Origin of the sequence: Streptomyces sp. NPDC127108 (assembly GCF_042677545.1) — a bacterium.
GTDB lineage: Bacteria > Actinomycetota > Actinomycetes > Streptomycetales > Streptomycetaceae > Streptomyces.
Genome location: NZ_JBHXTE010000012.1, coordinates 112,839 through 170,509, shown reverse-complemented (window position 1 = coordinate 170,509; position 57,671 = coordinate 112,839). Strand labels below are relative to the sequence as shown.

The 57,671-nt window shown below is 70.9% G+C and carries 44 protein-coding genes, 1 tRNA gene and 3 pseudogenes (2 of these 48 cut by a window edge); 34 read left to right on the top strand and 14 right to left on the bottom strand.

All coding sequences use genetic code 11. The features are described from left to right. On the bottom strand, positions 1–446 hold the 5' portion of the coding sequence (locus ACFVHO_RS12910) for an HAD family hydrolase (protein WP_385712935.1). Its footprint begins 379 nt before the window's first position; only the first 446 of its 825 coding nucleotides appear in the window; it begins with the start codon at positions 444–446; its stop codon lies off the left edge, out of view. A 526-nt stretch (positions 447–972) separates the two neighbouring features. Between ACFVHO_RS12910 and ssd the strand changes: the two genes are divergently transcribed. The 7 genes and pseudogenes from ssd to ACFVHO_RS12875 form a co-directional block, all read left to right on the top strand. After that, positions 973–2,085 carry a septum site-determining protein Ssd gene (ssd, locus tag ACFVHO_RS12905; RefSeq protein ID WP_385712933.1) on the top strand — a complete coding sequence of 371 codons (1,113 nt, stop codon included), beginning with the start codon at positions 973–975 and terminating at the stop codon, positions 2,083–2,085. Further along, the gene (locus ACFVHO_RS12900) at positions 2,082–3,251 is read left to right on the top strand and encodes a TadA family conjugal transfer-associated ATPase (RefSeq protein ID WP_385712931.1); all 1,170 of its coding nucleotides are present in this window, start codon (positions 2,082–2,084) and stop codon (positions 3,249–3,251) included. The genes ssd and ACFVHO_RS12900 overlap by 4 nt, the downstream gene beginning before the upstream one ends. Then, positions 3,248–4,171, top strand: a complete 924-nt coding sequence (locus ACFVHO_RS12895) for a type II secretion system F family protein (protein ID WP_385712929.1) — start codon at positions 3,248–3,250, stop codon at positions 4,169–4,171. Before ACFVHO_RS12900 ends, ACFVHO_RS12895 begins: the two co-directional genes overlap by 4 nt. Continuing rightward, positions 4,168–5,067, top strand: a complete 900-nt coding sequence (locus ACFVHO_RS12890) for a type II secretion system F family protein (RefSeq protein WP_385712927.1) — start codon at positions 4,168–4,170, stop codon at positions 5,065–5,067. Before ACFVHO_RS12895 ends, ACFVHO_RS12890 begins: the two co-directional genes overlap by 4 nt. A gap of 396 nt (positions 5,068–5,463) precedes the next feature. After that, a complete protein-coding gene (locus ACFVHO_RS12885; protein ID WP_385712925.1) occupies positions 5,464–5,601 on the top strand; it encodes a DUF4244 domain-containing protein in 138 nt (45 codons plus the stop codon). Then, entirely contained in the window at positions 5,588–6,040 is a 453-nt protein-coding gene (locus tag ACFVHO_RS12880) for a TadE family type IV pilus minor pilin (protein ID WP_385712923.1), read from the top strand. The genes ACFVHO_RS12885 and ACFVHO_RS12880 overlap by 14 nt, the downstream gene beginning before the upstream one ends. 65 nt (positions 6,041–6,105) lie before the next feature. Beyond that, positions 6,106–6,318: pseudogene (locus ACFVHO_RS12875) on the top strand (Rv3654c family TadE-like protein); the annotation flags it as partial. Between the two features lie 363 nt (positions 6,319–6,681). Here the strand turns inward: ACFVHO_RS12875 and ACFVHO_RS12870 are convergent. Beyond that, the gene (locus ACFVHO_RS12870; protein ID WP_385712921.1) at positions 6,682–9,135 is read right to left on the bottom strand and encodes a DEAD/DEAH box helicase; all 2,454 of its coding nucleotides are present in this window, start codon (positions 9,133–9,135) and stop codon (positions 6,682–6,684) included. A gap of 81 nt (positions 9,136–9,216) precedes the next feature. Between ACFVHO_RS12870 and bldG the strand changes: the two genes are divergently transcribed. The 12 genes from bldG to ACFVHO_RS12810 all read left to right on the top strand — a co-directional run bounded on the left by bldG (position 9,217) and on the right by ACFVHO_RS12810 (position 29,294). After that, entirely contained in the window at positions 9,217–9,558 is a 342-nt protein-coding gene (bldG, locus tag ACFVHO_RS12865; protein ID WP_030677886.1) for an anti-sigma factor antagonist BldG, read from the top strand. 140 nt (positions 9,559–9,698) lie between these two features. Further along, positions 9,699–10,124, top strand: a complete 426-nt coding sequence (locus ACFVHO_RS12860; protein WP_385712919.1) for an ATP-binding protein — start codon at positions 9,699–9,701, stop codon at positions 10,122–10,124. Between the two features lie 615 nt (positions 10,125–10,739). Next, the gene (locus ACFVHO_RS12855; protein WP_385712917.1) at positions 10,740–13,142 is read left to right on the top strand and encodes a sodium-translocating pyrophosphatase; all 2,403 of its coding nucleotides are present in this window, start codon (positions 10,740–10,742) and stop codon (positions 13,140–13,142) included. Positions 13,143–13,404: 262 nt separating this feature from the next. Next, positions 13,405–13,995: a small secreted protein gene (locus ACFVHO_RS12850; protein WP_385712916.1), complete on the top strand. Its 591-nt coding sequence runs from the start codon at positions 13,405–13,407 to the stop codon at positions 13,993–13,995. Between the two features lie 102 nt (positions 13,996–14,097). Beyond that, positions 14,098–15,666: a methyltransferase gene (locus ACFVHO_RS12845; RefSeq protein ID WP_385712983.1), complete on the top strand. Its 1,569-nt coding sequence runs from the start codon at positions 14,098–14,100 to the stop codon at positions 15,664–15,666. 276 nt (positions 15,667–15,942) lie between these two features. After that, positions 15,943–16,140, top strand: a complete 198-nt coding sequence (locus tag ACFVHO_RS12840) for a hypothetical protein (protein ID WP_016644691.1) — start codon at positions 15,943–15,945, stop codon at positions 16,138–16,140. Between the two features lie 375 nt (positions 16,141–16,515). Continuing rightward, complete coding sequence (topA, locus tag ACFVHO_RS12835; protein ID WP_385712914.1) at positions 16,516–19,332, top strand: type I DNA topoisomerase; 2,817 nt, start codon at positions 16,516–16,518, stop codon at positions 19,330–19,332. A 91-nt stretch (positions 19,333–19,423) separates the two neighbouring features. Beyond that, entirely contained in the window at positions 19,424–22,846 is a 3,423-nt protein-coding gene (gene tmk / locus ACFVHO_RS12830) for a dTMP kinase (protein ID WP_385712912.1), read from the top strand. 392 nt (positions 22,847–23,238) lie between these two features. Beyond that, on the top strand, positions 23,239–24,444 hold the full coding sequence (locus tag ACFVHO_RS12825; RefSeq protein ID WP_385712911.1) for a DNA polymerase III subunit delta': 1,206 nt from the start codon (positions 23,239–23,241) through the stop codon (positions 24,442–24,444). A gap of 375 nt (positions 24,445–24,819) precedes the next feature. Then, positions 24,820–26,397, top strand: coding sequence for an alpha/beta hydrolase (locus ACFVHO_RS12820; RefSeq protein WP_385712909.1), 1,578 nt, complete (start codon positions 24,820–24,822; stop codon positions 26,395–26,397). A gap of 120 nt (positions 26,398–26,517) precedes the next feature. Next, positions 26,518–26,591, top strand: a tRNA-Thr gene (locus ACFVHO_RS12815). 1,038 nt (positions 26,592–27,629) lie between these two features. Further along, positions 27,630–29,294, top strand: a complete 1,665-nt coding sequence (locus ACFVHO_RS12810) for a hypothetical protein (RefSeq protein ID WP_385712907.1) — start codon at positions 27,630–27,632, stop codon at positions 29,292–29,294. Between the two features lie 220 nt (positions 29,295–29,514). Here ACFVHO_RS12810 and ACFVHO_RS12805 read toward each other — a convergent pair. Further along, positions 29,515–30,043 (bottom strand): annotated as a pseudogene (locus tag ACFVHO_RS12805) (tyrosine-type recombinase/integrase); the annotation flags it as partial. 408 nt (positions 30,044–30,451) lie between these two features. Here ACFVHO_RS12805 and ACFVHO_RS12800 point away from each other — a divergent pair. The 4 genes and pseudogenes from ACFVHO_RS12800 to ACFVHO_RS12785 all read left to right on the top strand — a co-directional run bounded on the left by ACFVHO_RS12800 (position 30,452) and on the right by ACFVHO_RS12785 (position 34,454). After that, the gene (locus ACFVHO_RS12800) at positions 30,452–30,745 is read left to right on the top strand and encodes a hypothetical protein (RefSeq protein WP_385712905.1); all 294 of its coding nucleotides are present in this window, start codon (positions 30,452–30,454) and stop codon (positions 30,743–30,745) included. A gap of 13 nt (positions 30,746–30,758) precedes the next feature. Next, positions 30,759–30,929: a hypothetical protein gene (locus ACFVHO_RS12795; RefSeq protein ID WP_385712904.1), complete on the top strand. Its 171-nt coding sequence runs from the start codon at positions 30,759–30,761 to the stop codon at positions 30,927–30,929. 37 nt (positions 30,930–30,966) lie between these two features. Beyond that, positions 30,967–31,418: pseudogene (locus tag ACFVHO_RS12790) on the top strand (NUDIX domain-containing protein). Between the two features lie 252 nt (positions 31,419–31,670). Next, complete coding sequence (locus tag ACFVHO_RS12785) at positions 31,671–34,454, top strand: N-6 DNA methylase (RefSeq protein ID WP_385712981.1); 2,784 nt, start codon at positions 31,671–31,673, stop codon at positions 34,452–34,454. Positions 34,455–34,789: 335 nt separating this feature from the next. On the opposite strand, the gene ACFVHO_RS12780 is transcribed toward ACFVHO_RS12785, so the two are convergent. Next, a complete protein-coding gene (locus tag ACFVHO_RS12780) occupies positions 34,790–36,868 on the bottom strand; it encodes an AIPR family protein (protein WP_385712902.1) in 2,079 nt (692 codons plus the stop codon). 573 nt (positions 36,869–37,441) lie between these two features. Here ACFVHO_RS12780 and ACFVHO_RS12775 point away from each other — a divergent pair. After that, positions 37,442–38,200, top strand: a complete 759-nt coding sequence (locus ACFVHO_RS12775; protein ID WP_385712900.1) for a DUF3592 domain-containing protein — start codon at positions 37,442–37,444, stop codon at positions 38,198–38,200. Here ACFVHO_RS12775 and ACFVHO_RS12770 read toward each other — a convergent pair. Genes ACFVHO_RS12770 through ACFVHO_RS12755 form a run of 4 tightly spaced genes read right to left on the bottom strand, consistent with a single transcriptional unit; the run spans position 38,193 to position 44,247 of the window. After that, positions 38,193–39,518 (bottom strand): hypothetical protein, encoded by a 1,326-nt coding sequence (locus ACFVHO_RS12770; RefSeq protein ID WP_385712899.1) that lies wholly within the window; start codon positions 39,516–39,518, stop codon positions 38,193–38,195. The genes ACFVHO_RS12775 and ACFVHO_RS12770 overlap by 8 nt on opposite strands. 17 nt (positions 39,519–39,535) lie before the next feature. After that, positions 39,536–41,308 carry a tetratricopeptide repeat protein gene (locus ACFVHO_RS12765; RefSeq protein WP_385712897.1) on the bottom strand — a complete coding sequence of 591 codons (1,773 nt, stop codon included), beginning with the start codon at positions 41,306–41,308 and terminating at the stop codon, positions 39,536–39,538. Positions 41,309–41,311: 3 nt separating this feature from the next. Beyond that, complete coding sequence (locus tag ACFVHO_RS12760; RefSeq protein ID WP_385712895.1) at positions 41,312–42,640, bottom strand: hypothetical protein; 1,329 nt, start codon at positions 42,638–42,640, stop codon at positions 41,312–41,314. After that, on the bottom strand, positions 42,640–44,247 hold the full coding sequence (locus tag ACFVHO_RS12755) for a hypothetical protein (protein WP_385712894.1): 1,608 nt from the start codon (positions 44,245–44,247) through the stop codon (positions 42,640–42,642). The genes ACFVHO_RS12760 and ACFVHO_RS12755 overlap by 1 nt, the downstream gene beginning before the upstream one ends. A gap of 173 nt (positions 44,248–44,420) precedes the next feature. Here ACFVHO_RS12755 and ACFVHO_RS12750 point away from each other — a divergent pair, with 173 nt between their 5' ends. From ACFVHO_RS12750 to ACFVHO_RS12730, 5 genes are all read left to right on the top strand, one after another. Then, positions 44,421–44,846 (top strand): hypothetical protein, encoded by a 426-nt coding sequence (locus ACFVHO_RS12750; RefSeq protein WP_385712892.1) that lies wholly within the window; start codon positions 44,421–44,423, stop codon positions 44,844–44,846. 41 nt (positions 44,847–44,887) lie between these two features. Next, entirely contained in the window at positions 44,888–45,640 is a 753-nt protein-coding gene (locus ACFVHO_RS12745; RefSeq protein ID WP_385712890.1) for a hypothetical protein, read from the top strand. A gap of 204 nt (positions 45,641–45,844) precedes the next feature. Then, the gene (locus ACFVHO_RS12740) at positions 45,845–46,621 is read left to right on the top strand and encodes a helix-turn-helix domain-containing protein (protein WP_385712888.1); all 777 of its coding nucleotides are present in this window, start codon (positions 45,845–45,847) and stop codon (positions 46,619–46,621) included. A gap of 106 nt (positions 46,622–46,727) precedes the next feature. Continuing rightward, the gene (locus ACFVHO_RS12735; protein WP_385712886.1) at positions 46,728–48,497 is read left to right on the top strand and encodes an AMP-binding protein; all 1,770 of its coding nucleotides are present in this window, start codon (positions 46,728–46,730) and stop codon (positions 48,495–48,497) included. A 230-nt stretch (positions 48,498–48,727) separates the two neighbouring features. After that, the gene (locus ACFVHO_RS12730; RefSeq protein WP_385712884.1) at positions 48,728–49,948 is read left to right on the top strand and encodes a glycosyltransferase; all 1,221 of its coding nucleotides are present in this window, start codon (positions 48,728–48,730) and stop codon (positions 49,946–49,948) included. On the opposite strand, the gene ACFVHO_RS12725 is transcribed toward ACFVHO_RS12730, so the two are convergent. Beyond that, positions 49,941–50,633: a TetR/AcrR family transcriptional regulator gene (locus ACFVHO_RS12725; protein WP_385712882.1), complete on the bottom strand. Its 693-nt coding sequence runs from the start codon at positions 50,631–50,633 to the stop codon at positions 49,941–49,943. The genes ACFVHO_RS12730 and ACFVHO_RS12725 overlap by 8 nt on opposite strands. Before the next feature lie 107 nt (positions 50,634–50,740). Here ACFVHO_RS12725 and ACFVHO_RS12720 point away from each other — a divergent pair, with 107 nt between their 5' ends. From ACFVHO_RS12720 to ACFVHO_RS12710, 3 genes are all read left to right on the top strand, one after another. Then, positions 50,741–51,535 (top strand): hypothetical protein, encoded by a 795-nt coding sequence (locus tag ACFVHO_RS12720; RefSeq protein ID WP_385712880.1) that lies wholly within the window; start codon positions 50,741–50,743, stop codon positions 51,533–51,535. Positions 51,536–51,584: 49 nt separating this feature from the next. Continuing rightward, positions 51,585–52,235 (top strand): class I SAM-dependent DNA methyltransferase, encoded by a 651-nt coding sequence (locus tag ACFVHO_RS12715; RefSeq protein WP_385712879.1) that lies wholly within the window; start codon positions 51,585–51,587, stop codon positions 52,233–52,235. Between the two features lie 145 nt (positions 52,236–52,380). Continuing rightward, on the top strand, positions 52,381–53,370 hold the full coding sequence (locus ACFVHO_RS12710; protein WP_385712877.1) for an alpha/beta fold hydrolase: 990 nt from the start codon (positions 52,381–52,383) through the stop codon (positions 53,368–53,370). Between the two features lie 12 nt (positions 53,371–53,382). On the opposite strand, the gene ACFVHO_RS12705 is transcribed toward ACFVHO_RS12710, so the two are convergent. The 4 genes from ACFVHO_RS12705 to ACFVHO_RS12690 form a co-directional block, all read right to left on the bottom strand. After that, positions 53,383–54,582 (bottom strand): RICIN domain-containing protein, encoded by a 1,200-nt coding sequence (locus ACFVHO_RS12705; RefSeq protein WP_385712875.1) that lies wholly within the window; start codon positions 54,580–54,582, stop codon positions 53,383–53,385. 208 nt (positions 54,583–54,790) lie between these two features. Then, the gene (locus tag ACFVHO_RS12700) at positions 54,791–54,958 is read right to left on the bottom strand and encodes a hypothetical protein (protein WP_385712873.1); all 168 of its coding nucleotides are present in this window, start codon (positions 54,956–54,958) and stop codon (positions 54,791–54,793) included. Positions 54,959–54,994: 36 nt separating this feature from the next. Beyond that, positions 54,995–55,585: a hypothetical protein gene (locus ACFVHO_RS12695; RefSeq protein WP_385712872.1), complete on the bottom strand. Its 591-nt coding sequence runs from the start codon at positions 55,583–55,585 to the stop codon at positions 54,995–54,997. Positions 55,586–55,614: 29 nt separating this feature from the next. Then, positions 55,615–55,848: a hypothetical protein gene (locus ACFVHO_RS12690; RefSeq protein ID WP_385712870.1), complete on the bottom strand. Its 234-nt coding sequence runs from the start codon at positions 55,846–55,848 to the stop codon at positions 55,615–55,617. A gap of 110 nt (positions 55,849–55,958) precedes the next feature. Here ACFVHO_RS12690 and ACFVHO_RS12685 point away from each other — a divergent pair, with 110 nt between their 5' ends. Continuing rightward, positions 55,959–56,783 carry a Scr1 family TA system antitoxin-like transcriptional regulator gene (locus ACFVHO_RS12685; RefSeq protein ID WP_385712868.1) on the top strand — a complete coding sequence of 275 codons (825 nt, stop codon included), beginning with the start codon at positions 55,959–55,961 and terminating at the stop codon, positions 56,781–56,783. Then, positions 56,767–56,955: a DUF397 domain-containing protein gene (locus ACFVHO_RS12680; protein WP_385712866.1), complete on the top strand. Its 189-nt coding sequence runs from the start codon at positions 56,767–56,769 to the stop codon at positions 56,953–56,955. Before ACFVHO_RS12685 ends, ACFVHO_RS12680 begins: the two co-directional genes overlap by 17 nt. 284 nt (positions 56,956–57,239) lie before the next feature. On the opposite strand, the gene ACFVHO_RS12675 is transcribed toward ACFVHO_RS12680, so the two are convergent. After that, positions 57,240–57,671, bottom strand: the end of a protein-coding gene (locus ACFVHO_RS12675) for a hypothetical protein (protein WP_385712865.1). 543 nt of this gene lie beyond the right edge of the window; 432 of the gene's 975 nt are visible here — the last part of the coding sequence; its start codon lies off the right edge, out of view; its stop codon occupies positions 57,240–57,242.

Here is a 57,671-nt window from a genome sequence, read left to right as displayed (position 1 = left end):
ACCATCCGCGTGGCCACCACCCGGTCCGCGCCCAGGAGTTCACCGATCGGCTCGACCACCTCGGCGCCCGAGGTGGAGACGATGACGACGTCCCGGCCCGCGGTGTGGTGCTCCTCGATGAGGGAGGCTGCCTCGTCGTAGATGATCGGGTCGATCAGGTCGTGCAGGGTCTCCGCGACGATCTCCTTGACCTGCTGCACGTTCCAGCCGCGGCACAGCGAGGACAGGTACGCGCGCATGCGTTCCATCTGATCGTGATCGGCCCCGCCGGCGAGGAACACGAACTGGGCATATGCGGTTCGCAGTACCGCCCTGCGGTTGATCAGCCCGCCTTGGTAGAACGACTTGCTGAAGGTGAGCGTGCTCGACTTCGCAATGACCGTCTTGTCCAGGTCAAAGAACGCGGCTGTGCGGGGCGACGAGTGGTTTTCCACGAGGTTGAGCATAGGCGCCCACCATTCGGCGTAAGCTGAGGCGCGTGGGTTTGCCTGAGAAGGCTCTCGGGTACACCATGGAAGTCACGGATCGTTCGCGACCGTGCTAACCCGGTCTGGCTCCTCCCCCCCCGAGTCGGACCGAGGGGACGACCCCCGCTCTCCCCCCCGGCGGGGGTCGTCGCATGTCCGGGTGGGTTTCTGGGCCCCTTTCCTGATCTTTTCCGATCGTCGTGGCGCCGTGCGCGCCGAATCGACGTCGATGCCGCGCACCCAAGATCTGTCACTGTGCGTAGCCATGGGGCTGCGCTGCGGAAGGCGCCCGGGCCGTCACCGGTATGGGTGAAGGAGTTATTCACAGCCAACCTCTTCTCCACAGTTATTGACCAAGATCCACATGATTTCCGGGATCGCCGCACGCTTGATTCCGTTCGTGAAGTTCTTGGCCGGATTCCATTGGCCGGTCTTCGCGGACGCGGATCCGGATGCGCACACACGCGCATTCGAAGGACTTGCAGCGAGAGGGGGCCGGAAGATCGTGGCTGGAGTCATTGCGTACGACACACCGCCGACGTCCGAAGGGCGCGCCGGTGGACCATTGATCGTCACGGAGGACGAGGACCTGCTGGACGACCTGCTGCGGCTGTGCGCCGCGGCGGGAGCGCGGCCCGAGGTGCACCACGGAGTGCCTGAGCGCGGCGGCGGATGGGAGTCCGCCCCGCTCGTCCTCGTCGGGGACGACGCGGCCGAGCGGGTGCGCGGCGCCGCACGCCGCCGCGGGGTCGTGCTCGTGGGGCGGGACCAGGACGACTCGGGTGTGTGGCGGCGGGCCGTGGAGATCGGCGCGGACGACGTGCTCGTCCTGCCCGACGGCGAGCGGTGGCTGGTGGACCGCATCGCCGACGTCGCCGAGGGCGTCGGACGACCCGCGCTCACCGTCGGCCTCATGGGCGGCCGCGGCGGCGCCGGGGCCTCCACACTCGCCTGCGCCCTGGCCGTCACCGCGGCGCGCGCCGGTCGGCGCACCATGCTCGTCGACGCCGACCCGCTGGGCGGCGGGCTCGACGTGATGCTCGGCGGGGAGACCGCCGAAGGGCTGCGCTGGCCCGCGTTCGCGCAGTCGCGGGGCCGGGTCGGCGGCGGCGCCCTGGAGGAGTCGCTGCCCGCCCTGCACGACCTGCGCGTCCTCAGCTGGGACCGCGGCGACACGGTGGCCATCGCCCCGGAGGCCGTGCGTGCCGTCCTGGCGGCGGCCCGCAGGCGCGGGGGCGTCGTGGTCGTCGACCTGCCGCGCCGCGTGGACGAAGCCGTGGCGGAGGCGCTGGCGCAGCTGGACCTCGGCCTGCTGGTGGTCCCGGCGGAGCTGCGCGCGGTGGCCGGGGCCCGGCGGGTCACGTCGGCCGTGCGCATGGTGCTGCGGGACCTGCGGCTCGTCACCACCCCCGGACCGTCCGGCGGCGACGGCCTTGACGCGGACGAGGTGGCCCGGCTGCTCGGCCTGCCCCTCGTCGGCGAGCTGCCCCGGGAGCACGGCCTCGGCGCCGTGCGCGGTGGCGGACAGCCGCCCGGCGGCGCGGCGCGCGGGCCACTGGCCCGGTTCTGCGCGGCCTTCTGGGAGCAACTCCCGTCCCGCACTGGAGGGGGCGTATGACCGCCGTCGTGGGCGCCCGGATGCTGGACGGGGTCCGGCAGTGGCTCGCGGCGAACGGCACCGAGCCCACCCCGGCCCGGGTCGCCGAGGCCCTGCGGGCACAGGGGCGGATCCTGGGCGACGCCGAAGTGCTCGGCGCGGCCGAGCAACTGCGCTCGGAGCTGGTGGGCGCGGGCCCCCTGGAACCGCTGCTCGCCGACCCCTCGGTGACCGACGTCCTGGTGTCCGCGCCGGACCGCGTCTGGGTGGACCGCGGCGGCGGCCTCGAACTCACGCAGGTCTCCTTCCGGGACCCGGCGGCGGTGCGGCGCCTCGCCCAGCGGCTCGCGGCCGTGGCCGGGCGGCGCCTGGACGACGCCCGGCCCTGGGTGGACGCCCGCCTGCCGGACGGCACCCGGCTGCACGCGGTGCTGCCCCCGGTGGCCGTCGGCTCCGCCTGTCTGTCGCTGCGCGTCGTGCGGCCCCGCGCCTTCACCCTCGCCGAACTGGTCGCGGCCGGCACGGTGCCGCCCGGCGGCGAGCGGGTGCTGCGCAGCCTCCTCGACGCCCGCCTCTCGTACCTCATCAGCGGCGGCACGGGCAGCGGCAAGACGACGCTCCTCAGCACCCTCCTCGGCCTCGTCGGCCCGGGGGAGCGGATCGTCCTCGCCGAGGACTCCGCCGAGCTGCGCCCCGACCACCCGCACGTGGTGCGCCTGGAGTCCCGGCCCGCGAACCAGGAAGGCGCGGGCCGCGTCGGCCTGGACGACCTGGTGCGCCAGGCCCTGCGGATGCGCCCCGACCGGCTGGTGGTGGGCGAGGTGCGGGGCGCCGAGGTGGTGCACCTCCTGGCCGCGCTGAACACCGGCCATGAGGGCGGCTGCGGCACGGTGCACGCCAACGCCGCCGCCGACGTCCCGGCCCGTCTGGAGGCGCTGGGCACGGCCGCGGGACTCGACCGGGCGGCCCTGCACAGCCAGCTGGCGGCGGCCCTGTCGGTGGTCCTCCATCTCGTACGGGACCGGGCGGGGCGGCGCCGGATCGCCGAGGTGCAGGTCCTGGAGCGCGCCCCGTCGGGCCTGGTGGCCACGGTGCCCGCGCTGCGCTGGGGCGAGCGGGGCTTCGTCCGGGAGCGCGGCTGGCCGCGGCTGAGCGCCCTGTTCGCGGAGCGGGAGGCGAGCACATGAGCGCGGCGACGGCGTGCGGCGCCGCTCTGTGCGCGGGCGGCTCGGTGTGCCTGCTCGGCGGGCGGGTGAGCGCCGCCCGGGGGCTGCGAAGAGCACGGTCCCTCCTCCCGGCCGCTGGCCCTGCGGCGGTGCCTCGGTGGCGGCGGGGGATCACGCGAGTCCGCGGGCGGCTCGGGCACGAGGTCTGGCTCCTGGTGGGCGGGGCGGCCGTCGGGCTCCTCGGGGAGTCCGTGCTGCCCCTGGTCGTGGGGGCGGTCGGCATGCCCCTCGCGGGGCGGGCGCGCCGGGCCCGGGAAGCCGCTCGTGCGCGGGACCGCGGGGCCGACGCGGTCATCGCCCTGTGCGGGACTCTCGCCGGTGAGGTGCGGGCGGGGCGGCAGCCCGGTCAGGCGCTGCGGACGGCCGCGGAGGCGGGCTCGCGGATCTCGAAGGTCGGCTTGAAGGTCGACTCGGAGATCGGCTCGGAGGCCGGTGGAGGTGCTGGTCGGGGACTCGGCGGGGCGCGGGCGGGAGTGCTCGCGGCGGCACGGTTCGGCGGGGACGTGCCCGGCGCGCTGCGCGAGGCCGCCCGGGAGCCGGGTGCCGAAGGGCTCCTCGGACTCGCCGCGTGCTGGCGGGTCGCCGTGGACCGGGGCGCGGGCCTCGCAACCGGACTGGAGCGCCTGGAAGGGGCGCTGCGCGCGGAGCGGGACCAACGGGCCGACCTGCGCGCCCAGTTGGCGGGCGCCCGATCGACGGCCCTGATGCTCGCCGGGCTCCCCGTCCTGGGCCTGCTCCTTGGCGCCGCGCTCGGCGCCGAGCCGTTGCGGGTGCTGCTGCACACCGGGGCGGGCCTCGGCTGCCTGGCCGTGGGCGGGCTGTTCGAGGGCGCGGGCGCGTGGTGGGCGCTGCGGATCATGCGGAAGGCGGAGGCGCGATGACGGACGAGCTGACCGTCGGCGCCGGGGTTCTCCACAGCCTGGGGGCGGTGGTGTGGGCGGCGGCTGCCCTGGCATGGCTGCTCCTGACGCTGGCGGCGGCACGACGGGAACGGGCCGCGGAGCGCCGGGCCTTGGCCGTCCTGGAGGCCGGGGGACGGCCGGGGCGGTCATGGGGACGAGGGGGCGGCAGACGAGGAGAAGGGGGTGAAGGAGGCGAAGGAGGCGAAGGGGGCGAAGGGCCTGGCGGCGGCCGCGCGTGGTTCCGGCGGTGGGGCGACGCGGAGTCCGGGCGACGGGAGCTGGCGCGGAGATGGGTGACGGTGGCCGGGGTGGTCGGCGCGGGATGGGCGCTGGTCGGCGGGGTCGCGGGCTGCGTGGTGGGCGTGGCCGCGGGGTGCTGCGTGTGGCGGCTGCGGCCGGGCGCCGACCGGCAGGACCAGGCCGAAGCAGCTCAAGCCGCTCAACAACTACCGCTGGCAGCCGATCTCTTGGCGGCCTGCGTGGCGGCCGGTGCCGGGCCCGTGGTGGCGGCGCAGGCCGTGGGCGAGTCCTTGGGAGGCCCCGTCGGGGAACGGCTCGCCTGGGGCGCGGCACAAGTACGGCTCGGCGGCGCACCGGCCGACGCGTGGCGGAGGGTCGGCGAGATACCGGGCGCCGCGGCGCTGGCCCGCCTCCTGGAACGCACCACTGAGTCCGGTGCGCCCGCCGCCGGCCCGGTTGCCCGGTTCGCCGAGGACTGCCGAACCGAACAGGGGCGCGCGGCGACGGCCCGGGCCCGGCGCGCCGCGGTCCAGATGACGGCTCCGGTGGGCCTGTGCTTCTTGCCCGCGTTCATCGCGATCGGGGTGGTGCCGGTGGTGATCGGCCTTGCGGGGGGCCTGATGGGCGGGCGGTGAGGCGGCCTGCGGCCCGGTGCGCGGACGGAGCCCCGCGGGCTGCCTGGGCGAAATGTCGTACGGGTGGCAGGACACGGGTGGCGGGGCATCGGGGGCGCGGGACCGGACGACCGGCGCTGGACGGGCGGCACTGGACGAACGGCTTCGAGAGAACAGAGTTCGAAGGACCAGCGGTGATCAACGGACTGCGACCAGCGGACTGTGATCAACCGACTGTGAACAACTGACAGAGATTCCATGGGGGTTGACATGTGGGGACAGGTGCGTGCGCGGGCTCGGCTGTACGTGGCACGGCTGGCGCGGTGGATGCGGCGGGAGTGGCCAGTGCCCCCGGTGAGCTTGAAGGGGCGAGGGCGTCGGCTGGGGCGGATGCGGGGTGTCGCGCGGGATTCCGGGATGGTCACTTCCGAGTACGCCATGGGGATCATCGCGACCGTGGCGTTCGCCGGGTTGCTCTACAAGGTCGTGACGAGCGGACCGGTCAAGGCCGCCCTCCAGGCGGTGGTGGAGAGGGCGCTGAATGTCCAGTTCTGAGTCCGGTCCCGGGCTCTCGGCAGGGCACTGGTTCGGGCACTGGTCCGGGCATCGGTTCGGGTTCTGGCCCGGGCGGCGCCGCGGTCGGGGTGACGGCGGGTACGTGACGGCGGAGGCGGCCGTGGTGCTGCCGACGCTGGTGCTGTTCACGATGGCGCTCGTGTGGGCCCTGCTGACCGCGTCCGCGCAGATCCAGTGCGTGGACGCGGCCCGGGCCGGGGCCCGCGCGATGGCTCGCCAGGACCCGCAGGGTACGGCGGTCGCGGTGGCCCGTCAGGCGGCTCCGCGCGGCGCGAGCGTGGCGGTGAGCAGGGACGGCGACCTGGTCCGGGTGGAGGTGGTGGCGCGGTCGCCGGGGCCTCGGGCGTTGGGGCTCGGGCTGCGGTTGCGGGCGGAGGCCGTGGCGATGGCGGAGGAGACGGTGGGGGTAGGGGCGTGAGGCGGGGGTGTGCGGGTGGGGTGGAGGGGGATCGGGGTGCCGCGACGGTGTGGACCGTGGTGGTGATGGCCCTGCTGTGTGCGGTCGCCGGGGTCGTGCTGGCGATGGGGCAGGTGACGGTGGCTCGCCATCGGGCGGGCGGCGCGGCCGACTTGGCGGCGCTGGCGGCGGCGGACCACTGGACGGAAGGGAGTGCGAAGGCGTGTGCGCGGGCCCAGAGGGTGGCGCGGGCGCAGGACACGCGGATCGTGCGGTGCGCGGTGGAGGGGGAGGTGTCGGATGTCACGGCGGCGGCGGAGTTCGGGCCGTTCGTGAGGGAGGTCAGGTCTCGGGCGGGGCCTGCGGGGCCTGCGGGGCCTGCGGGGCCTGTGCGGCCTGCGGGGTCTGCAGCGCCTGCAGTGCCTACGGGGTCTGCAGCGCCTGCAGTGCCTACGGGGCCTGCGGGGTCGGTGTCGGGTGCGCCTGCCACCAAGGGTGCGCTCGCCGCAAGGGGCTGGTCTGGTGCTGGGGGTGTGCCCGCCGCTGAGGGCCGGTCTGTTGCCGGGGGTGCGCTCGTCGCTGAGGGCCGGTCCGCTGCCGAGGGTGCGTCCGCCGCTGAGGGCGGGTCCGTTGGCGAAGGTGTGCCCCTCGGTGGCGGGGGGTCAGGGCGTGGGGGCGTCCTTCAGGAGGGTGGTGAGGAGGCGGATCGCGCCGCGTTTGTGCAGCGGGTCGTTGCCGTTGCCGCACTTGGGGGACTGGATGCAGGAGGGGCAGCCGGCCTCGCACTCGCAGGAGGCGATGGCCTCGCGGGTGGCGGTGAGCCAGGTGCGGGCGGTGTGGAAGGCGCGCTCGGCGAATCCGGCGCCGCCGGGGTGGCCGTCGTACACGAAGACCGTCGGCAGCAGGGTGTCCGGGTGCAGAGGCACGGAGACGCCGCCGATGTCCCAGCGGTCGCAGGTGGCGAAGAGGGGCAGCATGCCGATGGAGGCGTGTTCGGCGGCGTGCAGGGCGCCGCCGAGGATCTCCGGGTTGACGCGGGCGGCGTCGAGTTGATCCTCGGTGACCGTCCACCACACCGCGCGGGTGCGCAGGGTGCGGGGCGGCAGGTCGAGCTTGGTCTCGCCCAGGACCTCGCCGGTGATGAGCTTGCGGCGCAGGAAGGAGACGACCTGGTTGGTGACCTCTACGGAGCCGTAGCAGAGGCGGCCGGGGCCCCAGGGGATCTCGGTGTCGGTGTCGAGGACGGAGATGGCGGTGGTGTCACGGGCGGTGGTCGAGTACGGCGGGACGGCCTCCTCGACGAGGGCGACGGAGTCGTCCAGGTCCAGGCCGCGGACGAGATACGTACGGCCCTGGTGGAGGTGGACCGCGCCTTCGTGGACGGTCGTGTGCGCGGCGGAGGCGTCGACGGTGCCGAGCAGGCGGCCGGTGCCCTCCTCGACGACCTGCACGGGCCGGCCGCCCCCGCCGCGGATGTCCGTGAGGTCGGCGGCGCGCTCTCGGCGGGTCCAGTGCCAGGCCTTCGTGCGGCGGCGCAGCAGCTTCGCGGCCTCCAGCTGGGGGAGCAGCTCCGCGGTGGCCGGGCCGAAGAGCTTGAAGTCGTCCTCGGTGAAGGGGAGTTCCGCGGCGGCGGCGCAGAGGTGGGGGGCGAGGACGTAGGGGTTGTCGGGGTCGAGGACGGTCGATTCGACGGGCTGGTCGAAGAGGGCCTCGGGGTGGTGGACGAGATAGGTGTCCAGCGGGTCGTCGCGGGCGACGAGGACCGCGAGCGCGCCCTGGCCGGAGCGTCCGGCGCGGCCCGCCTGCTGCCAGAGGGAGGCGCGGGTGCCGGGATAGCCGGCGATGACGACGGCGTCCAGGCCCGATACGTCGATGCCGAGTTCGAGGGCGGTGGTGGCGGCGAGGCCGAGGAGTTCGCCGGAGTGCAGGGCCTGTTCCAGGGCGCGGCGCTCCTCGGGGAGATAGCCGCCGCGGTAGGCGGCCACGCGCCGGACCAGGGAGCGATCGACGTCGGCGAGGCGCTCCTGGGCGATGACGGAGATCAGTTCGGCGCCGCGCCGGGAGCGTACGAAGGCGACGGAGCGGACGCCCTGGACGGTCAGGTCGGTCAGCAGGTCGGCGGTCTCGGCGGTGGCGGTGCGGCGGACCGGGGCGCCCTTCTCGCCGTGGAGTTCGGTGAGCGGCGGCTCCCAGAGGGCGAAGACGACCTCGCCGCGGGGTGAGGCGTCGTCGGCGACCTCGGTGACCGGGAGGCCGGTGAGGCGTTCGGCGGCCACGGCCGGTTCGGCGGCCGTGGCGGAGGCGAGGAGGAAGACGGGGTCGGAGCCGTAGCGGGCGCACAAGCGGCGCAGACGGCGAAGGACTTGGGCGACGTGGGAGCCGAAGACGCCCCGGTAGGTATGGCACTCGTCGATGACGACGTAGCGCAGGGCGCGCAGGAAGGAGGACCAGCGGGGGTGGGACGGGAGGATGCCGCGGTGCAGCATGTCGGGGTTGGTCAGGACGTAGTTGGCGTACTGGCGTACCCACTCGCGTTCCTCGACGGGGGTGTCGCCGTCGTAGACCGCGGGCCGCACGGCCGTGCCCAGCGGGGCGGCCAGGGCGCGGACGGCGCGGCGCTGGTCGGCGGCGAGGGCCTTGGTGGGGGCCAGGTACAGCGCGGTGGTGCCGCGGCCGTTGGGGGCCTCGGAGCCGTCGAGCAGCGCCGAGAGGACGGGTGTGAGATATGCCAATGACTTGCCGGACGCGGTGCCGGTCGCGACGACGACGGACTCGCCGTCGAGGGCGTGTTCGGCGGCCCGCGCCTGGTGGGCCCACGGATGATCGATTCCGGCCGACTGCACGGCGGCGACCACTTCCGCGCGGATGCGATCGGGCCAGACCGCATAACGGGCCGCACGTGGGGGCAGGTGCTCCGTATGAGTGACGCGCGCAGCCCGGCTCGGCCCCGTGGTCAGCCGGTCCAGGACCGACTGCGGGGAGACGTGCGCCGGGGTGTCCCGCGAGGGTCCTCCGGAGGGAGAAAAGTTGGCCATCGGCACCGAGTGTGTCACCGGCGGGATGGACAATGGTCCGAAGGCGTCGTGCACGCCTGCCGGTAAGTGATTGAATGCCATCGCGGCTGGCGATCCGTCCCGGGGGCGTGGGCCGAGGTGTCCCGAGGGGCGACCGCTCGATAGCAAGGTGCTGGAGGATCCGTGGACCTGTCTCTGTCGACCCGTACCGTCGGCGATCGTACGGTCGTCGAGGTCGGTGGCGAAATCGATGTTTATACCGCGCCCAAGCTGCGCGAGCAGTTGGTCGAGTTGGTGAACGACGGCAGTTTCCACCTGGTCGTCGACATGGAGCGAGTGGACTTCCTCGACTCCACCGGACTCGGCGTGCTGGTCGGCGGCCTGAAGCGGGTGCGTGCCCATGAGGGCTCGCTGCGCCTGGTCTGCAACCAGGAGCGCATTCTCAAGATCTTCCGAATCACCGGTCTGACCAAGGTGTTCCCGATTCACACCTCGGTCGATGAAGCGGTCGCGGCCACCGACTGAGCCGGTTGCCCGGCAGCGGCCGGGCGCCCCGGGACTCGTCCCGGGGTTTCCGGGCTTCCGGCCCGGAGTGGCAGTACGGCAGGGGGCCGGGCCGACGGCCGGGCCCCCTGACAGCACGCGTGTATGTCCGAGGGGGATGCATGGCCACCGTTGAACTCCGCTTCAGCGCGCTGCCTGAGCACGTCCGGACCGCCCGCTTGGTGGCGGCCGCGGTCGCGCGCAGGGCGGGTGTGGACGAGGCGGTCCTCGACGAGGTCAGGCTCGCGGTCGGCGAGGCCTGCACCCGCGCCGTCGGGCTGCATCAGGCCGCCGAGATTCCCGCGCCCGTGCGGGTTGCCCTCATCGAGGAGGAGAAGCAGTTCTCCATCGAGGTCGGCGACGAGGCTCCGCGTTCCGCGCCCGGGGAGCGGGCTCCTGGTGCTCGGCCCGGATCCGGGGAGGATCTGGAGGCTGAGGGCGAGGACGAGATGGGGCTGGCGGTCATCAGTGGACTTGTGGACGACGTGGAAGTGACCGCCGGGGAGAACGGTGGGTCGATTCGGATGACCTGGCCCACGACGGCGTGATGCCCACGACGGCGTGATGCCTGTGTCGGCGTGACGCCTGTGCTGGCGTGACGCCCACGGTGGACTGACCCGGGGCGGGTCTGGGCCGCTGCCTCGTGTCCTTCCTGTGCCCCGGCTTGCCGCCGCGCGCTGTCGCGTTGGCGTGCGCCGGGGTTTCTTGCTTCCCCGCCCACCCTCCCCCCCCGCGTTCCATATGGGGCTACGCCCCTTGCCCCCTTGTCGGCGCTTCGCGCCTCGTCCTCAAACGCCGGACGGGCTGGAAGCCAGGCCGAGAAGGCTCATACCGACATGATCCGTGGGGCTCCCGGGGCGAGTGGGAGCGGAGAGCCGCAAGGGGCCAAATGTGTTCGGTTATCGGGGTGGGTGTTCGGGGTTTAAATTGTGTTATTAGTGATTCCGGCGGTCCGGACTCGCGTGATCGATAAGGGAACTCGGCGTCAGCGGCGGCGTCAATGCTTTTGGGGCATTACCGCTTTCGGGGTCAATCCGGCGGCGCGATCATTTGAGGACACGCACTCCCGCGCCAATTCTGTTTGCGGCGCACTGTTTTGATCAGGTCAGGCTCCCTACAATCCGTCCACATCTTGAGCTCAGCCCAAGCGTCAAGGAGGACGAATGGCGGGGCTTTCTACCCCTCATCAGCTTGACCACCCCTCAACCCTCGCAGCCGCGGTACTGACCGACGACAACCGGCTCATCGTGATGGTGATCGCGGCCGTCGCGGTCGCGGCGCTCGTGCTCGCCTGGATCCTGGTGCGCCAGGTACTGGCGGCAGGCGAGGGCACCGACAGCATGAAGAAGATCGCGGCGGCGGTCCAGGAAGGCGCGAATGCCTATCTGGGTCGCCAGATGCGCACCCTCGGCGTATTCGCCGTCGTGGTGTTCTTCCTGCTCATGCTGCTGCCCGCGGACGACTGGAATCAGCGGGCCGGCCGCTCGATCTTCTTCTTGATCGGTGCGGCGTTCTCGGCGACCACCGGCTATATCGGTATGTGGCTCGCCGTACGCAGCAATGTGCGCGTGGCCGCGGCCGCGCGGGAAGCGACACCGGCGGAAGGCGAGCCGGAAAAGGATCTCACCGCCGTCTCGCACAAAGCCATGAAGATCGCTTTCCGTACGGGCGGCGTCGTCGGCATGTTCACGGTGGGGCTCGGTCTGCTCGGCGCCTCCTGTGTGGTGCTCGTGTACGCGGCCGACGCCCCCAAGGTCCTCGAGGGCTTCGGCCTCGGGGCCGCACTGATCGCGATGTTCATGCGTGTCGGAGGCGGCATCTTCACCAAGGCCGCCGACGTCGGCGCCGACCTGGTCGGCAAGGTCGAACAGGGCATTCCGGAGGACGATCCGCGCAATGCCGCGACCATCGCCGACAACGTGGGCGACAACGTCGGCGACTGCGCGGGGATGGCTGCCGACCTCTTCGAGTCGTACGCCGTCACGCTCGTCGCCGCGCTGATCCTCGGCAAGGCGGCGTTCGGTGACTCCGGACTCGCGTTCCCGCTGATCGTGCCCGCGATCGGCGTGATCACCGCCATGATCGGGATCTTCGCGGTCGCGCCCCGGCGCGCCGACCGCAGCGGCATGACCGCCATCAACCGCGGCTTCTTCATCTCCGCGGGCATCTCGCTGGCGCTCGTCGCGGCGGCCGTCTTCGTCTATCTCCCGTCGAACTACGCGGACTTGGACGGCGTCACGGACGCGGCGATCCTCGCCAAGGACGGCGACCCGCGGATCCTCGCGGTCGTGGCCGTCGCCATCGGCATCGTCATGGCCGCGCTGATCCAGCAGCTCACCGGCTACTTCACCGAGACCAACCGGCGTCCCGTCAAGGACATCGGCAAGAGCTCGCTGACGGGCCCGGCCACGGTCGTGCTCGCGGGCATCTCCATCGGTCTGGAATCGGCCGTCTACACCGCGCTGTTGATCGGTCTCGGCGTGTACGGGGCGTTCCTGCTCGGCGGTACGTCGATCATGCTCGCCCTGTTCGCGGTGGCCCTCGCCGGTACGGGTCTGCTGACCACGGTCGGCGTCATCGTCGCCATGGACACCTTCGGGCCGGTCTCCGACAACGCGCAGGGCATCGCCGAGATGTCCGGCGACGTCGAGGGCGCCGGCGCGCAGGTCCTCACCGACCTGGACGCCGTCGGCAACACCACGAAGGCCATCACCAAGGGCATCGCCATCGCCACGGCCGTGCTCGCGGCCTCGGCGCTCTTCGGGTCGTACCGCGACGCGATCGCCGAGGCGGCGGACGACGTCGGCCAGAAACTCGGCGACGGCGCCCCGATGAACCTGGTGATGGACATCTCCCAGCCCAACAACCTGGTGGGCCTGATCCTCGGCGCGGCGGTCGTGTTCCTCTTCTCGGGGCTCGCGATCAACGCCGTGTCGCGGTCGGCCGGAGCCGTGGTCTACGAGGTGCGGCGGCAGTTCCGCGAGCGCCCCGGAATCATGGACTACACGGAGAAGCCGGAGTACGGGCGCGTCGTCGACATCTGCACCAAGGACGCGCTGCGGGAGCTGACCACGCCCGGTCTGCTCGCCGTGCTCACGCCCATCGCGGTGGGCTTCAGCCTCGGCGTCGGCGCGCTCGGCTCGTTCCTCGCGGGCGCGATCGGCACCGGCACGCTGATGGCGGTGTTCCTCGCCAACTCCGGTGGCGCCTGGGACAACGCCAAGAAGCTCGTCGAGGACGGCCACCACGGCGGCAAGGGCAGCGAGGCCCATTCCGCGACGGTGATCGGTGACACGGTCGGCGACCCGTTCAAGGACACCGCGGGCCCGGCGATCAACCCGCTCCTGAAGGTGATGAACCTGGTGGCGCTGCTCATCGCGCCCGCGGTCGTCAAATTCAGCTACGGCGAGGACAAGAGCGTGGCGATGCGGGTCCTGATCGCCGTCCTGTCCATCGCGGTCATCGTCGGGGCGGTGTACGTGTCCAAGCGGCGCGGGATCGCCGTGGGCGACGCCGAGCCCCAGGGAAAGGTCGCCAATTCGGCGGATCCGGCGGTGGTTTCGTGACGTAGGCCGACGCGGGGCCGCGGCGGGCCGGGACGGGGGTGACCCGGACCGGCCGGACGCGGTGGATCCGCTCAACACGCGGGCGGGCGGCGCTTTTTGAGGCGCCGTCCGCCCGCGGGCGTGTGCGCGGGGTCGCGGGGCGGGCCTCGTGAGCCTTCTCTCGTACCCGCAGCTTGGTGCAAATGGCTGCAATAGCGGTCGTAACGCACCCCTGCCATGAGGTTGTCGCCCAGTTGGCGTGTAAGTTCCGGGGCCGAGAGCCATGGAAGGGACCAATCCGGTGAACAAGAAGCTCGCGGCCGCACTGTCCGGCGGTGCGGTACTGGTACTGGCGCTGTCGGGATGCAGCAGTGACGACGGTGACAAGAAGCTGGACGACTGGGCCAAGAAGGTCTGTGACACGGCCGTGGGGCCGCAGTCGAAGAAGATCGCCGACGCCAACGCGGCCATCAAGAAGCAGACCGCCGACAACAGTTCGCCGGACGAGGTCAAGAGCACCGACTCCAAGGCGTTCGGCGACATCTCCGCGGCCTACGCCCAGCGGAGCGCCGCCCTGAAGAAGGCGGGCGCCCCGCCCGTCGACGACGGCGAGAAGAAGCTGAACGACGCCGTGAAGGAGCTGGACGGCCTCTCCAAGTCGTACTCCGACCTGAAGGCGCAGACGGACAAGCTCGACACCAAGGACCAGTCGGCCTTCGCGGACGACCTCGCGAAGATCGCCGAGGAGCTGGGCAAGCTCAGCCAGAGCGAGAACACCGCCCAGAAGAAGCTGGAGGCGGGCGACGTGGGCAAGGCCATGCGCGAGCAGGACGGCTGCAAGTCGGCGGCGGCCTCCCCGAAGACCCAGGGCTAGCGCGTTCGCTCATCCGTACGGCCGTGTGCCCCCGGCGCCCAGTGGCGCCGGGGGCGCCGTCTTGAGCGGGCGGGTCACAATTGGGGGGTGAGTAACGCCAGCATGCCCTTGCCCTCGTCCGACCGCGCCGACGTCACCGCGCGGCTGCGGGAAGCCCTCCTCGCCGCCGACTTCACCGCCGACGGGCTGCTCGAACTGCTCGGGGCGCCCGCCTACACCGCGCTCGCCCGCAGCGAGACCGTGCCCGCGCTCCGGGCCACCCGGGACGACGGAGCGCCGGCGTCGCTCGTACGGCTGTTCCTGCTGCAGCGTCCCGTGCCCCACGCGCGCGTGGCCGACGTGCTGCCGGTGGACGCGCTCCTGGAGAGCGGCTGGCTCGTCCGCGCGGAGGGCGCCGCGGAGGGTGCCGCGGGGAACGTGAGGAACGCGGAGGACGCGGAAGGCGGGGCGGACGGCGCCGACGCGCTCCGGGCGACCGTCGACGTGCGGCCGTACGGCGGACCGGACGGCGAGGACTGGTTCATCGTGTCCGACCTGGGGTGCGCGGTCGGCGGCGCCGGGGGCATCGGCAGCCGCGACGAGGGCGTGGTGCTCGGCGTCGGCGGCGCGTCCACGACGCTCGCGGGCATCACCGTGCGTACGCCCGTCGCGAGCGCCCTCGACGTCGGCACCGGCTCCGGCATCCAGGCCCTGCACGCCTCCCGGCACGCCACCCGCGTCACCGCGACCGACCTCAACCCCCGCGCCCTGCACTGCACCCGCCTCACGCTCGCCCTGTCCGGCGTGCCCGCGGCGGACCTGCGGGAGGGCTCCCTGTACGAGCCCGTGGGCGACGCGACGTACGACCTGATCGTGTCCAACCCGCCGTTCGTCATCTCGCCCGGCGCCCGGCTGACGTACCGGGACGGTGGCATGGGCGGGGACGATCTGTGCCGCTCGATCGTTCAGGAGGCGGGGGAGCGACTGAACGAAGGGGGGTACGCGCAGTTTCTCGCCAACTGGCAGCACGTGGAGGGCGAGGAGTGGACCGAGCGGGTCCGTTCCTGGGTGCCGCGCGGATGTGACGCGTGGATCGTGCAGCGCGAGGTGCAGGACGTCACGCAGTACGCCGAGCTGTGGCTGCGCGACGCCGGGGACCACCGCACGGACCCGGCCGAGTACGCCGCGCGGTACGACGCCTGGCTGGACGAGTTCGAGGCCCGCAAGACCCGGGGCGTCGGCTTCGGCTGGATCACCCTGCGCAAGTCCGGCGCCGCCGAGCCGTCCGTGACCGTCGAGGAGTGGACGCACCCTGTCGAGCAGCCCCTCGGCGAGACGGTGCAGGCGTTCTTCGCACGGCAGGACTACCTGCGCGAGCACGACGACGCGGCGCTGCTCGCCGAGCACTTCAAGCTCGCCGACGGCGTGGTGCAGGAGCAGATCGGCCTGCCCGGCGCCGAGGACCCGGAGCACGTGGTGCTGCGCCAGCACCGCGGCATGCGGCGTGCCACCCAGGTGGACACGGTGGGCGCGGGCTTCGCGGGCGTCTGCGACGGCACGCTGAGCGCCGGCCGGATCCTGGACGCCATCGCCCAGTTGATGGGCGAGGACGCGGTGCTGCTGCGCGACCGCACCCCGGCCCAGATCCGGCTCCTGGTGGAGCAGGGGTTCCTGGAGCCTGTGGGGCGGTAGGGGCAGCAGGGGCTGCCGGGACGGGATCGCCACACGCGGCCGCGCCCCGGGAAGACGTCCCCGGCGTACTCGGCGTCCCCGGTCCCGTCCACAGCCCTGCCCACAGCCCGCCCACAGGGGAGAAATCAGCCCCTCCGGGGATCGATCCAGCCATTGTGGGACCCGTACGCCGCCCCCCGTTCACTCGGATTTCGCGCTTCCGCCGTCCGGGCGTGCCAGCCTCCCGAGCCGGGGTACCCGACAGGTGCCGCACGGACGGCGCGGGAGGCCAGGGGCATGGAGAGCGGACCAGCGATCTTCGCCGGGACGGTGTTCGCGCTGTTCGGGGCGGGCCTGCTGCTGTGGACGGGCACCCGCGTCGCACACCGCGCCCCCGTGGCCCACGGCGTCCACCCCACGGCCGCCGCGACGCTCGCGACCTTGGCGGGATCCGGCGCCCTCGCCCTCGCCGTGTGGTGCTTCACACGCCTCTGAGCGGGAGGCGACCGCCCCGGCCCGGGCAGGCCGCGCGCAGCGAGGAAAGGGCGGGGTGGGCGGGGAAAAAGCCCGTCCGGCGCTTGAGGACGAGCGCGCAGCGCGATGGACGGCGAGCCAGGCCGACGGCAACATGAAAAGGGCCCGCACCGACACCGCCCAAGGCCCAGGGGCCAGCCCAGGCGGCAGGAATGGCGGTAGTCGGGTTACCGTTCGAGTGGCCGTTGCGGGCTTTTCCCGTTTGACACGGGGGCGGGATGTACCGTCACACTCCGCAGCGTCAGCGCAACGCAAGCGCGGTCGCAGCGCCCCACGGCGCCGGACCGCACAGCCGCAGCACTGCCCACCGAGCGTCGACCGGAGAGAAGAGCGAAGTTGTCCCCGACCAGCGAGACCGCACAGGGCGGCCGCCGACTCGTCATCGTCGAGTCGCCTGCCAAGGCGAAGACGATCAAGGGCTACCTCGGCCCCGGATACGTAGTCGAGGCGAGCGTCGGGCACATCCGCGACCTTCCCAACGGCGCCGCGGAGGTCCCCGAGAAGTACACGGGCGAGGTGCGCCGCCTCGGCGTGGACGTCGAGCATGACTTCCAGCCGATCTATGTCGTCAACGCCGACAAGAAGGCGCAGGTCAAGAAGCTCAAGGACCTGCTGAAGGACTCCGACGAACTCTTCCTCGCCACCGATGAGGACCGCGAGGGCGAAGCCATCGCGTGGCACCTCCTCGAGGTCCTGAAGCCCAAGGTCCCGGTCAAGCGCATGGTGTTCCACGAGATCACCAAGGACGCCATCCAGGGCGCCGTGCGCAACCCGCGCGAGCTCAACAAGCGCATGGTCGACGCCCAGGAGACCCGCCGCATCCTGGACCGCCTGTACGGCTACGAAGTCTCGCCGGTGCTGTGGAAGAAGGTCATGCCGCGCCTGTCGGCGGGCCGTGTGCAGTCCGTGGCGACCCGCCTCGTCGTCGAGCGGGAGCGCGAGCGCATCGCCTTCCGCTCCGCCGAGTACTGGGACCTCACCGGCACCTTCGGCACCGGTCGCCCCGGTGACTCCAGCGACCCCTCCCAGCTCGTCGCCCGCCTCACCACGGTCGACGGCAAGCGCGTCGCCCAGGGCCGCGACTTCGACTCGCTCGGGCAGCTGAAGAGCCAGAACACCCTGCACCTGGACGAGGCCAACGCCCGCGCGCTCGCCGCCGCCCTGGAGCAGACCGACTTCTCCGTACGCTCGGTCGAGTCCAAGCCGTACCGCCGCTCGCCGTACGCCCCGTTCCGTACGACGACGATGCAGCAGGAGGCCTCGCGCAAGCTCGGCTTCGGCGCGAAGGCCACCATGCAGGTGGCCCAGAAGCTGTACGAGAACGGCTTCATCACCTATATGCGTACGGACTCCACGACGCTGTCGGACACGGCGGTCTCGGCGGCCCGTGCGCAGGTCACGCAGCTGTACGGCAGCGACTACCTGCCGGACAAGCCGCGGACGTACGCCGGGAAGGTCAAGAACGCGCAGGAGGCGCACGAGGCGATCCGCCCCTCGGGTGATCGTTTCCGCACGCCCGCCGAGACCGGCCTGACCGGCGACCAGTTCCGGCTCTACGAACTGATCTGGAAGCGGACCGTCGCCTCCCAGATGAAGGACGCGACCGGCAACTCCGTCACGGTGAAGATCGGCGGCCGGGCCGCCGACGGCCGCGACGCCGAGTTCAGCGCGTCCGGCAAGACCATCACCTTCCACGGCTTCCTCAAGGCCTACGTGGAGGGCGCCGACGACCCGAACGCCGAGCTGGACGACCGCGAGCGCCGGCTGCCGCAGGTCAGCGAGGGCGACGCGCTGTCCGCCGACGAGATCACCGTCGACGGCCACGCCACCAAGCCCCCGGCCAGGTACACCGAGGCGTCCCTGGTCAAGGAGCTGGAAGAGCGCGAGATCGGCCGCCCGTCGACGTACGCGTCGATCATCGGCACGATCCTCGACCGCGGCTACGTCTTCAAGAAGGGCACGGCCCTGGTGCCGTCCTTCCTCTCCTTCGCCGTCGTCAACCTCCTGGAGAAGCACTTCGGGCGGCTCGTCGACTACGACTTCACCGCCCGCATGGAGGACGACCTCGACCGCATCGCCCGCGGTGAGGCGCAGGCCGTGCCGTGGCTGCGGCGCTTCTACTTCGGCGAGGGCGAGGCCTCCGGAGGCGCCGCCGACGCCGGGAACGGCGACGGCGACCACCTGGGCGGCCTCAAGGAACTCGTCACCGACCTGGGCGCCATCGACGCCCGCGAGGTGTCGTCCTTCCCCGTGGGCAACGACATCGTGCTCCGCGTCGGCCGCTACGGCCCGTACGTCGAGCGCGGCGAGCGCGACTCCGAGGGCCACCAGCGCGCCGACGTCCCCGACGACCTCGCGCCCGACGAGCTCACCGTCGAGTACGCGGAAGAACTCCTCGCCAAGCCCAGCGGCGACTTCGCGCTCGGCACGGACCCCGGCACGGGCCGCGAGATCATCGCCAAGGACGGCCGCTACGGCCCGTACGTCACCGAGGTGCTGCCCGAGGGCACGCCGAAGACCGGCAAGAACGCGGTCAAGCCGCGCACCGCGTCGCTCTTCAAGACCATGTCCCTGGACACGGTGACCCTCGCGGACGCGCTGAAGCTGATGTCGCTGCCGCGCGTCGTCGGCACCGACGCCGAAGGCGTGGAGATCACCGCGCAGAACGGCCGCTACGGCCCGTACCTGAAGAAGGGCACGGACTCGCGCTCCCTGGAGACCGAGGAGCAGCTCTTCAACATCACGCTCGACGAGGCCCTGGAGATCTACTCCAAGCCGAAGCAGCGCGGCCGTGCCGCGGCCAAGCCGCCGCTGAAGGAGCTGGGCGAGGACCCGGTCAGTGCCAAGCCCGTCGTCGTCAAGGACGGCCGCTTCGGCCCGTACGTGACGGACGGCGAGACCAACGCGACCCTGCGGTCCGGCGACAGCGTCGAGGACATCACCCCGGAGCGCGGCTTCGAGCTGCTCGCCGAGAAGCGGGCGAAGGGGCCCGCGAAGAAGACCGCCAAGAAGGCGGCCAAGAAGGCCCCGGCGAAGAAAACGGCGGCCAAGAAGACAGCCGCCAAGAAAACGGCAGCCAAGAAGACGACGACTGCGGCCAAGAAGACCACCACCAAGAAGGCGGCGGCTTCGAAGGCGGCAGCCGAGGACTGACCCGGTCACTCCGGTGCAGGCAGGACGCGTGGGGGTCCGTGTGTTCGGGCGGGCCCCACGAGGAGGCTCGGCGTCCAGATAGGCTGGACGGATGACGCGTGCCGAACAGCCACCCGCCATGACCACGGCCCCCGATGACGCCCTGCTCGCGGACTCCCGCGAGCGTGCGGTGCGCGCCCTGCTGCGCGTACCGCAGCTGAAGCGGTTGTGGAGCGCGCACCTCGTCGGCAGCGTCGGTGACGCGCTCGCGCTGCTCGTCCTGGTCATGCTCGCCCTCCAAGCGGCCATCACCGAGGGGGCGTTCGGCGACGGCTACAGAGGCGTCGCCATCGCGGTGACCGCCGTCTTCGGAGCGCGCGTTCTCGCGGCCCTCCTCTTCGGAGCGGTCCTGCTCGGCCCGCTGACGTCCCTGACGTCGCCCGACGGCCCGCTCGACCGCCGCTGGACCATGGTCGGCGCCGACGGCGTCCGGGCCGCGCTGCTGATCTGCGCGCCCCTGTGGATCGACTGGACGCCGGACAACGCGCTCGCGATGCTGCTCGTCACCGCCTTCGTGGCCGGTGTCGCCGAACGCTTCTGGACGGTCGCCCGCGAGAGCGCCGCGCCCGCGCTCCTGCCGGGACCGCCCCTGGAGGGCGCCACGGTGCGCCCCCTGCCCGACCACATGGACGCCCTGCGACGCCTGTCGCTGCGTACGGGATTCGTGGCGCTGCCGCTCGCGGCCGTCGCCCTCGTCGCCGTCAGCCTCGTCGGCATCCTGCTCGGCGCCGGAGTCGACTGGTTCGAGCAGCACCAGGCGGGCCTCGGCTCGTTCCTCGCGGCCGGACTGTTCGCCGCGTCCCTGTCGATCGTGTACGCCATCCAGCTCCCCGGTACGCACACGCCCCGCGCCCGCAGCCCCCTGGAGGGCCTGCGCAGGCCGCGTACGGGCAGCGGCACCGACAAGGGCCGCACCGGCGCGATCCCGCTCCTCGTGGCCGCCTGCACCGCCGTCGCCGGGGCGATCGCCGCGGCCGTCGCGGTCGCCGTGCTGCACGCCAAGGACCTCCAGGGCGGGCCCGTCACGTACGGCCTGTTCGTCTTCGCGCTGACCGGCGGCACGGTCGCGGGCATCCGCACCGCGCCCGCGCTGCTGCCGTCCCTGTCGCGCCGCCGTCTGCTCGCGCTCGCGATCACCGTCACCGGCGTCGCCCTGCTCGCCGCCGGACTCGTCCCCGACGTGACGACGGTCCTGCTGATCCTGGCGCTCGCGGGCCTCGCCGCCGGTGTCGCCGCGAACCTCGGGCACGCGCTCCTCGACCAGGAGGTCGAGGACTACCGCAGGGCGCGCACCACCGAGCACCTCCAGGCCGTCGTACGCCTCTTCGTGGCGCTCGCCGCGCTCGTGGCGCCGCTGCTCGCGGCCGTCATCGGGCCGCACCGGATGGTCAACGGCAAGTTCGTCTTCGACCACGGCGGCGCCTCCTTCACGCTGATGCTGGTCGGCGCGCTGCTGCTGCCCGTGGCCGCGCTGGTGCTCGCCAAGGCCGACGACCGGCAGGGCGTGCCGCTCCGCCACGACCTTCGGGACGCGCTGCGCGGCGGCGACGACCCGGTGCAGGCGCCCGCCGACTCCGGGTTCTTCATCGCCCTGGAGGGCGGCGACGGCGCGGGCAAGTCCACGCAGGCCGAGGCGCTCGCCGAGTGGATCCGCGCCAAGGGCCACGAAGTCGTCGTCACACGCGAGCCGGGCGCCACGCCGGTCGGCAAGCGGCTGCGGTCGATCCTGCTCGACGTGTCGTCGGCCGGTCTCTCCCACCGCGCGGAGGCGCTGCTGTACGCCGCCGACCGCGCGGAGCACGTCGACACCGTCGTACGACCCGCCCTCGCGCGCGGGGCCGTGGTGATCTCCGACCGGTACATCGACTCGTCCGTCGCCTACCAGGGCGCAGGACGCGACCTGTCGCCGACCGAGGTCGCCCGCATCAACCGGTGGGCCACCGGCGGCCTGGTGCCGCACCTCACCGTCCTGCTCGACGTGGCCCCCGAAGCGGCCCGCGAGCGCTTCACGGAGGCCCCCGACCGCCTGGAGTCCGAGCCCGCCGAGTTCCACGCGCGCGTGCGCTCCGGTTTCCTCACCCTGGCCGCCGCCGACCCCGGCCGGTACCTGGTCGTCGACGCGGCCCAGGAGCCGGAGGCCGTCACCACCGTGATCCGGCACCGCCTCGATGTCGTACTGCCCCTCTCCGAAGCCGAGGTGAAGGCCCAGGAAGAGGCCCGCCGCAAGGCCGAGGAGGAGGCGCGGCGGCGCGCCGAGGAAGAGGCCGCGCGCAAGGCCGAGGAGGAGCGCCTGGAGCGCGAGCGCCAGGAACAGCTCGCCAAGCTCCGCGCGGAGGAGGAAGAGCGCAAGCGGCGCGAGCTGGAGGAGGCCCAGCGCCGCGAGGCCGAGCGCCAGGCCGAGGAGGCCCGGCTGCGCGCCGAGGAGGCCCGCCGCAAGGCCGAGGAGGAGCGTGCCCGGGTCCTCGCCGAGGAGGCCAGGCGCGAGGCCGAGGAGAAGGCCCGCGCCGCCGAGGAGGAACGCCGCCGCCGCGCGGCCGAGGAACAGGCCCGCCTGCACGCGGAGGCCGAGGCCCGCCGCCTGGAGAAGCAGCGCAAGGCCGAGGAGGCGCTGCGACGGGCCGAGGAGGCCCGGCTGTTGGCTGAGGCGGCTGCGGGCGCCGCGGAGTCCGGCGGGGGCGCCGGGGCTGCGGGGTCTGCGCGGGGCGCGGGGTCTGCGGGGTCCGCGTGGGGCGCCGGCGCTGCGGGTTCGGGGAAGGCCTCGCTCGACAAGCCGGCTCAGAAGTCGTCCGGTCCTGCGGGCAAGTCCGCCGACTCGACTGGCTCCGCGGGCAAGTCCGCCGGCCCGGTCGGCAAGGCGCCGGGTTCGCCCGACTCGCCCGGTGAGACGCCCGACAACGAGACGACCGTGCCCACGCCCGTGGTGAAGCCGCAGGTTCCGGGTGCCGCCGACGAGACGACTGTGCTGCCGCAGGTCCCGGGTGCCGCCGATCAGACGGCTGTGCTGCCGCAGGTTCCGGAGGCCGGGGGCGCGGGGACTGGGCAGTCCGGCGCGGGCCGGTCCGGCGGGGGTGCGCCCAGCGCGTCCGGCGAGTCCGACGTGACCGCCGAGCTGCCGAAGGCGACCGTGCCGGGTGCGGCCGACGAGACGGCGGTCCTCCCGGCGGTGGGCAGTGAGCCCGCGGCGCGGGGCGGGCGCGCGGAGACCGTGGCGGACAAGGTGCCGCCGGGCTACTTCCGCGACGAGCGGCCCGGCGACGGCCAGTCCGGTGGGGACCGGTCGGGCGAGGCGCTGCGGGGTCCCAACGACCGTACGCGGGAGCTGCCGCAGGTCGACGAGGACGGTACGCCGCGACGGCGCCCGCGCTCCGACTGGGCTGAGGAGACGCCGCTGGACGACCTGCCGTCGCTGGCGGACGAGTTGCTCGGGTCGCATGAGGACGACGATGCGGATGAGGGGCGGCGGCGGGGGCGCTGAGGTGCTGGGCGTTCGGGCGGACCGGGGCTGAGCCCTCGCGGGGCGCCCCAGTCCCGCCCCTTCCCGGCTGTGTCGATTTGCGGCTCCGCCGCGTGGGGGGCTGCGCCCCTGGACCCCGGGGGCGGGTGTCCCCTTCGGGTGGGACGGGCCTCCGCCGGATCGGCGCTTCGCGCCTCGTCCTCAAACGCCGGACGGGCTGAAAACTACTTCGCCGGGCGGGAGCCGTCCGTGCAGGGGCGGGTGGCGGTCGTCCATGCTCGGCCAGGCATCGGACCAGGTCAGGGCCGCCGTGGGCCGGGTTGTCAGTGGGGTGCCCCACAATGAGTCCGACAGTGCGAAATGGGACGTACGCCGAGGGATGGTGTGCGTCGGTAGGGCGGAGGCGGTGACCCATGCCGGTGTGGGACGACCTGGTGGGCCAGGAGAAGGTGAGCGGGCAGCTCGGTGCCGCCGCCCGTGACGCCGACGCGCTCGTCACCGCCGTCGCGGCCGACACCCCGCTGCCCGAGTCGTCGAAGATGACGCACGCCTGGCTGTTCACGGGCCCGCCCGGCTCCGGCCGGGCCGACGCCGCCCGTGCCTTCGCCGCCGCCCTGCAGTGCGTGAGCCCCGACCGCGCGCTGGGCGGCGAGCCCGGCTGCGGCTTCTGCGACGGCTGCCACACGAGCCTGATCGGTACGCACGCCGACGTGGAGGTCGTCCGCACCGACCTGCTGTCGATCGGCGTCAAGGAGACCCGCGACCTGGTCCGCCGCGCCCAGCTCTCCCCGGCGGGAGGCCGCTGGCAGGTCATCGTCCTGGAGGACGCGGACCGCCTCACGGAAGGCGCGGGCAACGTCCTCCTGAAGGCAGTGGAGGAACCCGCCCCCCGCACGGTCTGGCTCCTCTGCGCCCCCTCGCTCGAGGACGTGCTGCCCACCATCCGCTCCCGCTGCCGCCACCTGACCCTGCGTACGCCCTCGGTGGCCGCCGTCGCCGACATGCTGGTCCGCCGCGACGGCATCGACCCGACCGCCGCCGCGGCCGCCGCCCGCGCCACCCAGGGGCACATCGGCCGCGCCCGCCGCCTCGCGACCGACGAGCGCGCGCGGGAACGCCGGGCCGCCGTCCTCAAACTGCCCCTGCGCGTCGGGGAGATCGGCGGCTGCCTGAAGGCCGCGCAGGAGCTGATCGACACGGCGGCGGAGGAGGCCAAGCAGGTCGCCGAGGACGTCGACGCCAAGGAGACCGAGGACATGAAGGCGGCGCTCGGCGCTGCCCAGGGCGGCAGGATGCCGCGCGGCACGGCGGGCGTGATGAAGGAGCTGGAGGACAAGCAGAAGCGCCGCAAGACCCGCACGCAGCGCGACAGCCTCGACCTCGCCCTCATCGACCTCACCGGTGTCTACCGAGACGTCCTGGCCCTCCAGTTGGGCTCCCGTGTCCCGCTCGCCAACACCGAGGTGCAGGACATGCTGGAGCGCATGGCACGGGACACGTCGCCCGAGTCGACGCTGCGCCGCATAGAGGCGATCGGCGCGTGCCGCACGGCGCTGGACCGGAACGTGGCGCCGCTGCTCGCGGTGGAGGCGATGACGGTGGCGCTGCGGGCGGGCTGAGGGCAGGCCGAGGGCAGGCCGAGGGGCCGCCGCGCGCGGGGCGAGGGCCCGGCGAGGTCGCACCGAGCGCGAGAGGCGGCCGCGCGCCAACGGTGGAAGGCGACTGGGCGCCGATCGTGGACGGCGACCGTGCACCGACCGCGGAAGCCGCCCCCGCACCGGCCGTGGAAGGCGACCACGTGCCGATCGTGGAAGGCGACCACGTGCCGACCACGGAAACCACCCCCCCGGTACCGACCGCCGAAGGCGCCCCCGCACCGACCACCGAAGGCAACCACCACCGGCCCCGAGGGACGCCAGCAACAGCCAGTTGACCGCATCACCCGAACGGGCACGTAAAGTGATCTGACAACTCCATAGAGTTAGTCTCGCGAGATGGAAACCTCCCCTCCCCGAGCCCGCCGCCTCCGCCGCGGCTGTCTGGCCTTCCTGGCCGTCGGCCTGCTCATCTCCGGCTGCTCGTCGACGAGTTCGTCGACGGACGTGGTCATGGACGAGCTGCCCCGCGCCACGCCGAAGGAGCTCGCGTCGTACTACGCCCAGAAGCTGCGCTGGCGCGACTGCGGGGTGCCCGGGTTCCAGTGCGCGACGATGAAGGCGCCCCTGGACTACGACAAGCCGGACGCGGGCGACGTGAAGCTGGCGGTGTCGCGCAAGCGGGCGACGGGGGGAGCGGCGGGCAAGGGCGGCCGCCTCGGCTCGCTGCTCGTGAACCCGGGCGGACCGGGCGGCTCGGCCGTCGGATACCTCCAGTCGTACGCGGCCCTCGGCTACCCGGAGAAGGTCCGCGCCCGGTACGACATGGTGGCGGTCGACCCGCGCGGCGTCGCCCGCAGCGAGCCGGTGACCTGCCTGGACGACCGCGAGATGAGCGCGTACACGCAGACGGACACCACGCCCGACGACCGCCGCGAGACCGGCCGCCTTGCCGCGTCGTACAAGAAGTTCGCGGCGGGCTGCAAGAAGCGCTCGGGGAAGCTGCTCGGGCACGTCTCCACCGTGGAGACGGCCCGTGACATGGACATCCTGCGCGCGGCGCTCGGCGACAAGAAGCTGACGTACGTGGGCGCCTCGTACGGCACCTTCCTCGGGGCGACGTACGCGGGCCTCTTCCCCGACCGCGTCGGCCGCCTGGTCCTCGACGGCGCCATGGACCCCTCGCTGCCCGCGCGCCGGATGAACCGCGACCAGACGGCGGGCTTCGAGACGGCGTTCCAGTCGTTCGCGAAGGACTGCGTGCGGCAGCCGGACTGCCCGCTCGGCACCAAGAACGCCGCGGACGCCGGCAAGCGCCTGAAGGGCTTCTTCACGGACCTGGACCGCGCCCCGCTCCCCGTGGGCGACACGGGCCCGGCCGACGGCCGCAAGCTCGGCGAGGCGCTGGCCACGACCGGCGTGATCGCGGCGATGTACGACGAGACGTCCTGGCCGCAGCTGCGCGACGCGCTCGCCGCGGCCATGAAGGACAAGGACGGCTCGATGCTCCTGGCCCTCTCCGACAGCTACTACGAGCGTGACGGCGACGGCTCGTACTCCAACCTCATGTACGCCAACACCGCCGTGAACTGCCTCGACCTGCCGCCGTCCTTCACCTCGCCCGACGACGTGCGCAAGGCGCTCCCCGACTTCGAGAAGGCCTCCCCGGTCTTCGGCGAGGGCCTCGCCTGGTCGGCCCTGAACTGCACGTACTGGCCCACAAAGGCCACGGGCAAGCCCCAGCGCATCGAGGCCGAGGGCGCCGACCCGATCATCGTCGTCGGCACCACCCGCGACCCCGCCACCCCCTACCGCTGGGCCAAGGCCCTCGCCTCCCAGCTCACCTCGGCCCGCCTCCTCACCTACGAGGGCGACGGCCACACCGCGTACGGCCGGGGCAGCCGCTGCGTCGACGAGACGATCAACGCCTACCTCCTGACGGGCCGCGCCCCCCAGAAGGACAAGCGCTGCACATAACCCCAGCTCAGCGCCCCGAATCACCCTCCCGACCCCCGCCTCGCAGGGGTGTACGGAGCACCCTCGGAAACTGTGTAGACTTGGCGTCGTTGCTGATCGCACCATAGGTGCGGGCAGCGCGCCGCCTTAGCTCAGATGGCCAGAGCAACGCACTCGTAATGCGTAGGTCTCGGGTTCGAATCCCGAAGGCGGCTCCGTCAAACCCCAGGTCACATAGTCTGTGACCTGGGGTTTCGTGTTGCTCGGGGAGCGTGTGTCGCAGGATGGGAACGCCATAGGAACGGCTTGCGTGAGCGATGCGTGAGCGGAGGGGTTTCGCGCCCTCTTCTTTCTCGGCTTTGTGCTGCAAGAGGGCCAGTTTGGCGGTAGCTCCGGTGGCGTTCGTGCCGGTGTGTGGGGGAGGATGGCGCTCTGGTAGATGTCGCGCCTGATCTGGGCGTCGCTGTGCGAGGGAGTGTCAGAGACGACCTTCACTTGGCGGATTCGCCGCACATCGAACAACACATAGTGCTACAACAGTTCGCGGAGCGCGTCCGTTGCTGGCGTGCGCCCGCAAGGCCCATGCCGGAAGTCTCAGGAGGGCCGTCGCCGTACCCCACGCCGCCGTCGGACGGGCAGGGAAAAGACCGTGCGGGGCATCAGCACAGAGGGCGTCCAGGTAGGCAAGTGCCGCCGATCAGGCGGATTGTGATCGGCCTGGCGGCACCAGACCTTCCGGTCGGGGCCCACTTCCCAGTGGTCGAAGGGATCGCTGGTTGACAGCGGCCTGGCCCGTGATCGCGACGTGCTACGTGCGCACGCGTTGTGCCGCCATTCCCGGAAGGCTCACAGCCTTGATGGCACCGAGCGACGAAACCTACTTCCCGCCACCGCCGACTCAGGAGTGGCAAGAGAAGTTCACGGACGCAGTTCTTGCAACCCCAGGGGCCAATGTGCCCCGGCCAGCAGTGGCGGCTATCGCTCCGTTCGTTAGCCGCCCGAAGGACCTCATTACTCGCGCCTCACACGACACCCCGGCCCGACTGCGTCCCGAACGAGTGCGTTCGATCTCTACCAACGCCGGGAGCATGGTCGTCCTGACCGTCCCCTTGGTTGGGTACGCCGGCATGGTCTGGGAGCGGAACGAGCGCCAGAGCACTGCCTGGCAGTCGCCTGCCAATCCCATCAGTGGTCCTGTTCGCGCTCTCCCGCCTCTCCGGGCTTGGACCGTTCACTCCGCCCAGGGTGACGAGATGGCCTTTGCTGCTCTGCGCACCGAGGTCGTCAATCGGGCTGACCTCATTGCTGTGGTGGAGCGAGCCGCCAACGAGCTCGGTACCCGGGACGGGGACCGTCCCTACGATCTGCAAGAGGACCTTGCGCTCAACGGACAGATCGAGCCGTGCCTTTACGTGGCTCAGCAGGCTGTCGTCACTGCGCAGGAGGGAATGAGCGAGTCCGGAGAACCTAAGCAGGACTTCTGGGGGTGGGCTGCGGTACGTGGCAACAACCGGACCATGGCAAGACAGAGCCTCTTCGGGCTGACGTCAGCGGAGGTGCTGACGGGTGTTCCGATGGAGAAGCTCGGCGTGGGCGGACACGACGTGTCGGTTAATCCGTCGTTCTGGTCGAAGAGGATCTCCGAGCGATTCAACGAGGAGTATCGTCGGGCCGTCGCTGACGATGACGTGAGTGCGCGTGCCTTCCGTGCTCGCATGGTGGCCGTAGTGGATGCCGACCTAGTGATTGGCAGTCCGACGCCGAAACGGCTTTACCAGATTGTGCAGACCAGCAATCGCCGCGATCACGTTCATCCGCCTCTTCAGTTCAAGCCCAATGACCGGGCGCGGGCGCTGGGGCGCACGATCATCGGCGCGTACGTCAATGAGAGCATCCTCGACTCAGCCACCGCAGATGTCCTGACGGGCGACCTGCCTCTCAGCGAGCTCCCTGGGATGCCCGTGGATGCGCCCATTTCTGTTCAGCGCGACATTCGGTCGATGCGTCTGCTCACGGAGTTCTTCCCGACAGAGAACGAGACCGCCCGACGCAGGGCTATTCGAGCCGCACTCAGCGAACCCGCGCCCTCGCAACTGAGTCGCGAGCACGTGAATCAGCGGCTGCGCGCGTGGTCGGCCCTCACCTCGGTCAGCTTCTCGACTCCGTGGAACCCGCGTGTCGCAGACGTGCTCGACGTCAAGACAGCCAGGGAAGGCATCACGCTTTCCGAGCGCACACTGACGCAGCTTCTGGATGATGCCGAGAGCGATGTGGTGGCGTTCGACGAACTGCTCCTGTACCGCGCGCCCAACTGGCTGGCCGCGTTCGACATTGTCGAAGCAGACCGAGGATCCATGGGTGCCCAGCGTGTCCACGCCGCGGCAAGCGAGGACGAGGATGGCGAGGAGGTTGCGCTGAGGATTCGACGGGGAACCGCCAACGCGCTGAAGGCGATGCGGGCTGACCGCATTCGTGCCCTGGGCTTGCTCCGAGAGATCGCCGCGACCATGGACGAGGGGCGCGACCAGCCACGCCGAATCGACTCGGAGGGTGATACCGCCGAGGGAGAGGCGAACCGCGATTGGTTCAACGAGGTCTTCCCGAAGGCCGCAGCTGTCCGAGGCCGTATCGTGGTCAAGGCTGATCCGGGCGCCACGGCTCCGCCACCGGAGAGCGACACCGCTGCTGTTGCGCGACTACTCCGCGAGATCGCTGCGACGATCGACGGGCTGCAGGAAGGCGTCAAGCTTGTACCCGAATTCCTGGACGAGGTACGCGCTCACGCCCGTGCAGCCGGCATCGGCAGGCCGATGCCGGAGACTCAGGCCGCCGCATTCGTTGTGCAGCTAACGCAGATCTCGATTGACTTGCGAGAGCTTCCGGAGATGGTTCTGTCACTCGGGCGAGATTCGGGCTGACCCAAACCTGGGGCGGCGCGTCCCGTGGATGTGCCGCTCCAGGTTCGTGCCGCGCATAGGCCGATGGTTGCTCGCGTGGGCTCAGCGGCGGGTCCGCTGCTGCCCCTGCAGGAGCGGTACATCCAGCTGCCGTGTGGGCAATTGGTGAGCGTGGCGGATTGGTTTCCTACTTCTTGGGCTTCTTCCGCTTGGCCTTCTCCTTGCCCTCGACCTGGGCCTTCTACGCCTTCTTGGCGGCCTCTCGGGTGGCCTGCTCTTCCTCGGCCTTGCGCTGGCAGGGGACCAGCTTGGCGGTGGCCTCGGCGGCGCTCTTGCCGACCTCAGGCAGCACGCCCTGGTAGATGTCCCGCGTGATGTGGGTGTCGCTGTGCCTGAGGGTGTTCGACACGATCTTGATGTCGATGCTGGCGGCCAGCATGAGAGCGGTAGCGCCGTGGTGCAGGTCGTGCAGCCGGATCGGCAGGAGGCCGGAGACTGCGACGAGCCGCTCGAAGACGTCGGTTACCTTGCCGGGGTGGAGCTAGGAGCCGTCCTCCTGGGTGAAGACGTGGCTGGTCTCGGCCCAGGGCCAAGCCCCATTCCTCGTGGTCCGCATCTGGCCGTTCGCGGTGCCGCTTCAGAATGTCGACGGTGTCGTCATCGAGCGCGACCACTCGGTACCCGCTGTCGGTCTTGGGATCGGATAACTCGACCTTCCAGCCGCCCTGCACGAGTTGGGAGGAGACGGTGAGGGAGTGAGCGTCGAGGTTCCAGGACCTCCGCGCCAATGTGAAGGAGATCCTCGACGCCTGCCAGGCATCGCGCTACGGCTTCGCCACGTGGCGCCTTCCTCTCGTACTGGCCGATGCCCTCGCCGCATCCCGCGCGTACTCGGGACATGAAAAGGAGGAGGCCCACGCCCGACTCGCCCTGACTTACCAAGGCGCGGCGATGGTGCTGGGCAAGGTCGGGGAGTCGGAGCTGGCATGGATCGCCGCCGACCGCGGTCTGGCAGCCGCACAACACAGAGGCCAGAGCGCAGTGACGGGCTCGCTCTTCCGAGCGGTCACGCACCGTCTGCTGGCTACCGGGCGCTTCACTGCGGCGACCCAGCTGGTGAACGATGCGGCGGTCGTCATGCAGCCGGAGCTGCCAACGCAGACGATGAACACCTCTCCGTGTACGGCGCGCTCTTTCTCGCTGGCGCAATGGCGGCCGCACGAGCAGAGGACCGAGCAACCGCGCACACCTTCCTCCAGAAAGCTGACGAAACCGCACAACGGCTGGGCGTCGATGCCAACCACGTGTGGACGGCCTTCGGCCCGACCAACGTGGCCATCCACTGCGTCACCACCGCCGGAGAGCTCGGTGACATCCAGATAGCCGCCGACCTTGGAGCACGAATCGACACCAGCGGCCTGCCCGTAGAGCGGCGCGTGCGGCACAGCCTCGAAGTCGCCCGAGCGCTCTAGCTCCTGGAACCTAATGGACGAAGCTCTGACCACCCTGCTGGACGCCGAACAGGCTGCCCCTGAGCAGGTACGCCACTACTACCTGAGCAGGGAACTGGTCATCGGGTGGATACGCGGAACCCGAGGGCGGCCGTCGCAGCCCGTGGCCGACCTGGCCCGCAGATTCCGTATCGTCGACAGCTAGAGTCCAAACCGTGAGTGAGAACGAGCACGAAGCGAAGATGGCCCACCCGCGCATGGCAGCCGGCGCGCTGTTCTTCGACGACGCTGACCGGGTCCTGCTCGTCGAACCCTCGGACAAGGACTACCGCGACATCCCCGGAGGGTACGTCGAGACCGGGGAATCACCCCTGCAAGCCGGTGTGCGCGAAGTCCACGAGGAGCTCGGCATCAAACCCGCGACTGGCCGCCTGCTCGTCGTGGACTGGGCGCCGAACCCGGGAGAGGGGACAAGGTCCTCTAGTTCTTCGATGGGGGCCATCTCGGCGAGGCCGAGCGCCAGCACATCGCACTGCAGGCTAACGAGCTCCGCAGCCATGACTTCCATGACCCTCAGTAGCTCCCGGAACTCACCATCCCGCGCCTTGTTCGCCGGATCGCCGCTGGCATCGGAGCCTGCGTCAACGGCACGACGACCTACCTAGAGCATGGAAGTGCGCCGAGTGCTGAGTAGACCAATGGCGGCCCTCGAACAGGGCAGAGTTGGGTCGACCGGACGAACCTGACGTGGCCACGCATGAGTTAAGACTGAGTACGTCCCTCACGACGTGGTGGACTCGCGCCTGACGGACGTCGCAGCAGTCACTGGGCCATTGGCCACACTGCGAGAGCTTAGTGAGTAGTGTTTGGACGGTTCGGATTCATTAACTTTCCAGCACTGTGGTAGCGCAGGGTGTTGGCGTGGCGGATGGTGGTTGCCGTGAGCATGGAAGAGCTTGCCCAACAGGGGTACCTGACACCTGACGGGGTCAGGGGCAAGCGGTTCGGCGACTTTGAAGTCCTGGAGCTCGGCGCCACTACGGTCACGAGGCTCGCCAAAGCTGGTTTGGACTTCACACCAGCGAGTGCCGTTACGTTCCCCTGCGAGCGCTACAAGGCCCCGAAGCGCGCTGGCCTTGTCAAGCCCGACAACGTCTATCTCCACAGGATCGCTGGCAGGCTCGTCCCTATCGCCGTTGCCGAATGGAAAGACAAGGCGCGCCTCCGAAAGAGCTCTGATGAACTAGCTGCGGCAGAACAAGCAGTAGTTGGTGCGCTTGCGATGGGTGTTCGCCTGGCACTCACTACGGACGGCGAGCGTTTTCGGTATATCGATGCAGCCGCCTCGGCGGCATCAGGAAAGATCGTAGAGATCCAGGAGGTTCGAGATTTCACACCGTCCGTACTTTCCGATCTCTATAGAGGGGAATCAGATGTAGAGCGGGACCCGCGTCCACTCTCCGAGAAGGTGTGGCAAATCATCTGGCAGACGACGAAAGCCGAGCCTAAGGATTGTCTGCTCACTTTCGTTGAATTCTTCATGCTGAAATTCCTGTCCGACAATCTTCCGCTCTCGGTACTCCCCACAGATTATCGATTCGACGTCTTGCTATCCGATCCGGACGAGTTCGCCCGAAGTAAGGGGTGCACTCAGATCGAGTACTATGTCAACAGTATTCGTCCGCGCATCAAACAGGTCTTTGCGGAGCGTCTTGTGGTCGATGACGACAAGGTGCGGAACGTATTTGGTCTCGCTACGATTACTTCGTACACGTCGATCATTAATGGGTTCGCATTTCTGCGCTCATCAGTCACAACCACGATTTCATCATACAATCGCACGTTCTGTGAAATCCTGAATGAATTCCAGGATTTCGGCGCTCTAACTAATATCGATCCAGAGTTCAAGCTTCGTCTGTACGAGACATTCTTGAAGCGCTCTGCTCGTCAGCAGCGTCTCGGGCAATTCTTCACGCCCCGAAACGTCGTGAAGCCGATGGTGAAAATGGCAATGCTAAATGCGTTGCCTGAAGAATCGGTGGTGTTGGACCCTGCAGCGGGAGTGGGCGGCTTTCTACTGGAGCCGCTACTCTTCTCTGATGCGCTCCCCGGGAACGTAACGTTCGTCGACGGTCAGCCTCGCCAGCGGGTCAAGCTGGTCGGTGTGGATGTCGATGCCTCAACAAACATACTGGCGAAGGCCAATATGTTGCTACACCTCGCTGAATCAGTGCGCGACCCACAAACTACACCGGAGGCCCTTAACCAGGCCCTGGTTAACACGTTCATTCTGATGAATGACAACGAGACGCTCGGTGGGCTGCTTTATCCGCCGCGTGGCTCAGTTGACGTCATCCTCACGAACCCTCCGTACGTGACGCAAGGATCTGCCGTTTATCGGAAGGAGATTGAGCACGTAACTGGCAAAAAGAATGGCGTCTATCTCGAAAAGTATTACGACACGGGTGGTCTTGGGGTAGAGGCTCTATTCCTGCGATATATCTCTGGTGCGTTGAAGCCTGGTGGCAGGGCGTTTGTTATCGTCCCTCTGGGTTTGCTAAATCGGACCGCTCAGCGAATGAAGAAGGAGCTGCTGCGGGAATGTAACATCCTTGCGAGCATCCAGCTTCCTCGGAACGCATTCTTTAATACGGCCCAGCCGACGTACATTCTTGCTCTGGAGCGTCGCCGGGTTAAGGACCAGTCCCGTCCGCCAGTCTTCTGTGGTATCGCACGAAGCATCGGAGAAACGCTTGACTACGAGCGGGTCCCGACCCCTGATGATAACGATCTTGCCACGTTGGCGGATCTGTTCGTTCACTACATGAACAACGGGGCGGCCGATTCTGTCGTTCGTCCGGTGCAGTATGCTGGCTGCAAATATGCAAAGATTGTGCCGGCCAGTTGTTTTGATCCTGACGAACGGTGGGATGTATTCCGTCATTGGACGGACGCGGAGCATATCGAGCTTGGCGAGCGCGCTGACACAATTGAGCGCGGTGAATTCATCGATCTGGCTACTGAGACCCTGCAGGAACTGATCGATGATCTTCGGCAAGCCAAAGATGAGCTCGCGCAGCTTCAGAATGGTGAAGTTAAGGAATTTGCACTTTCGGATTCCAGTCGATTTCAGGTCCGCTCAGGGGTTAGGATCAGAAATGTAGACCTGCGCGATAATCCAGGTGATGTTCCCGTATACTCGGTATTCACTCGCCCTGAAACAATTAAGGGAATGATCGACCGCGACTGGCTGGCAGAGCGCGGAGTTGAGCCGGAGCCCTACCCATGCGTCACAGTGATGGCCACCGGGGCATCGGCTGTTGGAACGGTGTTCTATCGCGAGGCCAACTGTGTCATGACAGACGATGTAGTCATCGTGCAACCCTGGCCGAAGTCACCAACGGACGGTCAGCTCGAGCTCGATGACGAGACCTCGGAGCCTGCCGGTGATGAGAGGGACGACGGCGCGGAGCCTCCAGAGCACGATATCGATCTTGGGTACCTCGCGGTTGCAATGGCGCAGACGATTGCACAGGGCGGCTACGTATATGAGGCGAAGCTGTACACGAAGCGTGTGGCCCAACTCACTATCGAGGTCCCGGTTGATTCTGAAGGGAAGCCTGACATCGAGAGGCAGCGGCAGATTGCCGCGGTGGTGAAGCGGCTGGACCAGATTCGGTCCAAGCTGCAGGAAACTGGCACCTGGAGCAAGGGCGTGCGCCTGGCCTGACGCCTAATGAGCATTCCGTGTGGCAGTGTCTCCGCCACACGGAATGCTGGTGTGGTCGGCCCGGCTCAGCATCAGGGGCCGATCATCTCTCGCGTGCTCGTTCCGCGGGGCACCGGCACACGAGGCAGCGCGATGACAGTCAGCCGCGTAAGCATGTCCAGGGGCAGTGAGGCCGATGATGAGACCGTCCCTCTTTGCCTCGTTATCACCGCCAGCGCGCTGCACCGCGACCTCCTGACGGATCGCGAGCTTCAATTCCTCTGGTTCGGTTCGCGAACGTGGGACACAGTGAGCCCCTCAACGGACCGCAGGATTTGCGAGGTTGAGCCACAAGATCATTCATCCTCTTCTTCCGCTTCTTGGCGCAACCGGTCGGCGATGTCCACTAGGGAACCGCGCTGCGGAACGAACCAGCGCCGCGTGCCCTGAAGCGGTCTGCTCTGGTGACCGGCCTCCACGAGCATCTTCTGAGCTAGGCCGGTCGGCGAGTATGCGACACCGTCCACTGCCCATACCAGGCAGTTGCGGCGTTGCCGGGTCCAGGTCGCACGAGCCCGGCGTGCGTCCGCCGTGAGCCAGGGGGTGAGCTGCTGCTGTTCGCGGCCCGGGACTGGGCGGAACTCGACGAGCGTCCCTTCCTCCAGCGCGTTGTTCTCGAAGATCACGGTAACTGCGTTGGCTTGCCGTGCGTGCCGTTCACGCTCGGACGCACGGTACTCCGATGAAAGGGGCGGAGGTCGATTGCCCCCCTGCAAGGTCGCCAGAGCCGAACCAGCGACGTCCGAATATCGCTCAGCATTGCGGAAGATGCTGCTCACCTGACTCTTGGGTCCGTATCCCGTGTCGATCCAGTGGATCAGCGTGGCTACGGCAGCTTCCACGAGCTCGGCGACGCATGCCGGTACCGTCGGCCAATCGGATTCCGGAATCTCCTGCCAGCCTCGGGGCAGGCGTTGGAAGGCCACGTGGGCGATGAGCAATCGTCCAAGGTCGGCGAGTGTGCCAGCGCGCCCCTCCCATTGCGGGCGTTGCACGTCGATCTGCTGCTCGATCTCCCGCAGCACCAGGATGGTGCGCCAGGTCTTCACCGCGTCGGTATAGCGGAGCGGAAATAGCCGGTGGTGCTGCTTCGGATCCCAGAGAAGATCGATGTCTACATTGGCTTGGAAGGATAGTTCCGGAGAGACATGAGCGCAGGCGAGTGCGGTTGCGGCCTCCCTGAGAGTGCAACCGTCGTCCTTTGACTGTGGTGGCTCCTCGCCGCGGCGCAGGACGTAGGTTTTCCGCAACCGAAGCAGAAAGTCGTCGCGGAGCTGCTGCTGCACCTTCTCTAGGGCGATGAAGTCCTGGGGCTCCACCCTGTTCTGGGTGTTGGTTGTTCGGGTGACGTCGTGGTCGAAGCCCTCCGGGCAGTCCGTCAAGGAGATGATGCGGACACTGATCCGTGCGCGTGTGACGACATCCGGGGTTTGCTGGTACGCCTCGTGGACGGAGGCGACCGTCTGAGCACCATTGACGATGCTTGCTCCCTCCATTTCCAGGTCCCCCCGAGGGCCCATGATCACTTTGTCGCACAGCACCGTGATCCCGTTGTTGAAGTACCAGAAGTACTCGGGCCTTCTACGAAGGGTCTCCACAAGGGTGCGATTTACCGCGGTGACACCGAGCGGATTGCGGATGTTCCGCTGGAAGAGCCGGTGGTGGTTGTCCTCGTACCAGCGCGCGACCTCCGCGCCTCCGATCGTGCCGTGGTAGGCCAGGATGGGATCCTTGATCGGACTGACATCGACAGCTGAGGCCGATGCTTTCAGCTTGATCTGGGGTTCGGCGATTCCGGAGCGCAGGATGCGGATGAAGTCCGGCAGCCGCAGGGTGCGCAGGCGTAGCGAGTCCTCGTACTCCGCGCAGAACCGGTCGAGAACCTCCTTGGCTTCGGCCCCCATCGGCTGGGTCCCTGCCCAGGCCGGCAGCAGGGTGATCTGTACCCGCGGATTGCTGAGCGCCCGTTCCAGATCTGGGATGAGCGGCGTCAGCTTAGCGTTGAAGTACTGGTACTCCCGGGCGATCAGAAGTTCCAGACCGTTCTTTAGGTCGAGGGCAGCGCCCTTAGAGAAGGTGGCTGTGCCGTCACTACTCCACTTCGCCTGCACCACCCAGACCTGGGGCTCTTCTGAGGCGAGATCCACCGCCACGGCGTCGATGCCCTGGTCGCCGAACGAGTCGATGACGAACTCGGCGCAGCGTTGCAGCGGATAGCCGGTGAACTCGCGGGTCGCCAGGGCAGCCAGAGAACGGGAGAGAAATGAGCTCCGCTGGATTCGCTGCTCAAACTTGGATAGATCGTCAACAGCAACGATGTCAGTGAACTGCTCATCAAGGGCGTGTTCAAGCTGCTGGGCGTGCAGAGCGGTCACTGTGCTCCTGTCGGCGGCTGGCGGCCGCGCTGGGACGGTGGTGAGGGGGATGCCCACACCTCATCAGCGATTCAGGTTGCTTGCCTGAGAGCCTCCACGTCAAGCGCCGCACAGGTCTGCGACTGTGGGTGGGGTGACCGTCGGAAGTATTCCAGCTGAGTGCGATGCGTGAGCGGCCGGGACGGGGCCCGTTGGACTGAGCATCACGCCATCGAGCCCGGCAAGCCTCTGAACGGGCAAACCCGGATTGAGCACGATCACGGATGACCACCCGTCACGATCTTGTAAGCCCTCGTAATGCGTAGGTCTCGGGTTCGAATCCCGAAGGCGGCTCCGTTGGGGTCCGGCTCAGACAGTGTCTGAGCCGGGCCTCTTTTTGTTTTCCGGGGGGTGGTGGGGCGGGGGACCTGGGATCGGTAGGGGGGCCGGGTGGGGGACGGTCCGGGGATGGGTCTTCAGGGGATGGTCGGGCTGTGGTGGGTGGTGCCTGGGGGGATCGCGTTGGTGGGGTACGCGTGTTCCTTGGGTGGGGTCACTCGGGTGCAGCGGGCCGTGTGGGTGCGGGGGACGGTCGTGGAGGTGCAGCCGCCCGGGCACGGGGAGTCCAAGCAGGGTGGGGTGCCGGTGGTCGTGGCCTTTTGGGATCCCGTCGGGCAGCGGGAGGTGCGGGTGCGGCATGCGGGGAAGCGAGGGCATGTGGTGGATGTGGCCTGGGTGGGGCGGGAGTTCGCGGTGTGGTTTCCGCGGGGGCGGCCTGAGCGGTTTCGGTTGTTGGAGGACGCGGAGGGGGAGACCCGGGGGCTTGGTGCGCCCAACTGCCTCGTGTTCCTGATGTGCGTGGGGTTGGTCGTCCAGGCGTTCTTCGTGTGGGGGTACGGCGTGGGGCTCCTGGGAGTCGGGGGGCTGCTGGGCGCTGTCGGTCTGCTCAGCCGTGATGTCGCCCTTGCCCGGGAGCGCGGTGCCCTGCTGGCGGATGCTGTTGCCGTTCCTGGGCGTGTCATCGCTGTCAGCAGGGACGTCTACACCGATGGCGAGGGCGACGAAATCGTCAATCACGCTCCTGTCGTCCAGTTCACCACGCGGGAGCGGCTGCTCGTCACCGCCCTCTGCAGGGACGGCATTCCGAATCCCCGGTCGTCCCTCGGGCGTGACCTCGTCATCCATTACGCGCCCGGCGATCCGGCCGTCTTCACCCCCGACCTCGACCATGACCGGCGCGATCGTGCCGCCGCCGTCCGGTTCATTCGGTCTCTGGTCGGAGCGGGGGGCATCGCCGTTGTCCTGGGGGTGATCTCCCTTCGGTATCCGGGGGTTTGGGCCGCCCTCAGTTGATGATGTTGGTCAGGGCCGCCCAGAGCAGGGGGGTGTGCTCCGGGCCGCGGGTCGTGCGCCAGTGGTTCAGTCGGGCGCGCTGCCAGTGGGCCAGCCGGTGTACGGGGTCCTCGTGTTCGTGGGCCGCGTCGACCGCGATCACGGCCTCGGTCAGCGGGCGCAGCTGATCCGGTACGGACGCGAAGCGGTGGAACGCGAAGCTCGTCGGCAGGACCCAGCGGGTCGCTGTGACCAGGTGCGCGCCGTTGTGGATCATCGCCGTGGCCAGGCCGAAGGATTCGGTGAAGCGCAGGTCGCCGCCGCTCTCGCAGGCGATCAGGGCCACGCGCGGGGGTGCGGGCCACAGGCGCGCTCCCGGTACGCCGTCCGGTTCGAGGGGGAGCGTGCCCAGGAGCAGGTCCTTCGCGGACAGGGGGCGGTGGGTGCGGACCGGGGCTGTCAGGCCCCTCGTCTCCGGGCCGCACGTGAGGTGGAGCGTCACGTCCTCGCTCCGGCCCGCCTCCAGCGGCGCGCCGCTCACATGGCCCACGTACAGGAGACGGCGCGCTCCCTCGCGCAGCACCTCGCTCAGCCACTCGCGGTCCAGGTCCGTGCGGCGCAGCGCCTCGGCGGGGGTCGATACGGGCGGTGCGATCGGGCCCGCGTCCATGTGGCGCCGGATCAGGGCGAGGAGCGCGGGGTCCGTGCCCGGGGGGCCCAGGACCGAGCCGAGGGGGGAGTCCGCCCGGAAGCCGGGGATCCGGGGGTCGAGGATCAGGACGGTGGGGGGAGCGGAGGGGGTGGTGAGAGAGGAGGGGGTGGTGGAAGTGGAGGGGGTGGTGGGGGTGTTGGTGGTGTCGGGCGGGGGTGTGTGAGGGGCGGGGGGTGTGGGGGCGCGTAGGGACGCCGGGGTTGTCGTGGCTATGTCCGCCAAGTCGAGCAGGCGGGTGTCCTTCGTGGTGTCCGGCGCGTCCACCGCCAGGAGTTCCCACGGGACCTGGGCCACTCGGGGTGACGGCTGGAGGCGTATCAGGGGGCGGCGGCCGCGGTGCGCCGACACCTGGCGGATCTGGTCCGTCAGGGCCGGGGGCCACAACGCCTCGGCCAGTACGCGTGCGAGGCGTCGCTCGTCCTCGTACGTGGCCAGCGCCCCGGACTCGAACGCGCGCCGCATCCCCTCCCCGGATCCGCCCCCACCCGGCAGCGCCGCCGTCAGCGCGCCCACCGCCTCGTCCACCTCCCGCGCCGGGGCGTGACCCGTGCCGAAGCCCTGGGCGCCGCTGGTCCACGTCCACGTCATGTGGAGGTCGTCGGCGTCGGCCAGGCGGACCTGGACCACCGGGCGGTTCGGGTGGGTCAGGTCGTTGTCGTCGGCGGCCAGAACGGCACCTCTTCCTCGCTCACGATCCGCCGGTGATAGCGGAACTCGGCTGCCTGGATGTACTCCTGGAGCGCGATGCGGCCTGTTTCGGGGGACATCAGGATGCGGGGTGGCGGTGCGACCCGCAGGCCGACGGAGGCCGCGGCCTCGGCCGCCACGCCGCCCAGGGCCATCGGGGAATCGGTGTCAGCGTCGGTGTTGGCGCCGGTGTCAGTGCCGGTGTCGGTGTCAGCGTCGGTCCCGGTGCCCGTGCCGGTTTTCGTCTGCGCGTACGTCTTCATGGCCGCGTTCGGGAAGGTCATCCCCGCGTCGGGCAGCGAGGGCCGCGCACCGTCCGTACGCTCCGTACGATCCGTGCGGCTCAGGGCCAGTGACGCCCCCGCGCAGCGGTGTTCCACCAGCTCGAAGATCAGGCCCTGGTCCTGGGCGCGCAGGGCGAGGCGGAACACCAACCGCATGGCCTCGTCGGCGAGTTGGTGCCACTGGCTGCGGGCGTGGGCGCCGGCGAAGTCGTGGCGCGCCGCCTCCAGGGCCAGCGCGGCGGGCAGGGCGAGGGAGAGCGCGTTCGCGAGGGACGTCCGCTCGTGGTCGCCGTGGTCGGTCCGGTTCAAGTTGTCCTCGAGGGTCCGCGCGAGCATGAGGTCCACCTGCGCGCAGCGTTCGTACACGCCGCGCTCCTGGTAGACGTCCCGCGCGGTCTGGGCGAGCCGCTTCATCTCGTCGATGTCGCCCCGCTCGTACGCGTGCCGGGCGCCCATCAGCATCGTGTCGGCGGCGGCGACGGCGGCGCCGAGGCGCTCGAAGCGGGCCAGGCTGGACGCCGTCAGGCCGGTCGCGTCGGCGGTGTCGCCGCGCCATGCGGCGAGGGCGGCGCGGGCCTGCTCGCAGACCGCCAGGTCCTCGGACTGGCCCTGCCGTTCGAAGACCGCGGCGGCCTCGGCGTACAGCCGCTCCGCGCGGTCGAGGTCTCCGGCGCGCATCGCCGCGTACGCCCGGTGGGAGAGGAGCTGCTGCTCTCCCGAGGTGTGTCCGAGCGCCCGGTAGCCCTCCTCCGCGCGGGCGAAGTAGTCCTCCGCCAGGTCGAAGCGGTGCGTCGACGCGCAGATGACGCCGAGGCAGTCCAGCAGGTGCGGTTCGACCGCGGGTGCCGTCGTGAGGAGGGCCGAGGCGAGTTCCTCGGCCGCGCCCCACTCGCTGCGGTCGAGCAGCAGGTGTACGCGGGCCATGCCGACCTCGGCGCCGCGCAGCCCCTCGGGGTCCGCGAACTCCGGCAGCACGGCCGCCGCCTCGTCCGCCGTGGCCTGAGCCTCGTCCAGGTTCCCTGTCCTGCGCAGCAGTTCGGCCCTGGCGAGGAGCGTCTTGAGCAGGACCTCCAGCCACAGTTGGCGGCCGCGCGGGCCCATCGGGGCGGACGCGACGCCCCTGACCAGGCCGAGGGCACGCTCGATGGACCGGGTCGCGGCGGGCAGGTCGGTGGCGGTGAGCTGGACGGACCCGAGGTCGCAGAGGAGATGGCCGCGCAGGAGTTGTACGTCGGGGGAGTCCTCGATCGACTCGGCGAGGGCGAGGAGTTCGGCGTAGACCGCCTGGGCGGCGGGGAGGTCGGGGGTGAGCTGGTGGTGTTCGGCGAGGGCGAAGCCGGTGTCGAAGGGTTCGCCATAGCTGAAGGGTTCGCCGTAGCTCAGGGGGGCGGGTTGTTCTTCGGCCTGTTCCTCGGCTTGTTCCTCGGCCTCTCTGTCTTCCGGCATGCGCTAGTAGTCCTCCTGTACGGCGGCGGCCGCGATCTCGGCGAGGAACGGCTCCGTGCCCGTGCCCTCCCCGGCGCGCGGCTCCGCCGCGTTGGCGAGGCGGCGCCGGGTCAGGGCGCGGACCCCGGTGCGGGCGGCGCCGTCAGGGGCGCCGGGGCCCGGGTCGAAGCCGGGCAGGAGTACGCCGACCTCGATGCGCGGCGACGTCGCGGCGGCCGGGAGTTGGAGGTCCGCCCTGCCGGTCCACAGGTCGTCCCGGCGGGCCAGCGGGACGCGGTGCGGCGGGGCGCCGTTCACCTCGACCTCCGCCGCGAGGAGCACACCGCCGGAGGGTGCCGCGGCGTCGGCGACCACCTCGACCTCGATCCGGCGTCCGGCGCCGAGCGCGTACGCGGTCCAGGACACGGCGGTCTCGGCCGCGTCGACGAAGCCGGGCGGGTAGCGGTGCCAGTCGTTGGTCCCCGTGCCGCGGGCGATCACGCGGCCGCCCGCGGGGAGGGGGGCCGCTCCGGCGGTGAGGGCGTAGTCGCGGGGGAGGAGGGCGGTGAGGTCGAGGGGGGTGGCGCCGGGGGTGTGCCCCGTACCGGCCTCCAGGGCCGACCGGAGCCGACGCCAACTCTCCCCGTCCACCCCCGCGTTGTCCGCCGCGTCGTCGAGGAGCCGCAGCACGCTGTCCAGTCGGTACGCGGGGTCCGTCGGCCGCCGTGCGGCGCGCCACCAGCTGATCAGCGGGTCGAGCGAGGCTCGGTGGTCCTCGAGGAGTACGGCCGCGTCGCCGTCGGGCTGGTCCTCCAAGTCGTCGAAGAGCTGCTGGCACGCGTGGGTGAGGGCGGCCAACTCCAGGCCGAGCAGGTCCGGTTCGAGGGCGGGGATCCCGTCGAGGTGCGATGTGGGCCACCAGCGGGCCGCCCAGTGGCCGAGGGCGAGTCGGGCGGCGCTGTCCGCGAGGGCGGTGGGCTGCGCTGGTAGGGCCATCTCGCCGGGCGGGGCCACCTTGCCGGGCAGGGCCATCTCGCCGGGAAGGGCCACCTCGCCCGGCAGGATCACCTCACCCGGCGGAGCCCCCGCATCTGGCGGGAGCGGCGCCGCGAGGACGTCCACGGCACCCGCGACGCCCTCGCCGTACACCGCCCACAGCCACTGCTGCGCCCGCCCCACGTCATGGATCTCCGCCGTCGGCAGCCCCGGCGCGCCGAGGACGGGCCAGGTCAGGACGGCGCCGGCGACATCGAGGACGGCCCGGGTGCAGGCGGGCCCGACGGCCGGGCCGCCGACGCGTACGGTGTCGTCGTCGGCCCGGGTGATGTGGACGTCGGCCTGCGGCTCCGGCATCACGCGCTCCTCGGCTCGGCCGTACGTGCGGCGGCCGTCGACCGGGCTTCGGACGGAACGGCGTCGGACGGCGGGATGTCGGGCGACAGGGCATCCGACGACAGAGCGTCGGACGACAAGGCACGCAGCGCCGCCCGGACCCGCGCCCGGTGGTCCATCATCACCGACCGCGCGACCCCGTCCAGCACCGCCCAGGCCGCCGCCGCGTCCGCGAGCGCCGCGTCGCGGACGTCCCGCCCGTGCAGCCGCACCCAGAGCCGCCGCATGTACGCCGACCACGGGGTACGCAGGTCGTGGGCGAGGGCTTCCAGCGGGCCGCCGTCCGGGTCGGGGCGGGGGGAGACGGTCATCCGGCGGGCCCGCAGGACCGAAGCCTCGCGCTGCCAGCGGCTGTTGACGATGCGGTGGGCAGCCGTTTCCGCAAGGACGGCTGCGGCTCCCGGCCCAGAGGCTCCCCCCGACCCACCCACCCCACCACCCCCGCACCCCAGCGGATCCAGCCCCACAGCCAGCCTCCCGCCGAGCAGAACAACCACCCGCAAGCTCTCGTCGTACAGCCCGAGCGGAGCACAGCTCCGGCCGACCTCCCGCCGCACGAGTTCCGGCACCGTCGGCAGTTCGTCCCGGTGCGTCGACGTCTGGAGGACGGTGAAGAGCCGCTCGAAGAGCGTGCGGTCGAGCGGTGCGGGGAGCGTCGCGGTCGACGCGCTCCGGCCGACCTCCGGGCGCGGCGGCACCGGGTGCGCGGTCAGTCCCAGGTGCGTCGGTACGTCGGCACGCCCCCACACCCCGCTCGTGTCCGTCCGCAGGGCGCGCCCGAGTGCGTCCGTCCGCAAGGCGCGCCCGAGTGCGTCCGTCCGCAGGACGCGCCCGAACAGGCTGCCGTGTCCGCCCCGGACCATGGTGGCGAAGGCCGCCGCACTGTCCCCCGGACGCGGGCGCTGGTCCGGCGTACCGTTCGTACCGTTCGCACCGCAGACCTCAAGGACCTCCGCCGCCAAGCCGATCGCCGTGCTCACATCCGCGTCGACGTCCAGGTCCGCCCGACCCGCCTCCCAAGCGGCGGTCAGCACCTCGTCGAGCCGCGTGCACCGCCCGGCATCGGCCAGATGCTCCCTCAACGCCGCCACCGTGCGCCCACCGGTCACGTCCGCGACGTCCTCGACCACCGCCCGGGCCACCGCGTCCGCCCCGGCCGTCGGTGCCCCGTGCTCGGTCGCGAGCTCGAAGCAGCGCTGGAAGTAGAGGTCCTGGGGGTTGCCCGCCACGATCCCCAGCGTCCGGCGGGCCTTCTTGAGCAGCGTGAACCACTGGGCCGTGGCCACCAGCACCGCACCGGAATCCCGGATCAGCGAGTCGAGGCGGTCGGCCTCGCGCGGGCCGAGGAAGTCGGCCGCGAGTTCCGGGTGCAGGGCGGGTCTGACGATCAGCGGCAGCACGATCAGCTTGACCGTACGGGTCAACGGCGCGCCCCCGGGCCCGCTCAGCGCCCGAAGGACCGACCCGGCCCCGGGCTCCGCCTCCGCCCCGAGCCCACGCCAAGCGCTGTCGATGACCTTGGCCCGCGAACGGCGCCCGTCGCTCGGCAGCTTGCTCGCGGACGGCATGGCCCGAGATTACGTCGTCGGGGAACAGACGGTCGAACCTGGGATCGGTAGGCGAGACCCGCCCCCTAGCGTCCACGTCAAGCACGCCGGGCAGCACCACCGGCACGAGATCCGGCACCGGCACCAGCACCGGCACCAGAGCCAGAGACGGCACCAGAGGGGGAAGGCACACCATGGGACTCTTCGGAAAGCGCAAGACCCGCGAGGAGCGGGCCGCCGAGATCGCCGGGAAGGTGGCCTCCGGCAAGGGCTTCTACGGCCGTACGACGCGCGCGTTCCTCGGCGGCGAGGACTTCGCCAAGGTCCAGCAGTCGATCGGCGCGCACAACTCCGCCGCCACCGCACGGCAGTTGCTGGCCATGGGGGCGCCGACCACGCCCGCCGTCGTCGTGTCGATCAGCGACACCGGCAAGCTGGTCAACTTCGACCCGGTCGTCGACCTGGTCCTGCGGCCGTCCGGAGCCCACGCCGACCCGATCGCGCTCCAGACCATCGTGTCCAAGCTGCGGATCCCGCGCACCGGGGACCAGGTACTCCTGATCGCCGACCCCGCCCGCCCCGGCGGCTACCTCTACGCGGGGGACGGCGAGACGGCGTGACGTCACCACCGTACGAAGCACACGAACCCGACGAAGTCTTCGTGACCGACACAGTCCTGCTCTCCTTCGACGGCCGCGTGCTCGAGGTCTTCGGCTACTCCGACACCCACCGCATGCACGCCTTCCAGAAGCCCCGCCTGGACTTCGGCACCGGTCGCAGGCCCAGGATGGAGATCACCCTCACGTCGGGCGCGCGCCACTCCATGCCTTACGACCCGCACCGCATCGACGCGCTGCGCGCCTTCGCGGAGCGCCTTGCGCGCGCGGTGGCCGGTCGCGGGCGGTCGTGGCCCTTCCGGTCCGGTCAGCGGAACAACGCTTGCCCGGTCCGCGCTGCCCCGGGCAGCCTCGAACGCGTAGGAAATCCGGGTGATTCGGCGCTCGCCGGTGACGGCGGGCGTCGAGGGGGGAGCGACATGGCAGCTCAGCAGACACCGCACGGACCCGAGCAGCTCGTCGAGGCCAAGCTTGAGGAATCGGAGATCCGGGTCGTCGGGGAGACGGGGGCGGTGAGTCCGCAGGAACTGACGGGCAGGGGCTACACCTACCGGCACGACTGGGGCGCGTGGAACGGGTTCGTGCGCTTCAACCTCACGAGTTCCACCTTCACGGCCAACACGCGCGTGTTCGTGGCGGTGAGTGAACCCACCGGCGGTGGCGGCAAGTTCATCGGCGCGGCGCGCTACCTGGTGTACAACGTGGCGCCCGACAACGGCGTCATCTCCGTGCGCGTCCACATCGACTGGGGCAGCCCGCTCGGCGTGCCGATCGACTACTTCATCGTCAATCCGTAGTCGTCAATCCGTAGTCGGCAGTCCGTAGTCGGCAGTCCGTAGTCCGTAGTCCGGGGCGAGTCGGTACTGGACTGACACCTGAACAGCCAAGGCCCCCGCCTCGTCGCGGGGGTCTTTCCCATTCGGCTTGTCTGGGCCTCCAACTCCCCTTCCCGCCACGCCTACTGTGGTGCTCCTTTCGGGCCACCGAGCACCGGGGGGACCATGGAGCAGGGGCGTGGGACGCGGGCGGGCGGGGCGGACGGGCCCCCGGGCGGGCGGGGTGTCCTCGCGGGGGCGTTCGTGGTCCTGGACGAGATCGCGCGGGTCGGCGAGGCGGGCCTGAGCGCGCTGGCCTCGGGGACGGGGCTGCCCAAGACCACCGTGCACCGGCTGCTGGGGCAACTCGTCGAGCTGGGCGCCGTGGAACAGCATCAGGGGCGCTATCGCGTCGGCCCGACCCTCGCCCGTCTCGGCCGGTCGTGGACCGCGCACCGGTTCCTCGAGCGCGGCGCGGCCGGGCCGTTGCGGCACCTCGCCCTGGAGACCCGGGCCACGGTGTGCGTGGCCATTCCCTCCGGTGGGCGCATGACGGTCGTGACCGGGATCGCCGCGGCCGCCCGGGAGTTCTTCCCGCACCTGCCCGGCCAGACCCTGCCGCCCGACAGCGCGGCCGACGTCGTCTTCGCGGCCCTGGGGTCGCCCCCGTCCGCCCGCACGCCCCCACCCGCGCCCCCGCCACCCGACCACACCGCGAACCAGTGGGCCCGGCGCCTGCGCGCCGCCCGTGAGCAGGGCCTCGACCTCCACCAGTACGAATGGGGCGGCGAGCGGCTCTGCCTCGCGGTGCCCGTGCACGCCGCCTCGGGCGAGGTCGTCGCCGCCGTGGGCGTGGCCGTGCCCGACCCGCGCCGCCTCGCGCACACCACGGAGGTCGCGCGGCGCAGCGCCCGCATGCTCAGCACCACCATCCAGCGGTTCCCGCACGGACACCGGACCTGAGCAGGCCAGGTCAGGGCGCTGATGTCAGTGTGACGGCCTGTGCCTACGATGCGCCATGGACGCAGGACGGCTGGGTACGGCAGGACGGCCGGGTACAGGGGAGAGCATGGGCGCCGCAGCGGGTACGGAAGTCGGCTTCGGCGCGGTCGCCGCCGCGCACCCCGACAGGACCGCCCTCGTCGAGCCCGACGGCACCACCGTCTCGTACGGGGAGCTGGCCGCCCGCGTGAACCGGCTCGCGCACGCCCTCGCCGGGCTGGGCCTGCGGCCGGGGGACTGTGTCGCCGCGATGCTGCCCAACAGCCGCGCCTTCTTCGAACTGCGGCTCGCCACCGGCCGGTCAGGGCTGTACTTCACGCCGTTCAGCCACCACTTCACCACCGCCGAGGTGACGCATGTCGTCACCGACAGCGAGGCGCGGGTGGTCGTCGTGGACGCGTCGCTGCTGGATGTGGCGGGGCCCGCGCTGGACGCGGCCGGGATCCCGGCGGAGCGGCGCCTGGTGTGGCGGGCCGGGCAGACGCCCCAAGGCCCGCCCCCGGCGCGGCCTCGGGAAGCGTGCCTGGAGGCGTCCTCGGAGCGGCCTCGGGAAGCGTGCCTGGAGGCGTCCTCGGGGCAGTCTCGGGAAGCGTGCCTGGAGGCGTCCTCGGGGCAGTCTCGGGAAGCGTGCCCGGATGCGCCCTCGGAGCGGTCCCGGGAAGCACGCCCGGCAACGACCCCGGAGCCGCCCCCGGCCTGGACCGACTACGAAGACCTCCTCGCCACCGCCCCCGCAACCCCGCCCCCGCACCCTCGCGCCGGCGGCGTCATGCTCTACACCTCCGGCACCACCGGCCGCCCCAAGGCCGTCCGCCGCGCGCTGTCCGAAGCACCGCCGGGACCGAGCCCGTACGAACTGGACTTCATGGCGCGCGTCGGCGTGCGCCCGGGCGCGTACACGCAGTTGTGCGCCTCGCCGCTGTACCACGCGGCGCCCGGCCTGTTCGCGAACATGGCGATGCAGCTCGGGCACACGGCCGTGATCGCCGAACGGCCCGGTACGGAGGACTGGTTGGAGCTCGTCGACCGGCACGGGGTCGACGTGCTGTTCGCGGTGCCGACGGTCCTGCACCGGGTGCTGCGGCTGCCCGCCGAGGTGCGCGGGCGGTACGACGTGTCGAGCCTGAGTGCCGTCGTGCACGGCGCCGCGCCCTGCCCGCCCGACGTGAAGCGGCGTGCCATCGACTGGTTCGGGCCCGTCCTGTACGAGTTCTACGCGGCCACCGAGGGCGGGGTATCCGCCGCGGACAGCGCGGACTGGCTGGCCAGGCCCGGCACCGTGGGCCTGCCCCTCGCGGGCACCGACGTGCGGATCCTGGACGGGGACGGGCGGCCGGTCGCGGTCGGCGAGACCGGCGGGGTGTACTTCCGGCCCGTCGTGCCGTTCGCGTACTACAAGGACGCCGAGAAGACCGAACGGGCCATGCGGGGAAGGTACTTCACGGCTGGTGACGAGGGGTACGTCGACGAGGACGGTTGGCTGTACCTGCGGGACCGGCGCACCGACCTGATCATCTCCGGGGGCGTGAACGTGTACCCGGCGGAGGTCGAGGCGGTCCTCATCGCGCACCCGGACGTCGCGGACGTGGCCGTGGTCGGGATACCGGACGCGGAGTGGGGGCAGCGGGTCGCGGCCGTCGTGCAGCCCGAGCCGGGGACACCGGGCGACGACGGGCTCGCCGACCGCCTGGCCGCGCACTGCCGGGGCGCGCTCGCCGGGTTCAAGGTGCCGCGTGTGATCGAGTTCCGGGAGCGGGTGCCGAGGTCGGAGGCGGGGAAGGTGCTGCGGCGTGAGATCCGGCTCGACGCGGCGGCGGGGCCCGCGTCCGGCGCCTAGCGAAGGCGGCGGCCAGGCGGATTCGGTGCTCGGTGCCGGGAAAGGCGCATGAAAAAAGCGGGCACCCTCTCCCCGCCACTCTCAACGTATAGCTCACCGGGGGGCTTGCGGCAAGGCCCCCGTGGTGCCGCAGAATCGCCCGCCGAGGCCGGGAACAGCGGACTCGGGGCGCGATCTCGGGGCGCGATCTCGGTGCGCGGACATGGGGAGCGGACATGGGGAGTGGCGACATGCGTGTGGTTCTTTCGACGTACGGGTCGCGCGGGGACGTCGAGCCGCTGGTGGGGCTCGGGGTGCGGCTGCGGGAGCTGGGCGCGGAGGTACGGGTGTGCGCGCCGCCGGACGAGGAGTTCGCGGAGCGCCTCGCCGGTGTCGGCGTGGAGATGGTGCCGGTCGGGCAGTCGGCGCGGGCGCTGACGACCGCGGCGCGGCAGCCGAAGTCCCTGCCGGAGCGCGCGGCCGAGCTGATCGCGAGCCAGCTCGACGCGGTCACGGCGGCGGCCGAGGGGTGCGACGCGCTGGTGGCGACGGGCATGGTGCCCGCGGTGGCGGGTGCGCGTTCGGTGGCGGAGAAGCTGGGCGTTCCGTCCGTGTCGGTGACGTTCCAGCAGCTCACGCTGCCGTCGCCGCACCACGCGCCGCTGGCGTACCCGGGCCGTCCGTTCCCGCCGGAGGTGACCGACAACCGGGAGCTGTGGGACCTGGACGCACGGAGCATCAATGTCCTGTTCGGGGACGCGGTCAACACCAACCGGGCGTCGATGGGCCTGCCCCCGGTGGCCGACGTCCGCGACTACGTCATCGGCGACCGGCCGTGGCTGGCGACGGACCCGGTCCTCGACCCCTGGCGGGCCGCCGAGGGCGCGGGCTTCGGCTTCGACGTGGTGCAGACCGGCGCCTGGACGCTGCCGGACGAACGCCCGCTCCCGGACGGCCTGGTGGAGTTCCTCGACGCGGGCGCGCCCCCGGTGTACGTGGGTTTCGGCAGCATGCCGATGCACGGCTCGGACGACGTCGCCCGGGTCGCCATCGAGGCGGTACGCGCACAGGGCCGCCGGGTCCTCGTCCGGCGCGGCTGGGCCGACCTGGCCCTGATCGACGACCAGGACGACTGCTTCGCCGTCGACGAGGTCAATCACCAGGCCCTGTTCCGCCGGGTGGCGGCCGTCGTGCACCACGGCGGGGCGGGTACGACGACGACGGCTTCCCGGGCCGGTGCGCCGCAGGTGGTCGTACCCCAGGCGACGGACCAGCCGTACTGGGCGGGCCGGGTCGCCGAGTTGGGCATCGGTGCGGCGCACGACGGGCCGACGCCGACGTTCGCGTCCCTGTCGGCCGCGCTGGGGACGGCGCTCGCGCCCGGGACCGGGGAGCGGGCGGCGGCCGTGGCGGCGGCGGTCAGCTACGACGGGGCGGCGGTGGCGGCGAAGCTGGTCCTCGGACTCAGCTGACCGGCGCGAGCCCCAACCCCCGCACCAGATCCCGCAGTTCGTCCCCGTACAGCACCGCCGGATCGTCGATCTGCGGCCGAAGGAGACCGTCGATCTCCAGCGTCACGAGCCCGTGCATCCGCCCCCACACCCGCAGCGACAGGGCGAGCGCGGCGGGGGTGAGGTCGGGGAAGGCGGCGCGGGCGACGGCGGTGAACGCCGGGTCGAAGTCGCCCCAGGCGTAGGCACTGGCGTCCCCGGCGGGCCGGGCCGTCGTCGCGAGCTCCACGATGCCGAGGCACAGCTCGTACTCCGCCTCGGCGCTCTCGGCCGTGTCCGCGCGCGGCGCCTGGGCCCGCCCGCTGAACAGGAGCCGGAACTCCTGGGGGTGCGCGAGGGCCCACGCGCGGTAGGCGAGGCCGTGGGCCAGGGCGCGGGCGGCGGGGACCGTCGCGGGGTGGGTGTCGCGGGCGGCGCGGAGGTGGGCGGCGAGGTCGCGGTAGGCGTCGGCGGCGAGGGCGGCGAGGAGGGCCTCGCGGGTGTCGAAGTAGCTGTAGAAGGTGCCGGGCGCCATGCCCATGTCGCGGGCGATGCCCCGCAGGGCCACGGCCTCCGCACCCTCCTCCACCAGGTGTTTCAGGGCGGTCGCCTTGATCTCGGCGGTGGTCTGGGCGCGATGGCGTTCGCGGCGGCTCGCAGCAGGCATGGCTCCATGGTACGGCGAGCAAAGGTTGAACAGTGTTTGGAAATTGGCCGATGTTCGAGCTATGGTCCTGGCACATCCGGAAACCAGCGGCAGCGAAGGGGTGCGCCATGACCACGCACACGTACGGACCCGGCCCGATCAAGGGCTACGACATCGGCCCGATCCCGATGGAGGCCGCGTTCACGTCGGACTTCCCGCTGGCGGCGGGCATCGGCGCGGCGGACGTGCAGGACATCGTGGACAAGCAGGAGGTGGAGCGGCGCGTCATGGACGTACGGCCCGGCATGTACGCGAAGTACATGCCGAGCCGGATCGACGAGGCGGCGGGGCGGCACTACACGGGCGGCCGGTATCTGTTCGAGACGTGGGCCGACGTCGTCGAGTACGAGCGTTTCACCAGCCAGGAGCTGGAGTTCGAGCCCGGCGTGAAGTTCTGGAGCCGCCCGTTCTTCCTGGACGTGGAGCGGTTCGTGTGGCGGGTCGCGGGGGCGCACAACTTCAAGGCCCTGGACGCGCATCACGTGAGCCGGTTCGAGCGCTTCCGGTACGACGGCGACGGGGGCGACGGGGGTGCCGAGGCGGCCCTGGAGCGTGCTTGGGGGGCGCTCCGGGACGAGGCCGAGGCGCGCGGGCTCGCGGCCGTGTGGCTGTTGCACCAGCCGGAGCAGCGGCTCATCGGCCTGCACACGGTGGCGTCCCGCGCCACCCCGGCCGACCTGGAGGCCGCACCGTCCCTCGGCGCGCTGCTCCCCGGATCCCTCGCCCCCGAGCGGTACTTCGACCGGTCGAGCCGGATCCTCTCCCTCTGGCTGCCGAAGTCCCGCCTCGCGGGCGGCGCGCCCTCGGCGTACCCGTCGGCGCCGCTGCTTCCGCTGCCGTCGGTGGCGGCGCAGGAGGTCTGACCGCATCGCGGGGGCGGGCGTTGTCAGTGGGTCGAAGTAGCGTCCCCGCATGGCTGAAGACGCGTACCTGACCAAGACCCGGACCTCCTACGACGCCATCGCCGAGACCGTCGAGAAGGAGTGGCGAGGCGAGCTGGACAAATGGCCGCTGGCCCGGGCGATGTTCACGGCGTACGCCGAGCTGGTGCGGGACGCGGGCGGGGGCACGGTCGCCGACATCGGCTGCGGCACCGGTGAGGTGAGCGCCATCCTCAGCTCCCTGGGGCTGCGGATGCGGGGGATCGACCTGTCGCCGGGCATGCTGGAGCTGGCCCGCGCCAAGTATCCGCACCTGCCGTTCGAGGTGGGCTCGATGACGGCGCTCGACCTGCCGGACGGGGAGCTGGGCGGGGTGGTCGCGTGGTACTCGACGATCCACATCCCGCCGGCCGACCTGCCGAAGGTCTTCGCCGAGTTCCACCGGGTCCTCGCCCCCGGCGGCCAGCTCCTGCTCGGCTTCCAAGTCGGCGACGACATCCGCCACTTCGACGAGGCCTTCGGGCACTCCGTGGACCTGGACTTCCAGCGCCGACGGCCCGAGCAGGTCAACGAGCTGCTGCGCGAGGCCGGGTTCGCCCCGAACGGCTATCTGCTCCGGGAGCCGTACGAGGGAGAGCGCACGCAGCACGCGCACCTCCTGGCGGCGAAGCCGCGCGAGTAGGCCGCCCTGCCGGGGCCCCGCACCGGACCGCCCGGCCGGAGCCGCCCGGCCCGGGGCCTTTTTGCCGAACCGGCAACATCCCTCGGCCCCCGCCCCCGTCCCCGTACAGACTCGTGACGAGCCACCCCGCACATCCGGAGGAGCCATGACCGTGACCACGCCCGATGTGAAGCACCGCCTGCTGGAGCTGCCCGAGAGCCCCGGCATCCGTATCCACGCCGTGGAGCAGGGCAGCGGCCCGCTGGTCCTGCTGGTGCACGGCTTCCCCGAGACCTGGTACTCGTGGCGGCGCCAGCTCCCGGCCCTCGCGGCGGCCGGGTACCGGGCGGTGGCGATCGACGTGCGCGGGTACGGCCGCTCGTCGAAGCCGACGGAGACGGCGGCGTACGGGATGCTCGCGCACGTCGCCGACAACGTGGGCGTCGTCCGCGCACTCGGCGAGGAGACCGCGGTGATCGTCGGGCACGACTGGGGCTCGCCCATCGCCGCGAACTCCGCGCTGCTCCGCCCGGACGTCTTCCGGGCGGCGGCCCTGATGAGCGTGCCGTACGCGCCCCGGGGCGGCCCGCGCCCCACCGAGGCGTTCGCCGCGATCCCCGGCGACGAGGACTTCTACATCAGCCACTTCCAGGAGCCCGGCCGCGCGGAAGCCGAGATGGAGCCGGACGTGCGCGGCTGGATCGCGGGCTTCTACACCGCCCTGTCCGGCGACACGATGCCGCCGCCGGACGCGCCCAGCCTGCACTTCGTGCCCGAGGGCGGCCGGATGTCCGACCGCTTCCCGAAGGGCGGCACACTCCCGGAGTGGCTGTCCGAGGAGGAACTGGACGTGTACGCGGCCGAGTTCGAGCGGGGAGGCATGACCGGGCCGCTGGGCAGGTACCGCAACATGGACCGCGACTGGGCGGACCTGGCGGCGTGGGACGGGGCCGCCCTCACGCAGCCGTCCCTGTTCGTCGCGGGCGAGCTCGACCCGTCCCTCCAGTGGCTGTCCGCCGCCCTCGACGCGTACGACGTGACGCTCCCCGGCCTGGCCGCGTCCCACATCCTCAAGGGCTGCGGGCACTGGGTGCAGCAGGAGCGGGCCGAGGAGGTCAACGGGATCCTGGTGAGCTGGCTGCGGTCCGTGGTGTGACCCGGCCGCGCGCTACAGCCACACGCCGGTGAGGCAGGGATAGGCATCCGTCAGCTTCGTCGGCCCCTGCACCAGCTTCCCCGGGCTCACGATCACGAACTGGTCGCCCTTGAGGAGGAAGAAGTGCATGGCGTCGTCGAAGGGGGCGGAGGTGGCCGTGTCGAGGTCGTACAGGAACGCCTCGGGCGCGTGCGGCAGTTGGAAGTCCTCGACGTACTCGGGGTCGTCGAGCCTGGTGACCACGGTCCGGTCCTGGAGGAAGTACACGACGCGGTCGCCCTTGGGGTCGGCGGCCGTCGCGGCCTTGATCCGCTGCTCCTGGAGTTGCGGCGGAAGCAGCCTGACCTTGTCGTCCACGGTCCGCTCGGAGAACTCCCGGATGTCGTGGTCGAGCACCGCGGCGTGCGTGTAGGAGCTGCCCTTGCGGGTGTTGATGACGTCCGCGTCGACGGACGGGAACCCGTGCGGGAGCCGCGGGAACTGCTCGCTGGCCTTCTTCGGCCCGGATTCGACGCCGAGCCGGGGCGAGAAGCGGATGAACTCGTCGCCGCGGAAGCCGTCGAAGCGCAGATACGGGGCCCGCGGGTCCGGGACGGTCTTCGCCATCGTCTCGAAGACGCCGCCGCCGGCGTCCAGGATGCCCTTGACCGCCGAGGCGAGGACGTTCGCGGGCGTGGTGAAGGTGCCCGGTGAGACGATCCGCGCGGTCAGCGCGTCGAACGCCTTCGCCTCGCCGCGCGCGGGCACGCTCTCCAGGCGCCACGCCTGCGTGCCGCGCCCCTCCTCGGTGCTCGGCTCCGCCTGCTCCAGCTCGGCGCCCGCCTCCTGCCGCTCGCCGCGTACCGCGAGGTGCTTGCGGCTGTGCACGTTCACCCAGGAGTAGACGTCGTCGCTGATCCGCTCCGGCCGCCACAACTGCGTGAGCAGCAGGTCCTCCCGCGACTCCGGCGGGCACTGCTGCACCGCCGCGCCCGCGCGGCCCCGGTTCACCAGGATGTCCATCCGCAGCGTGCTGTGGATGTTCTGCAGCGTCCACGCGCCCTCGCGCGCGCTGTGCGGCTTCAGGTGCCAGAACTGCCGGTGCCGCTCCACCCCTTCGGCGTGCAGTGTCTCCAGTACGACCTTCGCGCCCTGCTTGGCGCCTCCTCCCGGCTGCACCCCCGCGTACAGTCCGCTCGCCTCGTTCTTGATGAGGTAGATGCCCTCGGACATTGCTGACTGACCTGCTTGTGCTGGCACGGTCGACCTCCCGGAACGTCGGGTCGGGCACGCACCCGGCGGTGCGCAGCGGTCAGCCTAGGACGCGGGCCGTGATCCCGATACGGCCCGGTTTCAGCCGCTATTTACCCCTCAACTACGGGGGCTCTCGCGCGCCGATAAGGGACTTCCTCTGGGAGCCCGCCGCCCACACCTGGACCCTTCACCGGTTGCGGCGGTTCCAGAAGTCGCGCCACCACTGGCCCCGGTCCTCGGGGGGCGGCAGGACGGCCTTGGCGACACGTGTGGCGCACACGGTGAGCACCAACAGGAGAACGAGGGGCCAGATCGCCCACCAAGGTGCGTCCAGCAGCAGATCGAGCAGAGACATCAGTGGCCTTCCCAGCCGGAGCCGGGGGCGCGTCGGCTACGCCGCTTGTGCCTCTCCCTGAGGGCACGCAGCCGAGACGCCCCATCGAGTCGTGATCGATGGGGAGTTCGGCCGTCCCGGCGCGCGGGGGATCGTGGGCGTGGTCAGGCGGACCACGCCGCACGGTGAGCGGTCGTGTCTTGGCACGGTGCCCACGAACTCGTAGTCGCCGGGGCCGAGCGCCTTCGCCAAGTCCTCGCGGATCAGGGCGATGAGGGCGCGCGCCGAGTCGGCCAGGCGGCGCGCCTCCTCGGCGAACACGGCCCCGTCCATCCCGCGGAACGGGTCACGGGCGCCGTGCAGCGACGGCGCCGTGGCCTGCGGCAGGAGCGTGTCCTGCTCCGCCGTCCGCGCGATCGTCCCGCGCAGCTCCCACTCGGCGTCGTCCGGCAGGTTGTCCAGGTACTCGTGGAAGCGGACGGTCGCGGACAGCAGTGAGACGAGGGAGCTGAGGCGGTGCTGGCCATTCAGTACGGGGAGGACGTCGTAGCGGTCCCAGAGGTCGTCCGCCAGCGTGTGCGCAGCCGTGATGACGACGTTCCGGGGCACGTGGCAGCCCGAGCCCCGGTCTGCTCCCTCGATCCTCACGCCGACAGCGTACGAGGCGGGCGTGGCGCCTACCAGTCGTTCCCGTAAAGCTCCGCCTTCCGTTGCCACCACGTCTTCATCTCGCTCTCCTCGACCGGCGTCGCCGCCCGCAGGTCGCTCACGCGGATCGTCGCCACGAAGTGGGTGAACCGGACGCGGCGGAACTCGCCGTCCTGCGCGAGCACCCTGCCGGGGCCGTAGATGTCCGTGCTCGCGTGCGCCACGTACGCGCCCTCCGTGTGCTGTTGCTGGTCCGTCTCCATCGGGCCGCCTCTCGCTCTGTGTGCTGTTTCGATCACACAGTGCGGTCGGCGGGGCTAGCCTCGCCAGTAGGCAGGGCTTGACAACTGTGCTGGCACGGGAGGGCGTTGCGATGGCCATCGAGGACAGTCCGGAGTCGCGACTGCGGTACGGGGAGGAGCTGCGTTCGCGGAGGGAGGGGGCGGGGCTGACCCAGGAGGAGTTGAGTGTGCGGGCGATCATGTCCCGTACGCATATCGCCCACATTGAGGCGGGGCGGCGGCGGCCGACGCTGGATGACGCGAGGCGTCTGGACGACGTCTTGGAGGCGGGGGGTGTGCTGGTTCGGTTCCTTCCGTCCCGGGGTGAGGGGCGAGCGGCGGAACGCTTCGCGGAGGCACTGGAGTTGGAGCAGCGGGCGACGATGATTCGCACCTACGCTCCTAGGCTCGTCCCCGGCCTCCTCCAGACGAAGGCGTACGCGCGCGAGATCTTCCGCGCATGGTTCCCCCCGATGTCCGCCGAGGAGAGTGATGCCCTGCTGGTCACGCGGCTCGCGCGGGCCAAGGTCTTCGACGACATCAAGTCGCCGGTGGTGTGGTACTTGCTGGACGAGGCCGTCCTTCGCAGGCCAGTCGGGAGCCCTGCGGTGATGTGCGCGCAGTTGCGTCACATCGCGGACCTGGGGGAGAGCGGACGTATCCGGGTGCACGTGTTGCCGTTCGCGGCTGGCCAGCACGTGTTGGATGGCTTCGTCTCCCTGATGTGGTTCAACGACCTCCCGCCTGTCGCGTACGTGGAAGGCGTGAGCACCGGCAAGGTGCTGGAGGATCCGACCGTGGTGCGCGGCTGCCAGGCTCTCTATGAGCACGCGTTGGGCGACGCGTTGTCGCACCTTAGGTCGCTTGCGCTGATCAGGTCGGTGGCGGACGATTACGAACATGCAGAGCAATCGTGAGCTGGATGCCTGGCGCAAGTCCACGTACAGCAGCGGTGACGGTGCCGACTGCCTCGAAGTGAACGACGCCCACCGCCAGGCAGGCGTCCCCGTCCGCGACAGCAAGAACCCCCACGGCCCCGCCGTCCTCTTCGGCGCCCCCGCCTGGCAGGCGTTCGTCGCCTCCCTCTGAACCGGGGGCGCCGACGCCTCAGCGCCGCAGTCTCCTCCTGGCCCAGAGGGACCCGATCACGACGCCGAGTACAGCCATGTAAGCCGTGAGGGGGCCGTCCTTCGCGATGAACCCCGGCAGAGTCACCAGCGCGACGATGAGAATCCACCCACAGCCGACAGTCGTGAGATCGGCCGAGTCCGGACGGCGTCGCTCCTGCCTGCGCACCCGGCTCCCTCCCGCGGTATCGCTTCCACGGCTCAACAGCCGTTCGCTTGACTCATCCGCACGTTAGCAGGGCACCCTCAGGCGCAGTGGATGACCTTGGTGGCCGAGTGCACGTTGTGCGCGCCCCAGTATCCGTTGCCGTTGCGCAGTGTCGCGTTGCCTATGTCTGCGCGGTACACCCAATTGCTCACGGTCAGCTTGCTGCACGTCCAACCAAGGGTCACGGGGAAGTTCTTGCCCTGCTCGTTGGTGTAGCCCTTGATGCTCTTGCTCTTCCAGAGGCCGAGCCCGTGGTACTGCCGCAGGCTGGCGGTGAAGTTTCCCTTGCCCTTCTGGTCGCAGTTCATGGAGGCATCAGCCGCGATGTGCTTGGCACCGCCGTGTGTGTACGGCTTCGTGAGGTACAGCCAGCACTTGGGCTTGGCGCGCAGGGCCTTGGCCGAGGCAGCGGTTATGCGTCCGGGCTGTTGGGCATCGACGGTGGTCGCCCACTCTGTGAGCTTCTCCAC

Bases quoted from the DNA above. Each gene is read 5' to 3' on its own strand.
- ACFVHO_RS12810 (WP_385712907.1), top strand. From the start codon at position 27,630: ATGGCCTTTGCTGCTCTGCGCACCGAGGTCGTCAATCGGGCTGACCTC.
- ACFVHO_RS12730 (WP_385712884.1), top strand. From the start codon at position 48,728: ATGCGTGTGGTTCTTTCGACGTACGGGTCGCGCGGGGACGTCGAGCCG.
- ACFVHO_RS12855 (WP_385712917.1), top strand. From the start codon at position 10,740: ATGGCGGGGCTTTCTACCCCTCATCAGCTTGACCACCCCTCAACCCTC.
- tmk (WP_385712912.1), top strand. From the start codon at position 19,424: ATGACGCGTGCCGAACAGCCACCCGCCATGACCACGGCCCCCGATGAC.
- ACFVHO_RS12825 (WP_385712911.1), top strand. From the start codon at position 23,239: ATGCCGGTGTGGGACGACCTGGTGGGCCAGGAGAAGGTGAGCGGGCAG.
- ACFVHO_RS12735 (WP_385712886.1), top strand. From the start codon at position 46,728: ATGGGCGCCGCAGCGGGTACGGAAGTCGGCTTCGGCGCGGTCGCCGCC.
- ACFVHO_RS12900 (WP_385712931.1), top strand. From the start codon at position 2,082: ATGACCGCCGTCGTGGGCGCCCGGATGCTGGACGGGGTCCGGCAGTGG.
- ACFVHO_RS12785 (WP_385712981.1), top strand. From the start codon at position 31,671: ATGGAAGAGCTTGCCCAACAGGGGTACCTGACACCTGACGGGGTCAGG.
- ACFVHO_RS12685 (WP_385712868.1), top strand. From the start codon at position 55,959: ATGGCCATCGAGGACAGTCCGGAGTCGCGACTGCGGTACGGGGAGGAG.
- ACFVHO_RS12880 (WP_385712923.1), top strand. From the start codon at position 5,588: ATGTCCAGTTCTGAGTCCGGTCCCGGGCTCTCGGCAGGGCACTGGTTC.
- ACFVHO_RS12710 (WP_385712877.1), top strand. From the start codon at position 52,381: ATGACCGTGACCACGCCCGATGTGAAGCACCGCCTGCTGGAGCTGCCC.
- ACFVHO_RS12870 (WP_385712921.1), bottom strand. From the start codon at position 9,135: ATGGCATTCAATCACTTACCGGCAGGCGTGCACGACGCCTTCGGACCA.
- ACFVHO_RS12750 (WP_385712892.1), top strand. From the start codon at position 44,421: ATGGGACTCTTCGGAAAGCGCAAGACCCGCGAGGAGCGGGCCGCCGAG.
- ACFVHO_RS12820 (WP_385712909.1), top strand. From the start codon at position 24,820: ATGGAAACCTCCCCTCCCCGAGCCCGCCGCCTCCGCCGCGGCTGTCTG.
- ACFVHO_RS12740 (WP_385712888.1), top strand. From the start codon at position 45,845: ATGGAGCAGGGGCGTGGGACGCGGGCGGGCGGGGCGGACGGGCCCCCG.
- ACFVHO_RS12705 (WP_385712875.1), bottom strand. From the start codon at position 54,582: ATGTCCGAGGGCATCTACCTCATCAAGAACGAGGCGAGCGGACTGTAC.
- ACFVHO_RS12860 (WP_385712919.1), top strand. From the start codon at position 9,699: ATGGCCACCGTTGAACTCCGCTTCAGCGCGCTGCCTGAGCACGTCCGG.
- ACFVHO_RS12715 (WP_385712879.1), top strand. From the start codon at position 51,585: ATGGCTGAAGACGCGTACCTGACCAAGACCCGGACCTCCTACGACGCC.
- ACFVHO_RS12850 (WP_385712916.1), top strand. From the start codon at position 13,405: ATGGAAGGGACCAATCCGGTGAACAAGAAGCTCGCGGCCGCACTGTCC.
- ACFVHO_RS12755 (WP_385712894.1), bottom strand. From the start codon at position 44,247: ATGCCGTCCGCGAGCAAGCTGCCGAGCGACGGGCGCCGTTCGCGGGCC.
- ACFVHO_RS12760 (WP_385712895.1), bottom strand. From the start codon at position 42,640: ATGCCGGAGCCGCAGGCCGACGTCCACATCACCCGGGCCGACGACGAC.
- ACFVHO_RS12700 (WP_385712873.1), bottom strand. From the start codon at position 54,958: ATGTCTCTGCTCGATCTGCTGCTGGACGCACCTTGGTGGGCGATCTGG.
- ACFVHO_RS12765 (WP_385712897.1), bottom strand. From the start codon at position 41,308: ATGCCGGAAGACAGAGAGGCCGAGGAACAAGCCGAGGAACAGGCCGAA.
- ACFVHO_RS12845 (WP_385712983.1), top strand. From the start codon at position 14,098: ATGCCCTTGCCCTCGTCCGACCGCGCCGACGTCACCGCGCGGCTGCGG.
- ACFVHO_RS12895 (WP_385712929.1), top strand. From the start codon at position 3,248: ATGAGCGCGGCGACGGCGTGCGGCGCCGCTCTGTGCGCGGGCGGCTCG.
- ACFVHO_RS12720 (WP_385712880.1), top strand. From the start codon at position 50,741: ATGACCACGCACACGTACGGACCCGGCCCGATCAAGGGCTACGACATC.
- ACFVHO_RS12840 (WP_016644691.1), top strand. From the start codon at position 15,943: ATGGAGAGCGGACCAGCGATCTTCGCCGGGACGGTGTTCGCGCTGTTC.
- ACFVHO_RS12725 (WP_385712882.1), bottom strand. From the start codon at position 50,633: ATGCCTGCTGCGAGCCGCCGCGAACGCCATCGCGCCCAGACCACCGCC.
- ACFVHO_RS12890 (WP_385712927.1), top strand. From the start codon at position 4,168: ATGACGGACGAGCTGACCGTCGGCGCCGGGGTTCTCCACAGCCTGGGG.
- ACFVHO_RS12680 (WP_385712866.1), top strand. From the start codon at position 56,767: ATGCAGAGCAATCGTGAGCTGGATGCCTGGCGCAAGTCCACGTACAGC.
- ACFVHO_RS12795 (WP_385712904.1), top strand. From the start codon at position 30,759: ATGGACGAAGCTCTGACCACCCTGCTGGACGCCGAACAGGCTGCCCCT.
- ACFVHO_RS12885 (WP_385712925.1), top strand. From the start codon at position 5,464: ATGGTCACTTCCGAGTACGCCATGGGGATCATCGCGACCGTGGCGTTC.
- ACFVHO_RS12690 (WP_385712870.1), bottom strand. From the start codon at position 55,848: ATGGAGACGGACCAGCAACAGCACACGGAGGGCGCGTACGTGGCGCAC.